Origin of the sequence: Dongia sp., from assembly GCF_041905885.1 — a bacterium.
Classification (GTDB): Bacteria; Pseudomonadota; Alphaproteobacteria; order Dongiales; family Dongiaceae; genus Dongia.
Genome location: NZ_JAYRKD010000037.1, coordinates 1 through 57,671 on the forward strand (window position 1 = coordinate 1; position 57,671 = coordinate 57,671).

Here is a 57,671-nt window from a genome sequence, read left to right on the forward strand (position 1 = left end):
CTTCCTGGGGCGAAGCCGCCGGCGACATGCTGGTCAATGTCGAGCGCATGATCGGCGGCGCCTACAACGACCAGATCCAGGGCGGCAGCGGCAACGACTTCCTGGATGGCGGTGCCAGCAACGACCGGATGGAGGGCTTCAACGGCGACGACACCTATGTCGTCGACAATGTGAACGACTTCATCAACGAATATGCCAATTACGGCACCGACACGGTGCAGTCGTCGGTCAACTGGACGCTGATCGCCAACCTGGAGAACCTGACGCTGACGGGGACGTCGGCGATCAACGGAACGGGCAACTCGGTCGATAACGTGATCACCGGCAACAGCGCGGCGAACACGCTGACCGGAGCGGCCGGCAACGACACGCTGGATGGCGGTGCCGGCAACGACACGCTGGTCGGCGGTGCCGGTAACGACACCTATGTGGTGGACAATGCCGGCGACGTGGTGACGGAGAATGCGAGCGAGGGTACCGACCTGGTAAGGGCTTCGGTGAGCCATACGCTCGCGTCGAATGTCGAGAACCTGACGCTGACCGGCGCCGCGGCGATCGACGGAACCGGCAATGCGCTGGACAACCTGCTCACCGGCAACGACGCGGCGAACACGCTGACCGGCGGTGCCGGAAACGACACCCTGAACGGCGGCGCCGGAAACGATACGCTGGTCGGGGGCGCGGGCAATGACACCTATGTGGTGGACAGCGCCGGGGACGTGATCACCGAGGGCGCCGGCGACGTCGCCGACCTGGTCCAGAGTTCGGCGAGCAACTATACGCTCGGGGCCAATGTCGAGAACCTGACCTTGACCGGGACCGGGTCGATCAGCGGCACCGGCAATGCCGGCGATAACCTGCTGACCGGAAACAGCGCCTCGAACACTTTGTCCGGCGGTGGCGGCAACGACACGCTGGACGGCGGGCTTGGCGCCGACACGCTGGCCGGCGGCACGGGCAACGACACCTATCTCGTGGACCGCACCGACGATATCATCGTCGAGAATGTCGGCGAGGGCACGGATTTGGTGCAGAGTGCCGCGAACTATGCGCTCTCCGCCAATATCGAGAACCTGACCTTGACCGGAACGGCCGCGATCAACGGCACCGGCAACGCATCGGACAACACCATCACCGGCAACAGCGCGGATAACGTGCTGGATGGCGGTGCGGGCAACGATACGCTGATCGGCGGCGGCGGCAACGATACCTACCTGGTGGATAATGCCGGCGATGTCGTGACGGAAGGCGCCAGCGCCGGCACGGACCTAGTGCGAAGCAGTGCCAGCTATACGCTCGGGGCCAATGTTGAGAATCTCGAACTCTTGGGCACTGCGGCTTCCGGTACGGGAAACACATTGGCCAATAGCATTACCGGCAATGTATCGGCCAACACGCTCGCGGGCGGCGACGGAAACGACATCCTGATCGGCGGCGGCGGTGCGGATGCGCTGGACGGCGGCAACGGCACGGACACGGCCTCGTATGCGACGGCCGGTGCCGGCGTGACGGCGAGCCTGGGATCTGCGGGTTCCAACACCGGCGACGCGGCGGGCGATACCTATGCGAACATCGAGAACCTGACGGGCACGTCGTTCGACGACGTGCTGTCGGGGAACGGCAGCGCGAACATTATCAATGGCGGCGCGGGAATCGACACGGCGGACTATTCCAAAGCGACCGGGGCACTGGTTCTTCGACATCAAGAGGATGGAGCATCCTCGGGTGCCGAGGCTGCCGGCGATGTCTTGATCAGTATCGAGCGCCTCATCGGCGGTGCCTACAACGACGACCTCTATGGCTCATACGGAACCTACTACAACGGCGACGACTATCTCGACGGCGGTGCCGGTGTCGATCGGATGTATGGCTTCGGTGGCAATGATACCTACGTCATCGATAACGCAAGCGACTTCGTCAATGAGTATGCCAATGAGGGGACAGACACGATCCTGTCGTCGGTAAACTGGACCCTTTGGGTCAACTTCGAAAACCTGACGCTGACGGGGACGTCGGCGATCAGCGGGACCGGCAACTCGGTCGACAACGTGCTGACCGGCAACAGCGCGGCGAACACGCTGACCGGAGCGGCCGGCAACGACACTTTGGACGGCGGCGCCGGGAACGACACGCTGGTCGGTGGGGCCGGCGACGACACCTATGTGGTGGACAGCACCGGCGACGTGGTGACGGAGAACGCGAGCGAGGGCACCGACCTGGTGAAAAGCTCGGTCACCTGGACGCTGAGCGCCAACCTGGAAAATCTCACGCTGACCGGGTCGAACGCGATCGACGGAACCGGCAATGCGTTGGACAACGTGCTGACCGGCAACGACGCGGCGAACACGCTGACCGGCGGCGCCGGCAACGACACCCTGAACGGTGGCGCCGGAAACGACGTCATCCAGGGCGGCGACGGCGTCGACGTCTATCGCTTCGATCGGGGCGGAGGAACTGACAGGCTCTACGTCTATGACACCGACGGCAGCGCCGACAAGCTGGTGTTCGGTGCCAACATTGCGACGGACCAGCTCTGGTTCAGGAATGCCGACCAGGACGGCGATGGGACCTTCGACGACCTGGAGATCGACGTTATCGGCACTGCGGACAAGGTCTATATCGACGGCTGGAACAGCAGCGCAGCTCATAAGCTCGACCGGGTGGCGCTATCCAACGGCACTTATGCGGCCGTCGGCGACATCGCCAACTTGGTCTCCGCGATGGCGAGCTTCAGCCCGCCACCGCTTGGCCAGACGCAGCTCGACCCAACCGTCGCCCAGGCCCTCGCTCCAACTCTGGCAGCTAGTTGGCACACTTAGCAGCCAGCGTAAGAAATGGAAAGACCCCTCCACCTGTAAGGTGGAGAGAGTACCGTTAAGCCGAAATGGCAGCAATGGATGTGATCAGCCCGATAGCGGCCGCGCTGCCAATTAAGCGGAGTGCTGAGACTGTCTCTATGGATAGCGATAGGCGAAGTGCCGAAATAGGGCGGTCGGTAGTTGTTGGATACAGGCCGGCGTCGGCGCTGGATGGAGGACGAGTCGTCGGAATAACGAGCCCTCAATTGAATATTAGTTTGGCAGTTATTCAGGCCGGCTCCGGCCGTCTGTGAGGTTGTTGGAAAGCCGACGAGATACTTGCAAATTGCGTGCCTGCCTGATAGGCGGTTGTCGAGTGAGGGAGGCTACTGTGCGGCAGCAGTTCGGTCGATAATGAGTCAGCAGGGTGGGCTCTCGATTTGCGCAGTCGAAGCAGAGGATTTGTCCTGGCGCGAACTCCTCGCCTGCTCGCCCTGGGCTTGTCTGTTCCACGAGCCTTCCTTCCTCGCCTATCATCCGCAAGGGCGTTTTCACTGGCATCACCTAATCGCCATCCATGAAGGACAGCCAATAGCGCTAATCCCGGGCGGGGTGGCCGCGAAGGATGGTCGCAAGTTATTCCGCTCGCCGCTCGGTGCCTCGTTCGGCGGACCGGTGCTGGCCCCGCACTTGGGGGCCGAGGACGTGCTGGCGCTGCTGAGCGCACTGACGAGTTATGCGAAGGCCGAAGGCTGGGCCGGGATTGAACTGACGCCGCCGCCGGCTATCTATCGCGCGGATGCGTCGGACACTCTGGGCTTCGCGCTGCAGGCTTCAGGGTTCGCTTTGGCGTCACGCATGCTGTGCTCGGCGCTCCCGCTGAATTCTAAAGCTCCACGCTATCAGACACTCTATCGCACGCGGAACGCGACGAAGACGCGCGCGGCGCAACGGGCTGGAATTGAGACCGTCATAGGTGGGCGCGACCTAATGGATGAATTCACCGTCGTGCTCAATGCCACATATCAGCGCCATGGCGTGGCGCCGACTCATACGCTCGACGAATTGAATGACCTCATAGCCCGCATGCCGGAGCGATTCAGTATTGCGCTGGCTCGCCACGAAGGACTGCCAGTTGCAGGGCTGTTCCTGATGAAAATGAACGAGCGGGTGGAGAATGCCTTCTACATCTGCCGGACCACCGAGGACGCTCGTCTAAATGCGAGCCTAGCGCTCTTCGCGCTGGTGATCGACAGGCTGGGTGATGCTGATGTCGCCATGCTCGATCTCGGTCCGAGCAGCATGCCGGACGGGTCGCTAAACCACGGCGTCTGCTTCTTCAAGGAAGGCATCGGTGCGATCGGCTATAGTCGCGACCGATGGGCTTGGAGCGCCGCGTGACCTGACATCCGATCCCATCTCGGGCTGACCAGTGCCCCCGACTTAGAATCGAGTTCGCGACCGACGGGCCTGGGCGACCACGGCGGAGTCAGGTCGAGGAGGGATGCGCGTACAAGTGCTTGCGGCGAGCAGTGCGGTCGAACTCGAAATCCATGCCGCTTCTATCGGGCTGCAGCCAGGGCTCCGGCCTCGATCCAGTTGCATCCGATGCCATGTGCACAGCACCGGAGGTGCCGCCACCTCAGTGCCATTTTTTCCATTCGTCAGAGGCATTTATGTATAACTATAGTGAGAGTCACTCGTGCGTATCGCCTAAAGTATCAATCGGCTAAAGTATTGGATCTACGTTCGGCCATTGCAACGACGCGAGCGCCTGGAAGTTGAATTCAATGATCTTCACGGCGGGCCGCCTAAAGGCCGTAGGGGTTTTTGTCGGCCGACTAGGAGTGTCCGCTTTCGCGGTCTGGTGCATCCTTCGCTTTACGGAGATTGACTCAATATGGGCCAATCTAAAGCTGTCATCTTGGCTTGGATGCGTTATTCTTAGCTTATTAATGGTAAGCCACGTATTGCTTTGCGTCTGGCGATGGCGCGCAATCCTGAAAGAAATCTTCAATTGCGAAGTAGGCTTTAGAAGACTCAGCTTTCTTTTCGGTATCAGCGAAGTGGTTGGGAACGTGCTGCCATCCTTTGTCGGTATGGACCTGCTGCGCGCCGGTGCTCTCGCTCGATCCGTTTCGATCGCAGTCGCCGCTCGCTCGGTCATCTGTGATCGGATACTCGGCCTGCTGACGCTCGTGATTGTGATGACCTGCGGGCTACCGGGATTCGCGGTATTTATTGATCACGGTCTGGCGCTATACGCAGTGTCCGGCCTATGTTTTGCAGCACTCTTTGGCTTTCTTGCGGTCGTTCTAGCAAGGCCATGGCTACGTCGTTTTCGCGTTCTCGCGAACACTATCGACCCCTTGGTTGGGGACGTAATTCGCGCACTCAGCACTCGCGCGCTCATTGTTCCAGCTTTCGTCTCCGGACTATTGATCCACATCATTTCGGCAGCTTTGCTCTGGGCGAGTGGGCTCGCTATCGGTGTTGATCTTGGGTTGGTGTACTGCCTGTTGATTGGTCCTGCGGCATTTTTGGTGTCGGCCGCGCCGATTTCCCTTGCTGGATGGGGCGTTCGTGAAGGTGCACTCGCCGCTGGATTTGGGTTAGTTGGCGCTGATGCCAACCAGGTTATCGCCAGCTCTGTCCTTTATGGCCTCACGACCTTTGTGACAGGTGCGTTCGCAATGGTCTTAGGACTGGTGCCGGAGTCGGGGCCCAAGCGATGCCAACTAGTCTGAGGGATAAACATCCGTGTCACAGTCATACAAGGTGCCTAACGAGGTAGAAGCTCATTACGATTCGATCGCTTCCGAATATGAGGAGAAGCTCGGAAAGGAGGGCATCAATCGTCGGCACTTTGAATCTTGCCATCGAGCACTCATGGCCATGCTCGGTGACCGACATGGGCGGAAGCTCGGCTTGGAACTCGGTGTCGGCTCCGGATTCTTTACAGAGGAAATGTCGAGCAAGTTCGATCGTTTGATTGCAGTCGATATCAGCCAACGCATGCTCGATATCCTGGCGAGCCGCCTTTCAGCGTCTGGGATAACCAATGTGGTCATCGTCAAGGGTGACGTCATGCATTTGGAGGACATCCCAACCAACAGCGTCGATGTTGCTTACTTTGTCGGCTTGCTGGAACACATCACAGAGTCTGCTGCATTCTTCGCGGAGCTGTCTCGAATCACGAAGCTAGGGGGCTGCGTCGTAGGCAGCGTCTCGAATGCTCAGTGCCCCTACTACGCGCTTCGTCGAAGGCTCAGATCTGGCCAGCGTTTTCACGATGGTCTTCGCCTCTACAGCCATAAGGAGATCAAGCAGATTGCTGAGCACGCGGGTTTTCGCTTATCCGCAGTGCGCTTTTGGGGATCGGTGCCGGCTCAGTTTCCGAACGGAGTTGTCAGCAACATAATAGCTGCGGCTGAGGGTATTGCCGCTAGGACACCATTGAGATCCATGCTGGGAGGTTTTGCGTTTCGTTGCGATCGACCAGCATAAGCGACAGCGCCAGGAAGCGTAGGTCAAACAACGGAGATGTCGTAGTGGTGTCTACCATTGCGACCGTCTGCCCTATTGGCCTCGCCATGCAAGGGTAGCGCTGGCCTTCAAACTCCTAGTCGCGCGCTGGAAGAATCCGGCCTCCTGGGTCTCACTGGAAGCACTGCTCGGTGGTGGCCTTTCCGGACCGCGTCTTAACCGTGGCGGGCCGACCGACCATGGAATGCCGGAGGTGATGGTTGTGATCGTCTTTCGTTAGCCGAAATGATGGCTTTAGCCGACATTTCTTGTTTCAAATGACGGCTAAATCCATCATTTCGAGGGCAGCAGCCTGCCGCAGCTGAAGAGTTGTCCACTCCTGGCGCGCTTAGCGGACGCTTTCCCGTTGGCCAGCATTGGACTAGGTGCCTACAGGTTGGTAACCTTGGAAGTCCCGGAAGGTAAGCACTAGCGGTCGCAACCTACGCGGATCGCTGGAGATCCGCTCCGACAACAAGTCGGCGGCGACCCGTACTCCGGGAATTGGAAGGCTAAGACGGGGTCGGGCCGGTCATTCGAAGCTCGGCGCCTGCGGGTTACCGGGTGGACGTACCCGGAGGCCGATCCTGCTGCGCGTTGCATCGAGCGGGAACTCGCAGATCTCGACGACCTCCCGATGTTGTGTCGTCCCCTTGTAGCAGACGTAAGGTACCGAACCGAATTTAAAGAGCTCCTCTCTCGCGCTCGCGATGCCGTAGGAATTCACGATTGACTGAGCGAAGTCATCGAAGGAGGCATCGTCGGCGTTGAAGAAGCAGGTATAGAGGCGCAGACCGACAATCCGCCCGTCGGAACCGACCTGATAGGAGCCGCAGCTCTTGTCGTTGTTCAAGAGGAAGCAATCCTTCGCGACGACTTGATTCGGCAGGGAGGTCGAAATCTTCGCTTCCTCGAGACCCAGCGCAAGGCCGCGGAAGGCAGTGTATTCGCCGGCGGGGATTGGCGGTGGGCCGGCATAGGAGTTACCCTGATCAGGGCCTTCGGTGAAAAGCAGCGAGAAGGCATCTTCGGGAGTGTCCATCTCGGCCTTCCCCCGACATCGGCTGAGAGTCTTTCCGCTTGGCGTCTCGGCGGGTGGCGAGCTTTTGGCCTGGTCATCCGCCATGTTCGACATCAGATTCTCGACGGCGATGAAGTCGTCGCTCTGACCCGCCGACGGAGGCGCCGGTGCCGCCTTGGCGGCCGCTTCTTTCTGCTTCAGATACTCGACCTCGAGAATGGCATTCTGCGCTTGCGAGTAGAGGCCTTCGCCGCGCGCCGATTCGAAGGCACGAATGGCGGCATCGTAATCCTTCGCGGTGCCTTGGCCATTCATGTACATGACGCCGAGATTGTATCGCGCGAAGTTGTTGCCCTGATCGGCAAGGCGCTTGGCGATCAGGAATGCTGACGCGTAATCGCCGCGCTTATAGGCGGCGGTGAATTCGTCCGCGGCGTTCTGCGCGCGAGCGCCGGAGGCAAACAGAAGCGCCGCCGCGAGAAGCACCACGCACGCCGATACGCGACTGAAAATCAAGGCGATCGCCCCCAGATCTAATCCCTGCCCATAGGGTGTACCTCTTCGAAGAGTTCCGTCAACATTACCCCACGGGGATCGGGCCCCAGGTCACGCGCCTTTGAACCGCCGTTAACCACTTGCACCCTGCTCCTCCATCGACACCAGATCTCCATCAAGAAGCCCGGTGACGTCAGGCGTTTCCGCGCCGGTGCGACCTTCCGCTTTCCGAGTGACATCCCCTACAATTGCTACTCGAGGAAAGGATGCGCTTGGCGCCGCATCGGGGGGAAACATGCTGAAGTTTGTCGGCGTCCAGGCTGTCTGGGATGCGATCGAGGAGGTGGGCACCAAGGGCGGAAAGAAAACCGGCGCGATCGCCTGGGTTAGCTCGTCCAACCGGATTTCCTTCGGCGCCGGCGACCGCCTGGTGGTCGATGCCAGCGACCACGCAATCCGCCAGGGCTTGACAAGGGCTAAGGTCCTGCGCAGGGCTTTCGAGCGCGGAGCAGAGCTTCGCTCTTGCTCCGGGCTCCACGCCAAGGTCGTTGTGATGGGCCGGACGCTTGTCGTCGGCTCGATGAATTCCAGCGGGCGCTCCGACGGGAGTCTTGCCGAAGCTGCCCGGCGTGATGTGACGGCTCATCGAAGTGTCAACATTGGAAAAGTGGAGGCTGGTGTCTGGAAGCGCCTCTTCAAAGGGACGGTCGGCGTTCTTGTCGAACGTCGTTTCGACCGCCACGCGAGTACCCTCCGCTTGGTTCGGCTCCTTCTGCCCGCGTCTGGGCACCCGCCCTTGGTCGTCACCGACATTGCCGAAGGCCTGTTGTCTGGCGAGTAAAGTAACCAGTCACCGGCTGATTTACCCGAAACGGTCTGGCCCCCCGTTACTCCGCAAAGCGGTAACGAAAATATTGGGAATCAGCCGCTGACTGGATCGGTCGGTGAAGAGCTTGACCAGTCCCAGTGGAACCAGGCTGAAGAAAGGATAGTCGCTGCCCGCGGTGCGGCAGAACGAGCCACCAGACTCCTGCCGCAGCGAAATAGGTCCCCCCTGGAACCCAATCGTCGCGAGCAGCCAGTTCGGGGCGTCAAACAGCACGCGATCGGGACCCCGGATCGGCGTGCAAAAGGGACCTCTTTTGGCAGACGCCCGGAACCTAGGCCCAGCGGACGCGCTGCATGATCTTTTTAGTGTCGATCCTAGACTTGTTGGCAATGACGCGCTCGAGCATACCGATCAGAACTTCATCCGTCATCGGGTGCGGCTTCAGGCCCAGCTCGACCAGGCCTGAATGTTGGGCGTTGTAGTAGTGATCCTCCAGTTCCTTGCGCGGGTTGGCGATCGATTGCACGGCGACGTCGAGGCCGAGCGAATTGCCGGCGCGCGAGACGCGTTCCGCCAGCTGATTGACCGTGAACTGCTCGGTGAACTGGTTGAAGATCCGGAGTTCGCGCTCCTTGGCGGGCTTGGTCGCTGCAAGATAAACGCATTGCAGCGTATCGCGCAGATTGAGGTAGCCGCGCGTCTGCCCGCCCTTTCCATAGACGGTTAGCGGGATCCCCGCGACCGCCTGCACCAGGAAGCGGTTCACCACGGTTCCGAAAATATCGTCGTAGTGGAAGTTGGGCAGCAGCCGGTCATCGAGATCGGCCTGGTCGGTGGAAAGGCCGTAGACCGGTCCCTGCATCAGATCGGTCACGCGCAACCCGTAGGTCCGCACATAGAACCAGAGCAGATCAGTGTCGAGGACCTTGGTCGTGTGATAGAGACTCCCGGCCTGTCGCGGAAAGAGGAACTTCTCCTTGCGGCCCTTGTGCTCGATGTCGATCCAGCCCTCTTCGATGTCGATGTTCGGCGTTCCGTATTCACCCATCGTCCCGAGCTTCACCATGTGACAGTCGGGCTTGAACTGCAGGATGGCCCAGATCAGCGCGAAGGTGACTCGCAGGTTGTTGTCGAAGGTGAGCCGCGCTTCGTGGAAGCCGCGCATGGAGTAGGGGGCCGAAGGCTGCTCGGCATAGTGGATCACGGTATCCGGCAAGAACGACGAAAAGACCGCGTTGAGGAAGGTCGGGTCGGCACAGTCGCCGATTCGGACTTCGATCCGATGGCCGGCGATAGATTGGAAGAGTTCGGCGCGGTCGTCGAGGTTCGGCGCTTCAAGCAGAGCCTCCGAACGCGTGCTGCGCGCGATCGTGCGCCGCAAATAGTTGTCGATCACCATGACTTCATGGCCCGTCGCCGCGAAGTCCATCGCCGTCGGCCAGCCAAGGTAGCCGTCGCCCCCGCAAATTAAAACGCGCATTGACTAATTTCCCTCAATCCGGTCGGAGACCTCAACGGACGCGTCTTAGCAGGTGATGCGACGCGTGCAAACAGTCCGATTCCGTCTTTTTTTCCTTGCTACCCAAAGGGTAACCGGCCTAACAATGCCCCAAGAGCGCAGTCTCGCGCAAAGAGGGTAAATGGGGGTGGCGTGGCAGAAGGAGACTTCTACTCCGGAAAGCGTGTAGTCGTAACCGGGGCCGCCGGCACGGTGGGAAGTCGGCTGATCCGGCGCTTGCTGCAGCATCCGATCGCCGAATTGCGTGCCTTGGACAACCATGAGAACGGCCTGTTCCGCCTCAGCGAGGAGCTGAAGGAAGAGCGCCGGTTTCATCCGTTCATGTGCGACATCCGCAGCCCGGCCGAGATCAACAGCCTGCTGAAGGGCATGGACTACTGCTTCCACACCGCGGCCCTGAAACACGTCCCTTCGTCGGAGCGCGCGCCGTTCGAGACGGTCCAGACCAACATCATGGGCGTGCAGAACCTGATACAGTCGGCCCTGGCCAACGGGTTGCAGCGCGTGCTGCTGACCAGCTCGGACAAGGCGGTCAATCCGACGAACGTAATGGGGACCACCAAGCTGATGGGCGAGCGGCTGATCACGGCCGCGAATGCGACGCTGCATTTGACATCGAGCACGGTGCTGACTTCGACCCGGTTCGGCAATGTGCTCGGATCCGCCGGTTCGTTCGTGCCGTTGTTCTGCGGTCAGATTGCGCGCGGCGGGCCGGTGACGCTGACTGATCGCAGCATGACGCGCTTCGTCATGACCTTGGACGAATCTGTGCGCCTGGTGCTCAAGTCGATCGAGCTTGCCTGCGGCGGCGAGGTGTTCGTTACCAAGATGCCGGTTGTACGCATCAGCGACGTCGCCGAAGAACTCGTTGAGCTGGTGGCGCCGCTCTACGGCCGCAATCCGGCGAAGATCGAGATCCGGGAGATCGGGCCGCGGCCCGGTGAGAAGATGTTCGAGGAGCTGACCAGCGACGAGGAGTTGCGCCGCACCGTGGAGCTGGACGAGCTGTTTGCCGTGATTCCGGCATTCCGCAACATCTATGATCGAATCGAGTATGCCTATCCGCCGAATGGGACGAAGGGAGCAACCAGGACCTACAATTCCGCAAACGAGCCGGTGATGACCCGGCCGGCGATTCGCAAGCTCCTGCTCGAGCCGGATGTGCTGCCGCCCGAGGTCTCCGCTCTCGTCGCGGTCAAGAGCGAACGTGGAGTGGCGTGATCTGCCGCCAGCCGGAATGTCGCCAACCGGATTGGCGTCGGTCGTTGTAAAGAATGTCGAAATTCATTTCCGCTGAACGCCAGGTCCCGCTGGTCGGAATCACCCTCGGAACCCGGCCGGGAATCATCATGTTGGCGCCGGTCATTCATGAACTGCGCCGCCGTCAGTGCCCGCACTTCGTGATCCATACCGGACAGCACTATTCGCCCAACATGGACCTGCAGATGTTTGAGGATCTCGATCTGCCGGCGCCGGAATACCGCCTGCAAGGCGTGGCGGAGCGTAAGTCCCATGGCGCGCAGACCGCTGCGATGCTTGAAGGGATCGAAGCGGTATTGCTTGAGCGCCGGCCTTGCCTTTTTCTGGTCGGCGGCGACGCAAACACCAACCTCTCCGGCGCGCTGGCGGCGCGCAAGCTGCGGATCGCGGTCGGCCATATCGAGGCCGGCGAGCGGAGCTTCGACTGGCAGATGCCCGAAGAGCATAACCGGGTGATGATCGATCATGTCTCCGACCATCTCTTCGTCACCGGGAAGGGCGGGGTCGAGAACCTTCGGCGGGAGAGCGTTCGCGGGCAGATTCATGTCGTCGGCAATCCGATCGTCGATGCTTCGATCAATCACTTCACTCTTGCCAGGCGGAAATCCAGTGCCCTCGACCGGTTCGGCCTGACGGCGAAGCATTACGCCATCGTGACAATGCACCGCGAAGAGAATGTCGATGTGCCGGAACGGCTGAAGGGCGCGTTGCAGGGCGTTTCCCAGGCAGCGCAGAGCAGCGGACTGCCGGCGCTGATGCTGGCGCATCCGCGAACCTTGGTTCGCTTGAAGGAGTTCGGGCTCGAAGCCTGGTTGCGGCAGCTCCCGGGGCTCCGCGTGGAGCCTGCCGTCGGCTACCTGGATTTCCTCAATCTGCTGGCCAATGCTCGCATGGTCTTCACGGATTCCGGCGGCGTGCAGCAGGAGGCCTGCATCCACCAGGTCCCCTGTGTCACCTTGCGCGACAACACCGAATGGACGGAGACCCTCGAGATCGGCGCCAATCGGCTGGCCGGATGCAATCCGGAAGTGATCCGCGTCGCAGCGGCTGCGGCGTTGGAAACGGCGCCGGCGTGGGCCAATCCTTTCGGCGACGGCACGACCGCGCGACAGATCGCCGATGTGGTGGTCCGCGAGCTCGACCGGTTCCGGTCCGCTGCGTGAGCGCATGGCCCGATTTCTCGTCGTAGTCGGTGCGCGGCCGAATTTCATGAAGGCCGCGCCGGTGATCCGTGCGATGCGGCGCACGGGAACCAGCGTCAGCCTCGTGCATACCGGCCAGCATTATGACGCGGCGATGAGCGACAGCTTCTTTCGCGACCTCGATCTGCCGGCGCCCGATCATCATCTCGGCGTCGGCGCCCAATCGGCGACCCGGCAGATCGGGGAAATCATGATGCGGCTCGAGCCGGTGCTGTTGGGCGAGCGGCCGGCGGCGACCGTGGTGGTCGGCGACGTGAACTCGACGCTCGCCGCGGCTCTCGCTTCGGTCAAGTCCGGCGTTCCCGTCGCGCATGTCGAGGCGGGGTTGCGCAGCTTCGACCCAAGCATGCCCGAGGAGTTGAACCGGATCCTGACCGACCGGCTCGCGGAGCTCCTGTTCACGACCGAGCCCCAAGCCGGCGCGAACCTGCTCAAGGAAGGGGTTGATTCGGCGAAGATCCATCACGTCGGCAATGTGATGATCGACTCCTTGCGCGAGGGCCTGAAGACGGCGATCGCGGCATCGGAAACGCGCCGCGGCCGGCTCGACGACTACGCCCTGCTGACGCTGCACCGACCCGCAACCGTCGATGCGCCGGAGGTCTTATCGCGGGTGATGGCGGTGCTGGGCGAGGTTTCCCGTCGCATTCCGATCGTCTTCCCCTGCCACCCGCGCACCCGGAAGATGCTCGACTCCCACGGACTGACGGAACGGCTGAAGCAGACGGAAATCGAACTGCACGAGCCCGTCGGCTATCGCGGCATGCTCGGCTTGATGCGATCGGCGAAATGCGTCCTCACGGATTCCGGCGGTCTCCAAGAGGAGACGACTGCGCTCGGCATCCCGTGTCTTACGCTGCGCGACAATACCGAGCGGCCGATCACGGTCGAGCTCGGAACTAACCTGCTGGTCGGCACCGATCCGACCACCATCCGCGGCGCGGTGGAGCAGGTCCTGGCCGGCCGGTGGAAAGCGGGCAGGGTTCCTGAGAATTGGGATGGCCACACCGGGGAACGCATCGTCGATATCCTCGACCGATCATTCTAGATCGCGCGTCGATCGTGCCATGCGCATCCTGATCCCCGATACCTGGCATTTCCATCGCCGCAACTTCGCTCCGCTCTATGATCACCTGGCCGCGGCGCAAGTCCCCTTCGACGTCGAGCGCACGCGCCGCGCGTGGTGGAAAAGCCATGGCGACTATGGGCGTTTCGCACGCCGATTGCGCCACCACGTGGAACGGCTCAATCCTCTTTCTCCGTCCGAGCTGGTCGCTTCGCAACACAACGACATCTCGCTGATGGCGGTTGTCCGATCGGAGTTCCTGTGTCGCGCCTTGCCCCGATGGATTGCCGGCGCTGGGCCGCGCGATGATCTTGCGCTGGCCGAACGGGCCCTCGGCAACGAGACCGACCGCAGCGAACTTCTGCTGTGCTTCGCCGCGGCGATCGATTGGATCGATTTCTGGCGCAGCAAGCTGGATCGGACCCCGGCCTTCACCCATGTCCTGGTCTTCTCCGGCAGCTATATCTATACACGAGCCCTGCAGGAGGTCGCCCAGCGGCGCGGCTTGCGCATCTTCACGCTCGAGAGCTTCTTCACCGGCAACGATTTCTATTTCGAAGAGCGTGCGACGGCGATCAGCAACCGTTCGCAGCTTTCGGTTCCGGATTACTACCGGCGCCTCGTCTTGCCCGATGAGCGGGACCAGCTCGATCGCTGGCGCGCCGAGGCCCAGACCCGCTTTCGGGCGAAGCGCAACAAGAACGTCCGCGCAAGCCCAAGCGCAGTCGTGGCGCCGCCTTTCAGGGCGGCGGATCGCGGGGCGATTCTGGTTCTCGGCCAGGTGTTGAATGATTTCTCGGTCATCGAGACTCCGTTGCCGGAGATGTCGACGATCGCGGTCTATCGCCGCCTGATCGGCGCGCTCCTCGAGAAGACGGATCGGAACGTCATCTTCAAGGCCCATCCCTGGGAGCGCCGGCGGCCCAATCTCCGGTCACCCGTCACCCTGAAGCAGATGACGGTCTGGCGGGAAGCCCTTCCCGATAGGCAGCGCGAGCGTTTTCGCGTCCTGGAAGCAGAACCGCTCTCCGGGCTCTTCCCCTATGTCGATCATGCGATCGGGTTGAGTTCGCAGGGCTTGATTGAGGCGGCGCAGGCGGGCCTGAAGCCGATCCAGCTCGGCGACGCATTCTTCGGCGGCCACGGCTTCACCCACGACCGAACGCTCGACGATGCGCTGATCGACGACATCGCCGCTGGCCGGCTCGCGTCGCGCCTGAGCCTCGCGGAGTATCGGGCGCTGGAGGACTTCCTGGTCCGTTCGTTGGTGCTGCACCTGGTCTCCGATCGTCCGGAAGGTCCGGAGAAGATCGCGATCCGGCTCCGCGAACCCGGCCACACGCCAAATCTGGAGGAAGCCAGGTTTACGGAAGGCGAAGCCCGCCGAGCCTGGACCGCCTTGGTTGCGGAAATGATCGCCAATCCCTTCGGATTCCACCGCATTGTCCGTCCGAGCCGCTGGTTCCGGCGGTCATAGCGGCTCTGCGCTTGCTTTCTGCCCTGGCAAGCTCAATGATCGGCCGGTCAGGGGCAACTGAAAGCGACCATGGATATCAGCTTTCGCATCGGTGAGGCCGCGGACGCCGAGCTTATCGTCGATATGGTTCTGCAGGCCGGCGATGGTCTTTTCGAATCCTTGCTGGACGGTGTGGTGCCCGGCGTTCGGGCCAAGCAGCTGTTACGCATGGCCGTCAAAGGCGAGGGCTCGCCGCTCAATTTCGGCAACGCAATCGTTGCGGAGGGCAATGGCGCCGTGGTTGGAATGGCGTTGTCCTATCCGGCTTCCGAGTTCGGGCTTCATCCGGTCCTGCAAAGCCTGCTGCCGCGCGCGCGAATCGAACAGTTCGAGGCGCTGTTCCAGACGCCGCTCCCCGACTCCTGGTATCTGAACAGCCTTGCGGTGGCGGATGCCTTCCGCGGCAAGGGCCTGGCAAAGCTCCTCCTGGGGTGCTGCGGGGATCTTGCGCTCAGCGCCGGGCAGTCCCGCCTCAGCCTTCATGTCTGGGCCGACAACCAGGTGGCGTTAGAGCTCTATCGAAAGCTCGGTTTCGACGAAACCCAGCGCATTCCCGTGCGTCTTGGCGGCAATAGCCGACCGGACAGCGAAATGGTGCTGATGACGGCGCCTCTGCCGCTCGCTTGAATCGGAAGATTTGGTGGGAAATATCCGATCGGATTGGGAAATTTCCCATTCCGCCATAGTAACCAAAGGGCGAGCCGGGTAGACTGCTGACAAGGGCCGAGTGTAGACAGCTCGGTGAGGCCTAGGACTGTTTGCTCATGATTACCATTGCGGCCGCGCTGGCATTAACCATCCTGCTCATCCTCTCGATGGAGAATCTGGCGCTTCCGCGTTTGCGCCGCCGCTCGATATTTCGCCGGATGAGCCTGCTTTCCGCGATGCCCGCGGTGGTGTTCTTCACCACCCTCACGATGATCAGTTATCGCCCTTGCTTCTCCGCCGTGGCGACCCTGATCGTGTTCGCCGGCATTATCGTTGCCAACAACGCCAAATTCGCGATTCTCGGAGAGCCGCTGGTCTTCTCGGATTTCCGGTTGCTGCGGGAGGCGATCAACCATCCCGCGCTCTATGTCCGCTATATCGGCCTCTGGAAGATCGTGGCCGTCTGCCTTGCCGCAACGCTCGCCATCGCCAGCGCCGTGGTCCTCGAGCCGCCGCTGGCGGAGCGAGAGCATATAGATGACTTCATCCCGACCATCGTCTACCTGGCCACGGTGCTCGGGATGATCTATGCGATCGTCCGCGGTCCGTTGCGGGGAACTTTCGTTACTCTGCTGCGCACGTTCGGGCCGACGGCAAATGTGACGGAGGACGTCGACAAGCTCAGCCTCGTCGTTTGCCTGATCTTCTATTTCTTCCTCGCCGGCGAGTCCGATCGACCACAGCCGGGGCTGCCCCGCATGGCGCAGGGGAAGGCGGCCGGCAAAACGCGGATTGCGAACCCTGCCCCGGCCGCCGCCAAGCGGTTTCTCGCCCAACGCGGGCCCGACATCGTCGCCGTCCAGTCCGAGTCGTTCTTCGATGCGCGCAAGCTGCATCGGGTAGTACCGCGCGATCTGCTGTCGCATTATGATCGGCGCGCCAGGGAGGCTTGCTATAGCGGCCGCCTTTCGGTCCCGGCCCGCGGTGCCTATACGATGCGGACCGAGTTCGCATTCCTGTCCGGTCTGCCCAATGCGGCGCTCGGCTATAACCGGTTCAATCCCTATCTGCAGCTGTGTAAGCAGCCGGTCTGGACGATTGCGCACCTGTTGCGCAGCCAGGGCTACCGAACGGTTTGCATTCATCCGTTCCATGCCAGCTTCTTCGACCGCCATGAGGTCATGCCGAATCTCGGCTTCGACACCTTCCTCGACATCGAGAGCTTCGGCGACGCGCCGAGCTTCGGCCCCTATATTTCCGATATGGCGGTCGCGGAGCGGATCTGCCGCGTTCTGGGCGAGGCTTCCGATCGGCCGACCTTCATTTTCGCCATCACGATGGAGAATCACGGTCGCTGGGAACCCGGCCGTCTGGATAACCAAGCGCCGGATCCCGACATCGAGAAAGAACCCCTGGGCTGCCCCTCGCTCGGGCTCTATCTGCGCCACCTTCGGAACACCGACCAGCTTGTGGCGCGAGTGACGACCAAGCTGGCGTCGCGGCGCTCGGACGGCGTGTTCTGCCTCTACGGCGATCATCTGCCGTCGCTGCCGAACGCTTTCCGCACCGCGCACTTCGAAGACCCGCGCACCGATTATCTGGTCTGGCGCAAAGGTGGGGCGACGCCGCGTCTCCTCGACACCTCGGCCGATGTCCTGGGGCAGCTGATGCTCCATGCTGCGTTCAGTCCGCAGGCCCTCGAATCGCCGCAAAGAGCGGCCGTGAGCGCCGAGTAGCGGCTTCGGCGCTCAATGTCGCCACGCTCCTTTCTTTTCCTCCAGGGCCATGCCACGCCGTTCTATCTGCGGCTTGGCCAGGCGCTGGACCGGGCCGGTCACGATGTTGGCCGCATCAACATCTGCGGCGGCGACCGCCTGTTCTGGGGCGATTGGCATGCCGAGGATTTCCGCGGCCCGGTGCCGGACCTCGACGCCGCTGTCTCCGATGCCGCCCGACGCCACGGTGCGAGCGATCTGGTCGTCTACAACGACATCCGCCCCTGCAATGCGATTGCGATCGCAGCGGCAAAGCGGCTGGGTTTGCGCGTGCATGTCTTCGAGGAGGGCTATCTTCGGCCGGACTGGATCACGCTCGAGCGGGATGGCGTCAACGGCAATTCACGCCTGCCCGCCGATCCCGACTGGTACCGCGAGACGGCGCGCGCACTGCCCCCCGCATCGGTCGCGGCGCCGGTCGGCTCAGGTCTGCGAGAGCGCATCTTCTATGATTTCCGCTGGCAGGCTGCCAACTACCGGCACTGGCTTCGCTATCCGCGCTATCGGACGCATCGGCCCTATCCGATCTGGGCGGAATACGCCACCTGGATGACGCGGCTCTCCGTCCTGCATTTCCGGCGCGCCAGGGCCAAGGCGTTGATCGCGGACCTGGTCGAACGCAACCGGCGGTTCTTCCTGTTTCCGCTCCAGCTCGACACGGATTCTCAGATCCGGCAACACTCGTCGTACGGCCGCCTTTCGGCCGCAATCGACGCGGTGATCGAGAACTTCGCGCGTTCGGCACCCGGCTCGGCCTGGTTGATCGTGAAGAATCACCCGCTGGACAATGCATGGATCAACTATCGCCGCCTGGTCGAGCGTCGTGCGCGTACGCTCGGGGTCTCAGAGCGGGTTCGGTTCATCGACGGCGGGGACCTGAACCTCTTGTTGGACCGCTGCGCCGGCGTCGTCACGGTCAACAGCACGACCGGACTGACGGCCTTGCAGCGCGGGCGGCCGGTCATCGCTTTGGGGAAGGCCGTCTTCAGGATTCCAGGCCTGACTTCGGATGCCGGCCTGGATGCCTTCTGGAACGACCCGCGGCGACCCGATCCCGGCCTGCTTTCGGCATTCCAACGCGTTCTGTTGGAGACCTGCCTGGTGAACGGAAACTTCTACACCGAAGCCGGGATGCCCCTTGCGATCGAGAACAGCGTCGTACGATTGACCGCGGAAACCGATCTGCTCTCGGAAGCGGCGCCGCGCGCCTCCGCAGTCGCATAGACTAAGCCGCCGAGAGGCGGCGCGACTCCTCTGCCGTTACCGAGACGGCCTCGCGGATCTGATCGGCACTGTGCATGCTGGAAATGAAGAATCGCAACCGCGCCGCACGCTCTTCGACCGCGGGATAGATGATCGGATTGGCGTTGATGCCGCGCTTGAACAAGGCGTTGGCCAGCCGTGCCGCGGTGACCGATTTCCCGGTGATGACCGGAACGATGTTCAAGCCTTGCGACAGCCCGACGTCCAGCCCATGTTGGGTCGCGAGCTCGAGGAACAGCTTTCCGTTAGCGCGCAGGGCTTCGATGCGCCCCGGCTCGGCCAGCATGCAGTCCAGTGCCGCGCGCGACGCCGCCGCCAGGGCAGGGGCCATACCCACGCTGTAGACGAAACCTGGCGCGGTGAACTTCAGCAGCTCGACCATGGCCTTGCCGCCGGCAATGTAGCCGCCGCATCCCGACAGTGTCTTTGAGAGTGTCCCCATCCAGAGGTCGACATCCGCGCCGGCGATGCCGAAATGCTCGCCGATGCCGCGGCCGCGCGCTCCGAGCACGCCGATCGAATGCGCTTCATCGACCAGCAGCAAGGCGCGGTAACGGCGCTTGATCTCCACGAGCTGGTCCAGCGGGCAAATGTCGCCGTCCATGCTGTAGACGCCCTCGGCGACGATGAGGACCTTTTCGTGGTGGGTGCGGCGCGCGTCCAGGATCTGGCGCAGGGCCGCCATGTCGTTGTGCGGATAGGGGATGCGGGTTGCGCCCGAAAGCAGCGCCCCTTGAACGGCGGAGTTGTGAATCAGGCGGTCGTGAAGGATCAGATCCCGCGAGCCCATCAGGCTGCCGATCGTCGTCACGTTGGTCGAGACACCGGAGACGAAGGCCACGGCGTCTTCCGCGCCATGCAATGCCGCGAGGGCCTGTTCCAGCTCCCGATGGATCGGCCGTTCGCCGGAGACCACGCGGCTCGCGGCAGCCGAAACGCCGTAGCGGTCCAGCGCCGATTTCGCCGCGGCGATCACGCGCGGATCGTCGTTCAGGCCGAGGTAGTTGTAGTTGGAGAAGTTGAGGATCTCCCGTCCATCGACGGTGGTCGTGGCGCCGACCCTGCCTTCATGCAAGGTGAAGAAGGGATTGTCCACGCCCATATGGCTGGCGGCCGCGCGATGCACCAGCAACTGCTGATAGGCCGGAAATTTCTCCACCTGCCAGGTCGAATCATCCGGCTCTCGATCGGCCTGCGCCGCCCCGTTCGGCGATGCCAGGTTCTGCGCCGCGAGAGATTCGCCGCCGCGCCGCTTGAAGGCCTGCTTCAGCAGCTCCTGCTTCTCTTGCGTGGACAGCAATCCGAAGTTGCGCGGCGATTCGGGCATGATCCCCACAAGTGCGTTGATGCACCTGGATTATCCGCAGCGGGCACCAAACTCAAGCTTAATTGTCCGGCTCAGCCCGCGGCACCACGTCCGACGCCATCGCTCCGACGGCCGGAATCCCCGCCCGGCTTCGGCCCTTCGGCATCGCTCATTCGGCTCGCGATCGCCTGGATGTCGGCCGCCGATTCCTCGGAATGGCGGCTGAGCACCTCGGCGACGGAATCTTCGACCCGCGCGGTGGTCGTGCCTAGCAGTCGGTCGCGGATCCGCTCGGCCAGCCGCGTGATGGTGAGGCCCTCGGCCAGCGCCATGGCCGGAAGATCGATCGCGAACCGCTCCTCGATGCTGAGGCGCAGCTCCATCGCCATCAGTGAATCCATACCGAGGTCGAAGACCGACTTGTCCGGATCGAGACGATCGGCCGGTATGCGCAGCACCAGCCCCACCTGCTCGGACACCAGTTCCACCAAGGTCGTGCGAACCGCGTCGGGTGAAAGATCGCGCAGCAAGCCAACGAGATCGACGGATTCCGGACCGGCCTCGCTTTGACCCGCGATACCGCCGTAGCGCGGCGCCGCCAAAGACGGCAAGGCGGCCTTCAAGCGGCGCCAATCGAGCGCCGCGACCGTGACCACCGGCGGGTGATCCTGAAGCAACAGCTTCTCGAGCTCCGCAAGCGCCGTCTCCGCCGTCAGCGCCTCCAGGCCAATCTTGCCCGAGAGATGCTCCAGGACCTCCTGGTTGCGGGTGAGATAGCCGGCATCGGAGATCGCGCTCTAGCCGACGGCCAGGGCCGGTAGCCCCTGACTCCGGCGATGACGAGCGAGGGCCTCCAGATAGCAATTGGCGGCGACGTAATTGGCCTGGCCCGGATTGCCGAGCAGGGTCGTCACCGAAGAGAACAGGACGAAGAAATCGAGCTTCAGGCCGGACGTCGCGCGGTGCAGGGCGTCGGAGCCTTGCACCTTCGGCGCCAGCACGCGCTCGAACTTCGACCAGGTGAGGTTGCCGACCGCCGCGTCCTCGAACACGGCCGCGGCATGGAAGACGCCCTTCAGCGGACGATCGGCCGGGATATCGCCTATGATCGCCGTCATTGCCGCGGCGTCGGTGACGTCGCAGGCCATCGCCGTCGCAGCGACGCCGGCAGCGGCGAAATCCGCCAGCGCGGATCTGGCCGATTCATCGGCCGCACCCTTGCGCCCGAGCAGAATGAGATGGCGCGCGCCCTTGGCGGCGAGCCAGCGCGCGGTGGCGAGGCCGAAGCCGCCGAGGCCCCCGGTGACCAGATACGTCGCGCGAGAGTCGAGCGCGAGGCAGGTCGGCCGCTGGGAGGCGGAAACGGGCGTCGCCGCCGCGCGCTCGTCCATGGACACGATGATCTTGCCGATATGCCGCGCCTGCTGCATATGGCGGAAGGCTTCGACGATCCGGCCGCTCGCGAAGACGCGGTAGGGCAGGGGCGTGAATACGCCGCTGGCGAAGAGCTGCATCACTTCGCCGAACATGCGGCTGGAAAGATCGTGGCGCACCGCGATCAGCTGGTCGGCGTCGATGCCGAAATACGAGATGTTGTTGCGGAACGGCTTGAGGCCCAACGGCGTGTTGGCAAAGAAGTCGCGCTTGCCGAGCTCCAGGAAGCGACCGAACGGCCGCAGCACGCCGAGGCTGCGGTGGATCGCCTCGCCGGCCAGCGAGTTGAGCACGACATCGACGCCTTCGCCGCGGGTCACAGCGAGCACCTGCTCGGCGAAGCCCAGGCTCCGGGAATCGAGCACATGGTCTTCGGGGATTCCCAGCAGGCGAACGACCTCGCGCTTTTCCGTCGAGCCCGCCGTCGCGAACACTTCCGCCCCGACGTGACGCGCATACTGGATGGCCGCCAAGCCGACGCCCCCGGCGGCGCCGTGGATCAGGATGCGCTCGCCGCGGCGCAGGTTCGCCAGGTGATGCAGTGCGTAGTAGACCGTGAAGAATACCGTCGGAACCGTCGCCGCGGCCTCGAAGCTGAGCGCGGCCGGTTTTGCGGCGACCATCATGCTCCGGACCGTGACATGGGTCGCGAAGCAGGCCGGGCCGAAACACAGCACGGCATCGCCCGGAGCGAAGTCGGCGACGCCGGGTCCGACGCGAACCACCACGCCCGAGGCTTCCATGCCGATCGTGGCGCCGGCGAATCCATTCTCGACGGCCTCGTCGGGGAGAATACCCTGCGCCAGCATGACGTCGCGGAAGTTCAACCCGGTCGCCCGGACTTCGATTTCAATCTCGCCGGCTTCCGGGGCGCGCCGCGTCATGGCTTGCCAGTGCATCTTGTCCAGGGAGCCGGAGCCGAAGGCGAGAACCCGGCCGTCGCCGATGGCGTGTTCCGCCTCGCTCTCCAACTCGGAGAGACGGAAACCGAGCCGGCGGTCGTGATCGATGACGATCTCGTCTTCCCGATCCGGCCGGCAGAGTTCCGTGGCCAATGCATCCGCAATCGAGCCCAGGCGCGCATCCGGCACTTCGATCGAGCGGATGCGCCATTTCGGACGCTCGTTCCGCAAGACACGCGCCAAGCCCCAGAGCGGCGCATCCGCCGTAAGCTCGGTCGCGCTGTCCAGCGCCGTCCGCGATGTCAGCAGCACGAGATCGAAAGCAGCGGAATCGGGCACGCCTTGGGCGATGGCAATCGGACTCCAGCATCGCAGCTTCGGCGCGACGCCATCGGCGGCGGGCCGGCCGAAACCGAGCAGATGCACGACGGTGGGGATTGTGCCCTCTGTCTCTGTCAGCACACCGAAGAAGTCCTTCCAGGCCGCTGGATCGCCAGCGTCCAGGAAGATCCGGCCCTCGGCCGCCTCGGCATTGTCCTCCAGCGGATGGATCCGGAGCACACGCTCGCCCCGCGCCTCGAGCGCCCGGGTGATCACGTCCGCGGCGGCGGCCTCCGGGCCTCGCGATCCCGCGAGGATGAGCCACGACCTGGATTCCGTGGCCGCGCCCGACTCCGCCGGCGCCGGCAGGCTGCAGATTGCGCTCAAGACAACACCGTGGTCGGCGAGAGGGGTGACGGCGGAATGGATCCAATCCGGTGCGCCCGCAGATGGGCGGTCGGCGATGTCCAGTGCGACCGGAAAACGCTTTCCGGCCGATTGATGCATGGCGGCCATCAGGCGCAGCCAAGGAGACGGCGCCAGGCTGGCGACGACGAGTCCCGTGCCGTTTCGTCCAAGCTTCGACCATTGGCCGAGCGCCGCATCCATGCTGGGCCAAGCGCCCGCCGCGTTGACGGATACGATGAGATCGAACGCTTCGCCGACAGCCGGTGCCGACAGGTCGGGGTCGAGGCGGATGGTGCGGATTGCCGGGTTGCCCGAGAATTCCCCTTCGACATGCGCGAGCCAGGCATCGTCCTCCGCGGCAATGACATAGTCGGTCGCACCCGCCGGCAGAAGCGCGAGCAGGCGCCGCGTCAGGCGCACCGACAATCCGCCGATTTCAAGCACGCGCAGCCGTCGCGTGCGCGGCCAATCCTGCACGGTCCGGCCGACGATATCGGCGACGGCGTCGTGAATTGCTGCAACGCTCGGCGAGGCATCCAGGAAGTGCTCGAGCGTGGCCGGGCTCGGCAGACAACGCTCGGCATCCTCGCCCGCCAGCACCTTCGGCAATGCCATGCCCGCGCGGCCGAGCATCGTCAGCTCCGCCAGCAGGTCCGGGCGCGCGCCTAGAGTGCTGCGCCAGCAGCCGACGGCATCGGCTGGTCTCGACTCCCGCGCCAGCGCCGCCACCAGGTCACGCAATGGGCCGCGATCTTCGGAAGGAGAAGTTTGCTCCACCGCGGCACACCAGGCGCGGGCCACATCGTCGAGCGTCTCGTCGGCTTCGCCCGCGCGTGCGGAGATCTGCGCCGGAGCGAGGGCGGGGGAGTCGCCCCAGGCGGGGACGAGCGGGATCGGCGCGAAGGCATAACGCAGCGGTGCGCGCGATCGCCGTTCGAGATCCAGGCGTTGGAAGCGTGCGTCATGCATCGCGAGGACCGCCTGTCCCGTGCGGTCGCGCAAGGTGTAGTGGGCGACGATCGATCGCAGCGAGCGCCGTTGCAGCGTGATGTCGCAGGTCGCAATCGCGTCGAGACTACCAAGCACGACGATCCGGCCGAACTGCGCGGGCAGGTACAGTGTCCCCGATCCGGCGCTCGCATCGCGATGCCGCAGCAGGTCGAAAAGGCCCTGCAGGCAGCCATCCAGCATGGCGGGATGGAGGATGAAGTCGGCCTCTGTGTGCTCCGGATTAGTCAGGACGACGGTCGCATTGTCGCCCGATATGGAGACCTCGGCCACGGTCTGGAAATGCGGTCCATAGTCGAGGCCAAGGCGCATCGCCAGGGCGTAGTGTTCGGCGGCATCCACCCGCGTGTCGCCGGCGCCCTTCGCGAACGCAACCGCATCCGCCGGCCCGGTTTCCGAGGGAAGGTTGATTCGCCCGGTGACATGCACGGTCCAGGATTCGTCGCTGGCATAGCGGCGGCTCGCGATCTGAAACGTGTGCTGGTCGGGATTCCAGGTGAACCGCAGGATCTTCGGCGCGTCGAGAACCAGGGCACGCCGGATCTCGAACTGCTCGAGGGAATGGCGATCGGTCGCGAACAGCAGCCGCGACGCCTCGAATGCCATCTCGATGAAGCCGGCGGCGGGGAATACCGGCGTGCCGCCGACCCGATGGTCGCCGAGGAACGGCATGACCTCGGTATCGATCAGCCGCTCCCAGACCGGCACGGTCGGCTCCACCCGCCGGCCGAGCAGGGCCGCTTCGGATCGGGTATAGATCGGACCGCGCGCCTCGGGAGTCACCGGATACCAGTGACTGTCGCGTTGCCATGGATAGGTCGGAAGCTCGGCGTGTCTACCGCGCACCGGAAACAGCGCCGACCAATCGAGCGCCGCACCCGCGCAATAGGCGCGATCAACAGCCAGGGAGAGGCGGACGGCGCCGGATTCCGCCCGGTCAAGCACCGCCAGCGGCATGCCCTCGGTATCCGCCGCGCGCAGCGCCTGGCGGACATAGCCTTGCAGGATCGGATGCGGGCCGATCTCGACGAAGAGGTTGTAACCGTCCGCGATCATGGCGTGGACGGCCTGATGGAAGCGGACGGGCTGTCGGGCGTTCTCCCACCAATACCCGGCTTTGAGGCGCGTGCCGTCAAGCGGGGCGCCGGTCACCGTCGAGTAGAACGGCAGATCCGAAGACTTCGCACGGAGGTCGCCGAGCAAGGAGGCCAGATCCGCCTCGAACGGATCGAGGTATCGGCTGTGGAACGGGTAGTCGAGGTCGAGCTTGCGAAACTCGATGCCTTCGCGCTGCAGTCGCTGGGTCAGCCAATGGACCGCGGCATGGTCGCCGGCAATCGTGACCGCATTCGGTCCGTTGATGGCGGCGACTTCGAGCTCGCCGCTGAACGGCGCGATTTCCGCGGCCGCGCGTTCCGCGGAAATCTGGACGGCGATCATGCTGCCGAGGCCACGCGTCTTCGCCTGCACCTCGCTGCGGCTCAGGATGACGCGGACCGATTGCCGGAGGTCGAGCGCGCCCGCGCAACAGGCGGCCGCCACTTCGCCGACGCTGTGCCCGGCAACGGCCGCGGGGACGAGGCCGCGTGCCCGCAGGCTCTCGGTGATCCCGACCTGGATCGCGAACAGCATCGGTTGGGCAAAGCGCGTGTCGGCGATACGGCTGGCTTGCTGAGGCGCCTTCAGCTCCTCGACGATCGACCAGCCGGCGGCCGCCCGGACCAGTGCATCGATCTCCTCGACCGCGCGGCGAAAGACCTCGTCCTCCGCCATCAACCGCAGTCCCATTCCCAGCCATTGCGCGCCGTTGCCGGAATAGACGAAGCCGATTTTGGCCGGCGCTCCGAGCGCCTGGCCGGAGGTCGCCCCGGTCGGAACCCGGCCGTTCGCCCAGGCCCGCAGAGCCTGGGCGGCGGTTTGGTCCGGGCCGGGACGGAGCACGAGCCGATGCGCGTGCCGGCTCCGCCGCAGGGCCAAGGTGAAGGCGAAATCGTAGGGCGCCGCGCTCTGCCGCTCCGCGGCGGCTACGAGCTGTGCGCAAGACGCGACCAGCGCCTCGTTGGATTTCGCCGAGATGAAGAGGGGCGGTTGAGCCTCGGGTGAGTCCTTGGCCCCTGGGCCACGATATTCCTCGAGGATGACATGGGCGTTGGCGCCGCCGAAGCCGAAGGAATTGACGCCGACCAGGGCCGGACGCTCGCCGCGCTCGTAGGCCTCCGAAGCGCGGACCACCGAGAGATTCAGTTCCTCGAACGGGATGTTCGGATTGAGTTCAGTCACATGCAGCGTCGGCGGAATGATGCCGCGGCGCAAGACCTCGATTCCCTTGATCAGCCCCGCCATTCCGGACGCCGGCTCGAGATGGCCGATATTCGATTTCGCCGATCCGACGAGAAGTGGTGTCAGGTGCGGTCGTGCCTGGCCCAGTGCCCGGCCGATCGCGCGGGCCTCGATCGGATCGCCGACGGCGGTGCCGGTGCCATGCGCCTCGAAATAGGCGAGATCGCGCGGATCGGCATCGAACTCGCGGTAGACCCGCCGCAGCAGTTCCTCCTGCCGTTCGGCCGAGGGCTGGGCGATGCCGTGGGTGCGTCCGTCCGCGTTGATGCCGACGCCCTTGATCACCGCGAGGATCGAATCGCCGTCGCGCTCGGCGGCCTCGAGCGGCTTCAGCACCACGACCCCGCCGCCCTCCGCGCGGACATAGCCGTCGGCGGATTTGTCGAAGGTCTTGGATCGTCCGGTCGGCGACAGCATCGACGCCTGGGAGAAGCCGACGAAGAGCAGCGGGCTCAACAGCATGTTCACCGCGCCGACGATCGCCATATCGGCCCGGCCATCGCGGACCGCGTGAAAGGCTTCGTGGAGAGCCACCAGCGCCGAGGAGCAGGCGGTATCGATCGCCATGCTGGGGCCGCGCAGATCGAACAGGTAGGAGATCCGGTTGGCGATGATCGACAGGGTCGATCCCAGCATGAAATATGCGTTCGCACCGGTGGGATCGCCCTGGCGAATATCGGCGTAATCCGTGGTTGAACTTCCCACGTAGACGGCGCAATTGGATCCGGCGAGTCGCTCGGGAATCTGGCCGCCCCTTTCCAGCGCCTCCCAGGTCAGTTCCAGGAGCAGCCGTTGCTGCGGATCCATCTGCTCAACTTCGCGGGGCGACAGGCCGAAGAATCCGGCGTCGAAGCGGGAGACATCGCCGAGCGTGCCGGCCTGCATCGTGTAAGATTTGCCGGGAATCCGACCCGGGTGACTGAACTGCTTGTGATCCCAGCGAGATTCTGGAACCTCGGTTACGGCATCCGTGCCTTCGAGCAGCAGGCGCCAAAAATCCTCGGGGGACTGCACACCGCCCGGGAGCCGGCAGGCATGGCCGACAACAGCGATTGAGCGACGAATTGCGGCCAATTCTAGTTACTTCTATTGCGTGTCTAATCCAACTTCCGACCAACCTCACACGATGAACAGCGGGCGTCAAGCAAAGGTGTCACGCCGGGACGCTGTACATTTCAAGCCACCGCCGCATGACGTCATCCCAGCCTGGAATGGCCGGTGCAGCGTGGAACGCCCCGTCGGCGAGGCGGCCATAACGCGAATCCGCGTCCGACTCGTCGAGTAAAGCCATGATTCTGGCTCCGTCCAGAGTCGCATCGCCGGTGAGGATCAGGCCATTCCGACCGTCCTGCACGAAGTCAGGCACCATTCCGACAGGAGTCGCAAGCACCGGCACGCCACTGCCAAGTGCCTCGGGCAGGCTGGCCGGCCCGCCTTCATAGCGACTGAGAATCAACAGCGCGTCGATGGAGCCGACCAGTGCGTCAATCAGTCGATACGGCGGACGCTCGTAGCACTCAGCAGCAAAGCCCTTAGCGCGGGCGAGCTCGGCATCGCGCCAGCGCTCTTCGCCGACCAGCAGGAACGAGACGCGATCCGCATCGAGGTGGTCGAGCAAGGCTTCGAACAGGGCCTCGCCCTTGACGCCCCGGGCGTAGCGCCGGGAAAACAAGCCAAGGCGCAGACGGCCAGCTGCCAGCCTCCGTGGCGCATCGGGCAGAGGCAAGAACCGCCGGTCGACTCCGTGCGGAATGACCCGCACCTGCTGGATGCCGTGCTCGGCGAGGAATGCCTGCTGCATCGTGTTGAGGCAGTGCACCACCTTCGCCTCGCGATAGCGCGGCAGGAAGCTGCGGAGGTCCAGCCAGGGCTCGACTTCCCGGAGGTCGTGGTGAACGGTCACGACCGAGTCTGCGCGCAACCGCCGCTCTAAATTGGGCCGATGGTAGTGAAACACGTCCGCGCCGCGCCGCGGGCGGATCGACTTCGTCACGACGGCATGCGGCGGCGCCGCAGCCACCAGCCGTGCGATGAGATCGTCGAAGATCGCGCTGCGCAGCAGCCCGGTTGAAAGAACCTGATTGATTTGGTAGGGAGCGGGCAAATCCGTTCGTCTCGGCGGCTGTCTTTCGGCTAGGCTAGCTGGATAACGGGGCGAAGTCATCCAGCGGGGGGGCGATGGTGTCACGCGTCGGCTCGTGGTTGCAGTCCTTGCCGCCGACCGTTCTCGATCTCGCCGCCGTCGTGCCGGGGACTCGTTCGACGATCGCCCATCTTCACGAGCATGCGGGGCGCTTGCGGCAGGCGGCGCATCTGCTTCAGGGCGATCGTTCGCCCTATGCCGAGCGCATGCGCGGCCTGGCGGTCGCGCTCGATCGAGGCGGTCTCACCGGCCTGGACGCGGCGGATGCAGCGCCGAAGCGCCTCTTCAACGGACGCGCGGTGATGGCGCTCCACGGCGCGCCGCCCTGGCTGAACAACGGCTATACCGTCCGGACGCTCTGTCTGCTGCAGGAATTGGCGCGGCAAGGAATGCAGTGCCTTGCTGTGACGCGGCCGAACTTCCCGCGCGACCAGGTGGCGTTCCGCAATGTTACGGATGCGTCGTTCGACGCGGTCGAGGGCCAGCGCTATGAGCGGCTCACCGCTCCGGTACAGCTCTGGGAAGGCCCGCTCGATGCCTACATCCGCGCCTATGCCGACCGTCTCGCGACGATGGCCAGGACGCACGAAGCGACCGTCATTCATGCGGCGTCCAACTATGTCTGCGGCCTGGCGGCGGTGCTCGCCGCCGAGCGCGTCGGCGCCCGGTCCGTCTACGAGATCCGTGGCCTCTGGCATTGGAGCACCGTCAATCGCCGGCCCGGCTGGGAGCGCAGCGAAAGCTTCGCCTTGCACGAGGTGCTGGAGCGGCAGGCAGCGCTCCGTGCCGACCGGGTCATCGTGCTCGCCGAAGCGCTGGCGGAGCATGCGCGCGACTGGGGCGTTCCGGCCGAGCGCATCCGCCGCATTGGCAACGGCGTTGCGCTCGACCGGTTCTCGCCGCAACTGCGCGATGATGCGCTGCGTGCACGCTGGGGTGCCGGGCCGGGCAGTTTCGTGCTGGGCTTCGTCGGAACCTTCGCGCCCTATGAGGGGCTCGACGTGCTGCTTCAAGCCGCGGCTCTGCTCAGGCAGCGCGGCATCGATGTCCGGCCGGTGCTGATCGGCGGCGGCGAGACCGCGGCCGGTCTGCGCGCCTCGGCGCGGCGCCTCGATCTGCCCGTGCATATCGGTGACCGGGTGCCGCATGCGGAGGTCCCGCGCGTGCTCGCGTCCATGGATTGCTGTCCGTTCCCGCGCCAGGCCGCCGGCGCCACGCTGCTGGTGCCGCCGCTGAAGCTTGGGGAGGCGATGGCGACCGGCGTCCCGGTGGTGGTGGCCGATATTGCGCCGCTGACGGAGATGGTGCGCGACGGCGTAAACGGGCGCATCGTCGCACCGGGCCCGTCGGCCCTGGCGGACGGGCTCGCGACGGTCTGGCGGGATCGCGATGGCTCCCGCCGGATGGCGGCGGCGGCACGCGGCTGGATGGCGGAACACCGCTCCTGGCCGGCCCTGACGGAACGCCTGATCCAGACCTGGTCGGACTGAACCGCTATCGCGGCGCTGGCCAGGTTGCGCGCAAGCGGGTCCGCCGCGCTTTCGACTTGCCGCCCGAGAACAGCTTGCGGAGCGGATCGAGCGGGTACATGCGCCACCGCTTGCCGTCGATGATCGTGTAATCCCCGGCCGGGCAGATCGCATGCAGGCCGGCCTGGTAAAGAGGAAGCGGCGCAATGCGCCGCACGACCTCTTCCCGATAGGCGGTGGGGCTGAGTTCGATGATCCGGTTCAGCGTGAGGGCGCCGCCATACGTCGTGGAGCAATCCTGCGCCGGCCGGATGAGGCCCTGCGCGGTCTCGAAGATCGGGCCGGCTGGCCGCGCCGCCGAGCGATCCCGCAGAATCGGATTGCCGGGATGCGGCTCCCATGGCCCGAAGGGCGAGCGCGAGAAATAGAGAAACAGGTTTTCGATCGGGCGGCGTCCTGGATGCATACAGAACAACCACCAGTGCTGGCCATCGTGATGCAGGACGCTGTCCACCACCGTGCGATCACCCGGCCGGACGAACTCACGGAATCGCCAAGTGCCGTCCTCCTCTCGGACATAGAGGCTGGCACCGCCGGCTTCCCAGGTTTCGCACAGCATGTGGGCGCGGCCTTCATGCCGGAAGGCGAAAGGGAAGGACATGTGCGCTTCGGCCTCGAGCAGCGGCGCGAAGCGGATCCAGTTGTCGCCGCCGGCGGGGTTGAAGCTGCCCGACCAAATACTGCCTTTTCCCGATCGATAGTCCATGTGCTCGGCGAAGACCGTTATGCGGCCGTCGCTCTCCGGAAGGACGAAGGGATCCGCCAGGAAGGTCCATAGCGGCGGCCGGGGCAGCCAACGGACCTCGGCGGTGATGCCGTTGCGGAGGATGTCATCGGCGGGTTGCGCGACCAGGCCGAGGTTCCAGATGTCATGGCCGGAATAGCGCCGGAGCTGCGACCAAAGCCGGGCCGCACTCACGAGAAGGTCTCCGAGAGGGTGCGCGCAAGATCCGCCCCGATCTTCGATGCACGATGGCGCTCCGCCAAGGCGCGGGTGGCCCGCGCTGCGGCAAGCCACGACGTAGGACCGAGCGCGGCGCGCGCCGCGGCGACAAAGTCCGAGGGCTCGGCCACGAACATCGGATAGTCATCCCCGAGCAATCTGCGGTGCATCGGCGTCGGATTGCACATCACCGGCAGGCCGAGCGCTCCATATTCCAGGAGCTTGGTCGAGAGTTCCAACGAATGATCGAGCGCCGCGGTTCGCCAGGAGAGGCCGACATGGCAGGTTGCGGCCAGTTCCTGGGCATCCGCTTGCGCCAAGCCGCCGTGCCAGACGACGCCCTGGCTCTGGCGCAAGGCGTCGCGCATGCGGTCGGGGAAGGTGGGATCCGGTCGCGTCAGGAATTTGTCGCCTGCTACTTGGAGCGTACAGTCGATTCCGTGCCCGGCAAGGCGCTGCGGCAGCGCGCACATCTCCAGGCTGCGCCAGTCGGGCGCAAACTTGCCGATATAGGCGAGGCGGAGAGTCTCGCCGATTTCGGGAGGCCGGGCATCGTCCCGGAAGATGGCGTCCGCCGCCATCGGCGGGAGGAGGGCGGTCTTCGGCGCGCCGACCAGCCTAAGGGCGGCGATCAGGTAGTCGCGCAATTCAGGCGTCTGGCAGAGCAGGAGCGAAGTGGCTTGAACTGCGCGCCGAAGGCGGTGTCGCGCCAAAAAGCCAAACCCTGTCGGCGGCTGCGGGAAGTCGGTGAGATAGCAGGCGAGCCGGCCTCGAAACCTGCGACGCGAAGCCGCCGCCACCGAGACGGGCACGCCGCGCAGGATGACGGCGTCGAACCGGCTTTGACCGTCGAGCCGCTCCAGGAAATCGACGGCACGCATGACCGCGAGCTGCGGCCGCTCCGCCTCGTCGGTCCATCCGAGCGCGTAGGGATCGATCAGACTCACGCCGGCCAGATCGGCGATCGGCGCTAAGACGTCCGAGCGTGTCTGCCGGGTCCGAAGCAGGATCGTCACGCTCCACCCGGGCAGCGCCGCGAGCGCCCTCGCCAAGGCCACCAGCCAGATGGCGGGACCTTCGGCGAAATTGGCGTCGACCTCGGCGAAGAGAGCGACGCGCATGGTCAGGCCCTGATCAGTTCCAAAGCTTCGATGACATGCACTGAATCCCGAAGCGAGCATCGATTGGGCTGCCGGCGCTCCTCGACCGCGTGCACGAAAGCCGCCATCTGTGCCTGGAACATGTCGCCGGAGCCTGGGTGAAGATCGGTCCGACCCGGCTTGAATCCGCCGGCCTCGCGAGTCACGAAAACGAATTGCGGCCAATCCGACTGGATCGAGCCGACCAGCGTGCCGTTGTCGCCCTGCACTTCGAGGATCTGGGTGAAGGCGGGAGTCAGCAGGTCGGCCTCGATGACCACCGGAACGCCGGATTCGGTCAGGCAGCGGACGATGACGAAATCCTCGGCGTCGACCGCTTCGTTGACGCCATTGATCACGCGGTTCGGGCGATAGAGTTCGCGCGCCATCACATCGACGGATTTGATCGGTCCGAAATACCAGATGGCGAGATCCAGCATATGCACCAGCATCTCGCTGATCGCGCCGCCGCCGGAATCGCGCCGGTGCTTCCACAACGCGGCGGAACCGCGGCCGCCGATGCGCATCGTCGCCACCGAAAGCTTGCCGAGTGCGGCGCTGGCGCCGGTGCTGCTCGCCTGCTCGAGGATGCGCTGCGCCTGCTCGAAGACCGGTGCGAAGCGATAGATATAGCCGACCATGCCGATCCGGCCGCTTCGCTCGGCAAGAGCCTGGAGGGCGCGAGCCTCGGCGGCGGTCTCGCAGAGCGGCTTCTCGCAGAAGAAATCCTTGCCGGCGGCGATCGCGCTCCGTACCAGAGCCGCATGCGTCGGTGTCGGTGTGCAAAGATCGATTGCGGTCACCTTGGAATCGGCGAAGACCGCGTCCACCGTCTCCGTCCAGGCGACTTGCTCGCGCTCGGCCAAGGCGCGCGCCAGGGCCGGATCGCGATCGGCGACGATAAAGTCCGTCTGCCCGGCCTTGCGCAGGCCGGCAATGTGCTTTGGTGCCTGCTTGCCGCAGCCGAGCAAACCGATGCGCATGCTACCGGCCGCCGTGCGGATCGAGATATTTGCGCCAGGACAATGCCATGTTCGGCTCGCGGAGATTTTCCGGCAGAGGCTCGATGCGCGCCGGGACACCGATCGCGAGGCTTTGCGACGGGATATCCTTCGTCACCACGGCACCCGCCGCCACGAAGGATCCCGCACCGATCGTCACCCCGGGGCAGAGCACGACGCCACCGCCGATGGTGACATTGTCCTCGATCACGCAGCCTTGAGCCTGATACTCATCGCGGCGACGCAGTGGGAAGCGGTCGTTGGTCACGGTCACGTTCGGGCCAAAGAAGACGCGATTTCCGATCCGGCAATGGGTGGGGATGAAGCTGCCGGCCTCGATCTTGACGAAACTGCCGATCGTCACTTGGCCTTCAATCACCACGTTGGTACCGACCGTGACATGATCGCCGAGCGTTGTCTCGGCGCGGATCAGCGCGTGGTGTCCGGTTTGGAGGTGGTCGCCGGCGGTTACGTCGCAGTAGATGATGGTCCCCGAGCGGATCCGGGCATGGGCTCCCAGCCGCACCGGCTTGCAACCGTCCCGATACCGCAAGCCGACCTGCGCGCCGGCCTGGATCTCGCAATCCGGACCGGATGCGACAAGCGTGTCCATAGTGAGCTCTTCAACAGGAATCTCCGCTCCTCATAGCGCTTTAGGCGAATGAGGTCGAGCGCCTTGCCTCCCCGACCCGCGGAAAACCGCGCGGCTTGGCTGGGGAGGCGGGCGGCCGGTCACGGCGCGAACAAACTATTGGCGGGTCAACCACTTCGGGCTAGTCTGGCGGGTGCTGAAGGGGGGCCGACAGTTGCGCTGTCATTCGATCAATCTGACTCGACCGCGGGGGCGAGCCGCTTCCGGCTTGGGACGCAAAGCGGGGCAGGCGATCAGGATCGGACTGGTACTGGCGCTGGGTATCGGCTTTGGCGGATGCACGATCTTTTCCGAGCGCGCCGCGCCCGCCGCCGCGACGCCGAAATTTCCCGTGCCGCCGGGTGGGCTGGCAAAGAACAACGGTGCGGTCGATTCGAGCTGGGGAGTGTTTCAACCGGTTGCTGTGAACTGGTCGAGCAATCCGGCGCCGGCGGCGGTTGTCCCGGCGACTTACGTCGCGGTGGATTCCGGTGTCGAGACTGCGCCGCGCATCGCCGATTCGCTGCCGCCCGCCGCTCGAACCGTCGCCATGAGCTTGCCGCCCGCAGGGACCTGGCAGCCGAGCACGCCAGCGCAGGAGGAGGCTTCATTCGCCGCAGTGCCGGCGCCGGTTGTTCAAGCCGTCGCCTGGACATCGCCCACCTCTCCGGCACCGGCGGGTCCGGTCTTCAGCTCGTTTGTACCGGCAGCGACGGCGGCGGCCCCCGCGACCAAGCCGTGGTCAACGCCCGCGCCCGCCCTGGCAGCGGTAAACCGGGCGGTGGCCCCCGCCGTCCAGCCGATCAAATGGACCAGCCCGGCGCACCCAGTTGGGGCTCCCCCCGCCCTTGCTGCGCCGGTCGCGGTTGCAGCGCTTCCTCGGTCCGTCCTGCCGCAAGGTCAGCCCCCGGTGGTCGATTACGCGATGGTATCGGCCTTGAGCGGATACTCGGCGAGATATCCGATGCCTGCGCCCACCATGGCGAGGCAGGTCGCCTTTGCGCCGCTGGCGGTTTATTCCGCCCAGCCGGGTGGCGTGGTGACCGTGAACTACGCCGCGCTACCGAATTGACTCGCGATCAGGGCTGGAGCTTGACCAGCCCCCAGCTCACGCCGTCGTAGCAGGTGATGCCGATCTGCATCTGACCCGGCCGGTCCGGTATCTCGAGCCCGAAGCGGCGGCAGTATTCGCCGCTGGCGGCCGGGTATTCCTTGAGCACCGTCGCGCGTACCTGGCCCATCTGTGCGTCATCGACAATTTGCGATTGACCGGGTTCGGCCGTCGTGACGAAGGCCTGCAACGGACTCATCGGCGGTGGCGCGGCGACCGGGGTGGCGGCGGCCGGCGGCTTCGGCGCTTGCTGGCAAGCGGCGATCCACAGGGCAGGGAGGAGAGAAACCAGCGCGGCGGTGATGCGTCGATGCATCAGAAGCCGCTGACATTCAACGTGGCTGCGGTCGAGATCGCCAGCTGGTAGAGGATGCCGACGATCTCCTTGAATACGACAAAACTATGAGTCCCCGCATCCGGCATGACCATGATGTTGTCGCCCGCTTGGACCGCGATGCTGCTGCCTGTCTCGACGGCGCCGCTGCGGTGGATCACAACGAAGTCCGACGTGTCGGCGCGATTGGTGAAGCCGCCGGCCTTACCGGCATAGTCCTTGATTTTCGCGCCTGGCTGGAACAACACGGTCTGCGGCAGCCGCACTTCTCCGGAAATCAAGATCAGGTTGTTGCGCGCAGGAATGACGATTTCGTCATCTGGCTCGAGCGTGGTCTCAAGCCGTTGCGGGTTGTCGGCCAGCACGACGCGTCCTTCCGGTCGCAGCGTCCGCGCCTGCTGGATGAATTGCTGGACCAGGACCGCTTCCTGGCCGCGGATCTGCGCATCCCCTTCGGTGGTGGAGCGGGCGGTCAGCACGCTGCGCTGGAGCACATTCAGGGAGGCTTCCAAGGCGCGCGCCTGTTGCTCCGCAACACTCTTCCGTCGCAGGTAGATGGAATCGACGTCCGCATTATGCGGATCCACTTCGATCAGCTTGAGGACGTCACCGAGGCGTGCATTGCGGGGCACGGCCATCCGCGAGGGTCCGAAGGACTGGCCCTTGACGGAAACGAAGATGGTGCGAGAAACGCCGTCGCCGAGGAACGTGTAGGTATCGCCGTTGTGCAAGGCGGTCTGGAGGAAGGCTGCGAATGGGAGATAGGCGCTGAACGGCTCGCCGGATCGCGTGCCGGTGATCGAGACGTAGGCGACATTGGGTTTCGGCCGGGCGAGATAGAGCAGGTCGCGGCCGACCGTCGAGCGCGTATCGATCTCGAACCGATAGGGGTTTTCCGCGTCGCCGGCAGCACTGACCGTCGGGCCTTGCGGACCAACCAGAATGGCATCGCCCTCCTCCAATCGGACAGGCGGAAGCATACCGTTGAGCAGGAAGGCATACAGGTCCGCGCGCGCGATCACGGCGTCGCCGCGCATAACGCGAATGTCGCGATAGGATCCCGACGCGGAATTGATGCCGCCGGCCTGGGCCAGGAAGGTGATCAGCGAGCCGGTGCTTTCGCCGGCATAGCGGCCGGGATTTCGGACACCCCCGGTCACGAACACGCTGATCGGCTGTCGCGTCATCAGCGTGGCATAGGTGCTGACGGACGACGTGAATACGTCCTGCGTCGCACTTCCGACGATGGCATTGAGCTGCGAACCCGGTTTGCCGCGGAGCTGCACCGGGCCCACCTCCGGCACGAAGATATTGCCCTCCCCGTCGACCGTCTGGAGACCGGAGAAACTGAAAGCGCCCCACATGTTCAGCGCGACTCGATCGCCGGTGTCCATGATGTAGTCGGCATTGGTCGGCTGCAGCTTCGCGAGCAGGGAAGGTTGCGCGAAAAGCTGGGAGCCGAACAGCGGCTGCCCAAGTTCCGCCTGCGGCTGTTCATCCTCGGGGAAGCCGGGCCGGACGGTCTGCGGATACTCGGGCGAGGACGGTTGCGCCGGCGGTTGTGCGACGCCGCTGCCCGGGTATGGCTGGGCCGGCCGGGGCTGCCCCAACGCCGGCGGGGTCGTGCCCGGCTGTTCCTGGCCATCCAGTCCCAGGCCACTGTCGGAATTGGGATCGGTTGAACTCGGGCTGCCGGTCCCGTTGCCCTGGAGGCGATCATATTCCTCCTGGGTCAGCGTGCTCTGCGCAAGCGCGCCACCGGGCAGATCGCCGGTTACAACCAAAAATGCGAGGAGAATGACGGCGCACCGGCCGATCTTCGCCACCACGGAACTGACCCCGAACATGTCCTTCAAGCGACCGACTCTAACGATGTCACAATGCCAACTTACCCCATGGCCGGCGGTTCGAACAGCCCGAACGCCGCCGGCGGCCTTGCCCTCGAGAGGCGATGGGTCGGGAAAATTCGAAGGCGGCACCCACGCTCATCAAGGGCCCGCGGGCCTTGCTATTCCGACGTCATTCCCTAAACTGCCGCGCGCAGTGATTTCAAGGATTTCGTGTCCGCCTTCCCAGTCGCGTGTCCGCCAGTACGAGAACATCCATCCATGAACAAGCCGCTCGCGCCGATCCAGTTCATCGATCTCAAGGCCCAGCGCGACCGCGTGCGGTCCAATGTGGAAGAGGGCTGGGCCCGCGTCCTTGACCATGGCGTTTACATCATGGGGCCGGAAGTCGAGCAGCTCGAACGCGAGCTCAGCGCATTCTGCGGCGCCAGGGAAGTCATTTCCTGCGGTTCCGGCACAGAGGCTATCTGGCTGCCGATGCTGGCGCTTGGGATCGGTCCCGGTGATGCCGTGTTCATGCCGAGCTGGACTTTCACGGCCACGGCTGAGGCCGTCTGCCTGGTCGGCGCCAGCCCGGTCTTCGTCGATGTTGAGGCCGAGACCATGAACATGGATCCGGCCAGTCTCAAGCGGGCGATCGACCAGGTGAAGCGGGATGGCAAACTGACGCCGAAATGCGTCATTCCGGTCGATCTCTTCGGAACACCGGTTTCCTACGAGGCGATCAATTCCGTTGCCAAGGAGAACGGCCTTAAGGTGGTCGCCGACGCGGCACAGTCTTTCGGCGCGAGCCATGGCAACCGGAAGGTCGGCGTCCTTGCCGACATCACGGGCACCAGCTTCTTTCCGGCAAAGCCGCTCGGCTGCTGGGGCGATGGCGGTGCGATCTTCACCGAGGACGCCGAGATCGCCGAGATTCTGCGCTCGATCCGTATTCATGGCCGCGGCGCCCAGGGCAAGTACGACAACGTGCGTGTCGGCACCAATGCGCGTCTTGACACGCTGCAGGCTGTCGTCCTGATCGAAAAGCTGAAGATTTTCGAAAACGAGCTGGGGCGGCGCCAATCCATTGCGGATCGATACAACCGCGAGCTTGCGGCGACCGTGTCGGTGCCGCACGTGCCGACGGGAAGCGTATCGGCCTGGGCGCAGCTTACGATCCGCACGCCCCACCGCGACGATTTGCAGCAGCACCTGAAGACGCGGGGTGTGCCGACCCAGATCTATTACCCGAAGCCCTTGCACGAGCAGGCGCCTTATCGCGCCTATCCGGTGGTCCAAGGCGGCCTGCCCGTCACCGACCGGCTGAAGAACGAAGTCCTCAGCTTGCCGATGCATCCCTATCTGACGGACGAGCAGTGCGACTATATCTGTGCCGCGGTGCGTGAAATCTAAGGGTGTGGTTGCCGGAACGGGTTCGCCCCCTCAAACGGCGCGCCTGCAGTCGGGGCGGCGCGCCCTTTCTGTCTGCATCGTCGCCTACAAGGACCTGACATCGAACACCCGGGTCGCACGCCAGGCGCATGCGCTGGCCGCGCGCGGACACGCGGTCACCGTCGTTTCATTTGCCCCGCCGGATCCGCGACTGGTCGGCGACCGTGCCGATTTCGCGGCAACCGGCGTTCCCAAAGTCGGTGCGGCCTTGGCGGTAGCGGTGGCGTTGGCCGGGTCGATTCTTGGGCAGGCCGCGGGCGGGCCGGTTCGGCTGGCTGCGGCCCTTGGCGGACGCTTCGGCCAGCTCCGCTGCCAGCAATTCGGTTTGCAGGCGGCGAAGCTCTGCCGCGGCCGGCGCTTCGATGTTGTCCAAGCGCACTTTGACAAGGCTTTGATCGCCGCCGCGGCGATCCGCGAGCAATGCGGCGGTAGACTCGTGTTCGACGCCGTCGAGCTGCCGTTCGATCGCGATTCCCTCCCGGCGCCGGCCGACCAACGCGCACTGCGCCTCGCTGAGATCGCGCGGGAGCAGGAAATCGCCCGGACCGCAGATCAATGGCTGACGGTCGGCGGAACGCTTGCCGCTGAAATCACGCGGCGATTCCGCATTGCAGCTCCGCTCGTCGTCAGAAACTGCCGCCAGCCGCACCTGGCTCCGGATGCGCGGATCCGACGCGACCTCGGCCTGGATGGCGCAGCGCAGCTCGTGCTGGCGCTGAACAGCGTGCGGGCGGGGGAGGGCGTGGAAGTCATCGTCGAGGCCTTGCGTCATCTCCCGGCGCACGTTCATCTGGCCATTCTGGGGCAGGGCACTGACGGGGCCGGCGGCGAGCGCCTCCGCAGTATCGCCGCTGCTGCCGGGGCGGGCGGGCGGCTGCATCTCCCGCCACTGCAGCCGGCGTCGGAAGTCATCGGCTACGCATCCGGTGCTGATATGGGAATCATTCCGCGCCAGCCAGTGACCGACAATCTGAGTCTCAGTCTGCCCAACCGCTTCTTCGAAATGGTGGCGGCGGGTTTGCCGCTCGCTGTTTCCCGCGTTGGCGAGATCGCCGCCCTGGTCGACCACCATGGAATAGGCGTGGTATTCGACGAGAACAATCCGCGCGCTGCGGCGGCCGCGATAGCCGAGGTGCTGGACCTGTTGCGGCAGGGCGATCTCAAAGCCCGTGTCCTTGCCGCGGCGCATCAGCTCAGCTGGGACCGCGAGCAGATTGCCTACGTCGAGTTGATCGAATCCTTGGGGCAGCAGGAGAACCGCCGCGGATGAGGATCGTTCCGCCGATGGGGGCCGGGGCGCCCGCGGCCGACGAGATACCCAAGGTTTGGCCTATGCCGCGCCGCCGTGCTCACGGATCGCCGTCACGCCCAGCAGCGCGATACCGAAGCAGAGCATGCTGACGATGAACACTGTCACGATCATGCGAACCCGGCGCGGTTCCGTGGATTTCTCGGGCAGTGTCGGGCTCACCAGCCCCATCACGTAGGCATGCTGGCGCTGGGCATCGCCACGCGCGACTGCCAGGAACTCAAGCGACTTCGCATATCCTTCCTGGGCCAGCTCCTCTTCCGACTTGAGGGTTTCAAATTCCGACACCAGCGCCGCGTAGGTGCTGCCGCTCTTTCCCGCCAGGGTCTTGCGGGCGGCGGCGAGTTGCTCCTCGAGACTTTTCACCTCCGCCTTCTGCAGCTTGACCTGGGAATTGCTGGCCTTGAGGTAGGTCTGCATCGTGCTGAGCTTGGCCCGGGCGATCATCAGCTGCTTGGTGAGGTCGCCCACAGCCGAGCCCACGGCGTCGGCGGCCTGAATGGGGTCGATCTCGCTGTGCTGCATGCGATACGTGGTGATCCGCTTCTGCACTTCCACCAACCGCTTCTCTGCGGTGGCAACCTCGGTGCGGGCGAATTCGATCGTGTCGTTCTGCCGCTTCGAAAGGAGCTTGTTGAGCGTTTGCTCGCTGATGGTAAGCAACCCTTGGGAAATGGCCTGGGCGTCCTTCGGGGTGAAGGCCTCAGTCGTAACGGTCAGCACCGGGCTGTTTGGCTCGACCGTGACGGTGACGCGCGTCAGGTAGTATTCGTAGAAGTCCTCCATCGCGGCGTCGCTGCGCATGCGTGAGAAGAAATCTGCATCGGCTGTCGCGTAGCGCTGCCGCAGGCCGATGGTCTTGTCGAGATTCTCGACCATCTCCTGGGACTGGAGATAGTTGTACAGCATGATCGTTCCCGACGGACTAACCGAACCCGGCGCGATAAGGCTCAGCAAGGGGTTGCTGCTGCCCACATCCATGCTGTCCCCAAGGACGACCAACTGGACCTGCGAGACATAGCGGTCCGAAGCGAAGACCCCGAAATACACGGCTGCGGCTAAGGTGGGGGCGATGACGAAGAGCAGGAATGCCTGCTTGGTGCGACGGCTGCGCTTCTGCTGCCGCGTCCGATAGTGGTCGGCTGCGACGACCCCGATGCTTGAGCCGGTGCCCGACCCCCGCAGTGCTGGAACGTCGCTACGCTGCCCCGCGGCTTCGAGCGGCTTCTGTCTAGAGGGAATGAGGGCGCGCGCAAGATCGAGAAGTTTCACCGGCTGGATCCATAGCAATAGAAGTTGACTGCCTCGTCGAGGTTGGTGAATGGCACCAGGTGCCCGTCATACAGAACCATGGCCATATCGCAATACTGGGCTATGGTTTGCGGATTGTGCGAAACCATCAGCATGCCGGAGCGCGAGCGACGCTCCTCGAACAGTCGCAGGCATTTGTCGCGAAACCACTGATCGCCCGCCGATGTCGCCTCGTCGATCAGATAGCATTCGAAATCGATCGCGAAGCTGACGCCGAAATTGAGGCGCGAGCGCATGCCCGAGCTGTAGGTCGAGACCAGTTCGTCGTAATAGGGGCCGAGCTCCGCGAAGTCCTCGACGAACTCGTCGATCATGTCCTCGTCCGCGCCGTTCAAGTGGGCGACGAACCGTGCGTTCTGCCGGCCGGTCATGTTGCTGCTTGCGCCGCCGGAGAGGCCGACCGGCCAGGAGACCGAGCCGGTGCTGACGATGCGGCCGCTGTTCGGCATCTCCACGCCGGCAATCATCTTCAGCAGCGTCGATTTTCCCGCTCCGTTGCGCCCCAGGATCGCCACCGATTTGTGGCTCGGGATTGAGAGCGAGGTCGGGTGCAGCACGACCCTGTATCCCGCCGCGGTGCGATAAGCCTTCGATGCGTTGATGAGGTGAATCATGTGGCGAACACGTGGCGACGGTATACCCGATCCGACATGAGCAGCAGCAGCAGGCCGGGGATGATGAACAGCAGGGGGTATTCCCACGACGCATAGACGGCCCGATACGAGGCGAAGAAGCCTTCGCGGATCAGCTCGACGTAGTGGAACAGCGGGTTGTACATGATGTATTCGCGGAGCTGCGGCGGCAACTCATTGGCGTAGTAGAACGCGCCCGACAGGATGAAGATCGTCCGGTTCAGCGCCTGCCCGATGAACATCGCTCCGGGATAGCGCAGCGAGATCACGCCGAAGATGCCGCCCAACACGGCCGCAATCATGCTGATGCCGAGGGCGGCCGCCATCACCTGAAGCGGGTCGCGAATCACCATCTCCTGGCCGCAGAGATAGAGCCCGAACAGGATGATCAAGGTCACCGCGACGGCGGTCAGGATTTCCAGGAACCACGCCGCCACCATGATGTTGAGCGTCGTGACTTCGCGGTAGTAGAGCAGGTCCTTGTGCGCGTTGATGGCGACGGTGACCTTGGCTTCGACATTCATGAAGAAGCAGACCACTGGAACGATGCCGGTGATCAGAAACTGCTCCAGCGTGACGCCCAACGGCATGGGCTTCTGCATCACCAGGAAAAGAATCTCGAAGACCGCGACATAGAGCAGCGGCTGGATCAGCGCCCACGCGTATCCCAGCTGATTGCGCCCGTAGCGCGCCAGCATCTCGCGCCGGACGATGCCCTGGACGGCGCGAAGATGCGCCTGAAGGCCATCGCGGAACGGATGGGCCTGGATCAGCTTTGGGTCGTCGAGCTGAAGCCGAAACTCCGGTGGAACGGAATAGGAGATCAGCTGGCCGAGACCGGCGCTGGGATCGATGTGCCGGCCAAGTGACAGCTCGAGCCTATGCGTCGCTTCCGGCAGGCCGCGGACGCGCGGATTGATCCGCGCGGCGGTCGCGAAAGCGCCCTCCGCTTCTTCCAGGTTCCCCATCGCGAAATGTACTCTGCCGATCGCGACGAAGGCTTCAGCGCTCATCGGATCGGTGCGCGCGGCACGCTCAAATTCGGCCAGCGCGGTCACGCTATCGCCGTGCAGCACCAGCGCGGCGAGGCCGGTGATCAGGTGTGCCCGTGCGTCCTCCTGTCGCCCCCAAGGACGGGCTGTCGCGGCAATGCGCAGCCCCAGCTTCGGTTTACCGAGCTCGAACAGAAGAAGGGCGAGCTGTTGGCGGTAGGTGGCGTTGGTCGGAGCACAGACGATGGCCCGCTTGAGCGGTATCACTGCCTTGCGCACGGCGCCGATGATCGTGTATGCGCGGCTGAGCAAATACCAGCCGGTCCCTATGCCTCCGGGTAGGAAATTGAAGCCTTCATTGCTCCGTTCCAGGTCCAGCAAGGCGTTGTGAACGTCAACCAGTTGAAGGTTGTCCGCCATGACCGAGTTGGCCGCCAGCCCGTAGTAGTAACGAACCCAAGCGCTTTTCGGGTACTCTTCCTTTAACTTAAGGAGCAGGTCGTGCGACTCTCCGAAGCGCAGCGCCCGCATAAGCAGATCAGCGAGGCGGACCCGGCCTTCGAACCAGTTGGGCTGAATTGACAGAGCGTGACGCACTGCCGCTTCTGCATCCATCAACCGACCCACGAAAACCGTGGCGAAGCCGACATAGCCGATCGCTTCGACGCAGTCCGGCCAATCCTTCAGGACGGCTTGCATTGTCTTGATGGTCGCAGGCCTCGCACCGGCCTCGAACTCGGCTTTTCCCTTGCTCAGCATAGTCCGCAGGCAGCTTGGTCGGATCGCCAGTGCCGCGGTATATGCCGAAACTGCGTCTCCAGCCCGTCGTGCGGCCATGGCGGTGCGGCCGATGCGCCAGTACCAGCGATAGGTGTCCTGCGCAGCCGCAACTGTAGCCATGAGGTGAGGCAACGCCAGATCGGGGCGGCGTGCCATAGCGAGGCAACGCCCCAGCATCGCTCGCGCGACAACGTCTTCAACCGGCACCTCGAGACCGGTGAGGCATTCTGCTGCCCGTCCCCGATCGCGGCTCAGCAATGAGCTGATGCTCAGCCCGATCAATCGCCAATAGGGCGGGAGCGGGTTCTCAGGATCGCAGAGGTAGGCTTCCGCTTCGGCCAGCCGGCGGGCGCGCAGCAATGCTCTGAGCGCTTTGAGCTGCGGAGCCATCTCTTCCCCTGGGAGGGCAAGGGTCTGCGGTGGCGTCATAGGTTAGCCCGTTCAATCTCCCAGCAGAGATTACTATAAGTAGATTGCCAGAATCCCGCAAGCGCCTCAAAATGCTACTATTTTCGGCTTGGCGTTGCTTTGGCGGGCGCTTTCGACGCGCGCCGAGTCGGTGTCCTGCCAGTACCATGACATACTGGCAAGGCGGAGGGATTGTCACCGGGAATCGTTAAAGGATTGGTGCCGCGGCAGACCCCGCTGCCACAACGAAGCGAAAGGCCTTCCGGCCCCTTCTTCGCGTCACCCGGCGCCGGAGAGACGGTCATAGACTTCGACTAGGGCGGCTTCCTGGGACTCCCAGGCATTTTCGGCCAGAAGGTGGTCGTCGCGGGCGATCCGGCTAACGATGGGCTCGCGCGCAGCGATCACCCGTCGCAGGGCATCGACCAGGGCATCCACGTTTCCGGCGGGGAAGACTTCACCGAGCTGGTGTCCCGTTACGAACCCCGCCATTGCGCCGACGTCGCTCACCACGACCGGAAGACGAGCATGCAGGTAGTCGAACAGCTTGTTGGGGAGTGCCACTTCGGCATTCCCGTAGTGGGAGAGGGGATGAACGCCGGCCGTCGCGTCCTGCAGGAAAGTTGGCACGGCATCCGGCTCGACATAGCCCACGAGATGCAGCCGCTGAGCCCAACCTCCGGTTCGAGCGGCACCTACTAAAGACTCAGTGTACTCGGTTTGCGAATTGGTGATGAGCGCGAGATGGACATCCGGCATTCGGCCGATCGCGCAGGTCAAGGCATCGACGCCGCGCAGGGGTGTGACACCTCCTGAGTAGACGATGAGGGGTACGTCCGGACCGAGCCGCAGTTTCTTCCGTATCGTCCGCTGTGAGCCCGCTTCGAAGTCACCGAGCCGCGGCGCATTGAGCAGGACTGTCGGTTCGTGCGCCAGTCCATAGTCCCGCGCCAGAGCCGTCGCCAGCTGCGGCGAAACCGTGAAGGCGTGGTCTTCGCGTCCCGCATGCTCTGTTTCGTATTTGACCACCGTTTCATGCCAGGCGGTATCTTCTTTGCCGCCTTGCCGGCGATCGTCGATGAAGGCGTGGCCACGCGTATATTCGAGATAATCGTGGACCCAGCTCGCCGCGCAGCCTTCCGAGCGCAGGCGCCTGCGAAAATCGTCGCCGATGCCGATCGCCGCGGCGCCGAACGTGTGGATCACGTCCGGGCGGATGGCGCGCGCGTAATGCCACATGGTCGCGTGCAGATACTGGACCATGAGAAGCCAATTGACCGCCGGAATGCGGGTGCGGGCCGGCGCGAGAAAGTCATGCGCATCGGGAAACTGCAGGACGGGGCAATCCAAGACCCGATCCACGCGAACATCGGTGAAGCCGCTCCCCACGGGCAATTTCGTGAAGAACACGACCGTGCGGCCGCTCTCCAGCAGCGTTTTCGCCACCTTCAGCACCCGTGCCCGATTCCGGATCCCGCTCGGCTGGACGATCAGCACCGTGCGATGCGCGAGGGCATCCGCCATGGAGCCGAGGCTCCGGTATCGGCTGCCGGGGTTGAGGCGGGCGAATGCCCGGCGAACGGCGCCAATCATTCAGGGTCTGTCATGACTGCTGACGGCGCCCGGTGACGCCCCTCTGCATTCCCAATTTCGAGGAGCCGCGGCATGGCTTGCGCGGCGACTGATATTAACGGCAAATAGCTGTCTGAGGAAAGGTTCATCGAGTTGTGGATTTCAGCGGCTTTATGCTACCGGGGGCGCCGCGAGGCGACTTTCGCTGCGACTTCGTACGGATCTTGCGATGAGCTTACCTCTTACGCCCTGCCGACGACCATCATGAACAGCATCCTCCTTGTCGTGCCAGAGCAGATCCAGCAGACGGCCACGGTCGAGCGCTGGGGTATGGCCAATTGGTCGGCGGCCTTTGCCGCCGTTCTGGAAAAGCGCGGCTGGCTGAGCATCGACGTCAGATCGCTGGCGGAGCTGAAGGGCGTTGCCGACGTTTCGAGATACGACTTGGTGATCGTCGCCTGGCACGGCGACGGCGGCCCGACCGAGGAACAGGCGCGGTGGCTCCAAGCTGCCGGACGGCCGGTCCTGATCGAAGGTCCGGCCAATCCGGAGCTCTTGAACCGGTTCGGCGTCCCGGCGGCTGGAGACGCCGTTCGGCTTCCGGGCAGTCCCGCGCTCGACCTGATCGATGCCGATATCCGAAGCGAGCTCGGGCGGCGGAGCCCGGCCCTGCTCGGACCCGATCCGAAGCAGCTCGTGCTCGAAGACAAGGCCGTCGTGATGCGGGAGATGGAGTTCGACTTCATCGGCGCCCGGCACAAGGCGATGCAGGCCTCCGATCCCGCCGAAGCCGCCGCTTCCATGCTGATCAGCATCCTGCAGGTGTTCAAGAGACGGTTCGAGCGACATGGCCATCTGTTTGAAGACATCGCGCTCGATCTCAGCATGGCGCACAGCCTGCAGCTGATCCAGGCCAAGCTTGGGGACGGGCGCCATGCCGATCTGGCGCGAGCCTTCATCACAAGAGCAGTTCAGGCGGCGCTTGCGCGCCTCGCGGCCCGGTCGCTGACCGCAGCAGAGCGGACACGACTGGAGCCGCTGCGGGCCCGCCTCGAGGGCGACGATCCCGTGCTGCCTGAGGATGAGCAGGCAAAGCTGAAGGCGGAACGGCTGGTGAGCGCGGTTGAGCGCAGTCCGGACCTCTCGCACGATGATCGGCTTGCGCAGGTCTTTCCCAGGATCAACATCCCCAATCTTCTGCTCGCCGTGGCAAACATGCCCGTGGGCAGCGAGGCGGCCAGGAACTCCGTCTTTCTCGATTTGCGCGACCGCTTCTACAGCCCGCAGGCTGGCGGCTTCAGGGCCGGCGGGATCCGGGACGGCAAGTTTTTCGTCGAGGACGGCATCGTCTCGCACCCCCATGTCGCACAGGCCCTCGCGCGCATCAGCGGCCCGATCGAGATGCCGCATTTCGGGACCCTGTCCCGGACCGGATTCACGCCGCGACAACGGGACGTTTGGGATCGCGCGCCCCTGCTGCATCAAAGGCTGGATGCCGGCGGCTGGGACGTGGTCGCCGCGTTCGCGGCAAGCGCGGAGCCGGCCGTGCTGCAGCGAGGCCACTGCACCTTGACCAGCTTTCCTCTGCTGTCGTGGATCACGCATTATCACACGATGGGCCCGCTTCCGGAAGCTTACGACGTTGCATCGTCAGCGGGCTTCATGGGCGCGGAAGAGCTTCTGGTGCTTTGCCTGGAGCGGCTCATGCGACAATCGCCGCGGCCGGTGCCGCGCTTGGCGCCATGGCCGTGGGGCTTCGACTACGCGCTCAACATCAGGCATGATGTCGACCGCATTCCGGACCCGGCGGCCTTCGAGCGTCTGATGCAGTTTCACCGGGACCAGGCTTTGGGCGTCACCTGGTGCTGGCTGCCGTGGCGGCTCGATCGGGATAAGATGTTGGCGCAGCACGCGGCGGGCCACGAAGTCGCGCTCCACTCGGTTCGCTCGCTCGAAAAGGCCGAAGAGTGTCGAGCCATTGCTCGGGAAACCGGCGTTGAAGTTGTTGGCGAGGCATACCACGGCACGGCCGCCGACTATTGGCTGGGCGCTCCCTCGGTCGCGGCCTCAATCCGGGCGAACTTGTCGTATTCCGAGTTCGCGCCGAACATGTTCCTGTTTCCCTATGCCGCATATCCGTGGCTCGAAGCCGACGGAAGCGTCACCCTGCGGCGAGGATGTATGGGCATCACGCAAAGCGGCACGACTGACAACCTCTCCGCGACCGGCGACCGGAAGGGCGGGTTGATCAGCAAGCTGGCTTACATGAAGGAATGGGCGAGCCGCGGCTTGGCCGTCGTCCTGCTGAATCATCCCGACATAAACTTCGACCGGCTGCAGATGACAGTCGGAGAGCTTCCAGCGAAGGGTCGCCTGAACTGGACGGGGCGGCAGATTGCCGATTGGCGGCGGCGAACGCACCAGCTCGGCCAGCTCACCTGGAAATGGGAGGGCGATGCCCTGGTGCTGACCGCGGTCGAGGACGTCGTCGATCTGGCGCTGATCTTGCCCGCGACCGGCCGGCAGATCGAAGTCGACGGCAAGCTCGCGTCCGATGCGATGCTGGACCACGGCAGGGAGGGGGAGATCCGACTGCGGCTGTCCCTCAAAGCACAGACGCCGGCGCGAGTCCGCTGGCGTGATACCGACGTCGCACCCGGAAGATCGCAGCAAGGCCTCTGCACAGTGTGGGCCGCGCTTCCTGATCGCTAGTCGATCGAAAGCGGGATCACCATGGCGCCCAGACGCGCGGCACGGTCGATATTCGCCGGCGCGCGGCAGGCGATCTTGACCGATTTCCCGAGCTCGGCGAGCGTCTTCGCGAAGCGCATCGTCCGATTGTTCCGGGTAAGATCGTTCACCCCGATGAAGCAAACGGTGCGGAAGTCCTTGAACAGAGCTTCGATGTCCTGCCGCTTCTCGGCCCAGGTCAGCGCATCATTCGCGATCTCAGCGCTGCCGCGCATCTCGGCGCTGCGGTCGCTCATTTCGCTGAACGCCGCCGACCAACCTGCCGGGCTGAGGTCGGTGACGACGGTCCCGATCCGATAGGTGTTGATGATCTTGGCGATATCCGGAATCTGCGGCGCACAGAGCGGCAGGCCCGAGGCGACGTAGTCGAACACCCGGTTGGGCAAGGAGACGTAGTTATTCAGGATTGCCGGGTCGCGGATGATGACGCCGAAATCCGCACTGGCTGTAAACGCGGACAGATCGCCATAGGGAATCGGCTGCAGGAAGTGGACGCGCGGTTCCAACCCGAGGGCCGCAACCGCTTCGCGCAGGCACTGTTCGTAGGATGCCGGAGCGAACGTGCCCACGAAGACGAGATGAACATTGGACGGCAGTCGCGACAAGCCTTCGATGACGGACTCGCAACCGGAAGCGACCGTCCCAACGGAAACTGCAATCTTCTGCTTGTCGTCCAGGTTCAATTGCTCTCGAAGCCGATTTGACCTCGGGACCGCATGCCAGTCGCGAAAGTTCTCGATGACGACCACGTCGCTGCAATACTGGTGCAGCTGGTCCCCGAGCGTATGTCCGACGGTGATGATCGCTTTCGCATCGCGTAGCAATTCCGCGAATGCCGAATCCAGCAAAGTCAGCACTTCGGGCGCCCAGGCGACCGGCACAGCACGATGCCTGAAGGACGGAATCTCGATCATGTCCGGAAGCATCTGACCGCCATAGACACGCCGCAGCTCCGCCGCTGCGAGCAGCGGCTGGACGCCGTGCGGAACGTAGGCGTCCGCCTGCAACATGGTGGACTTGCGAACGGCATCTCGCGCCAGGTTGACCGTCATCCGGACCGGATTCAACAGGGCCGCCGGATTCTTGACACTGTCTTCAGGCCGAATGGCTGCCGGTTTCGCGGCCGCCTTTTTCTCTCTCCTCAGGATTGATTTGAAATTCCACGGCATGTTCACGCCCATCCCCGCTCAGTCACTCGACCGTTGCTTCGAGTACTCCATTTCTGCCGCTCGGATCGACGCGGTGCATCTGATGGCCAACTTCTCCCGATGCCGGCACGAGATTCACGACGAAGCGTCGATAGTGCAGGCCGACGCGCGTCGTGCGACCTTCGATCTCGCAGAATGTTGCCGGAAGACGGCCTTCTTCCTTCAACCCCGCGATCGAGATGACGACACTCTCGGCCGGGCAACGAGGCCGCAATTCGACGCCCGTTGCTCCCAAACGCGCGCCGACGTGCTCCCGGCAATGGGTGGCGCGCCACCATTCCGCAACCTGCCGGCAGTTCCAATCCAGCCGCCCCTCGGCCGGAAGCTCCTCGTCGACGATCTCCATGAGGCGGTCGAGAAAGGCGTCCGGGTGGTTGAGCACCATGATATGGCCGGAATTGCGCACCATGCATTTCAGGCGCGGGCTGTTCCAGCCGGTATGTTCCGGGGAAGGCCGCGGCCGGTCCACGCTGAGATCGTGCGACATGCAGATGATGTCGTAAAACCGCAAGCAGCCCTGGTCGTCCACCCAGGACCAGCGGTGCGGGAAATCGTAAAGACAGCTGTTGCTTTCGCTGTAGAGCAGGCCGCTCTCGTGGCTGGTCTCCACGTTGGGATGGCCGAGCCAGTAATCGCCGCCCCCGCCACCATGCTGACACTCGCCGTAGATGCCGGATTGGATGGAAAGGGTCGCCGCGAGGCGCTTCAGCTCGGAGGACTTGTCGTCCACCTTCATGGAATGCAGCGCGATCTCATGACCTGCGCGTTCTTGCAGGTGGATCTGATCGGGATCCAGACGATTGAAGATCCAGAACCAAGTGACCCCGAGGCCGCGGCTCTTCTCGAACGCCATGAGCGACGCAAGATGCTCGGTCGTCGGCAGCCGGTCCACGTCGTGGCGGATCGTCAGGCAATACTGCTTGCCCGCGGGCCAAGGTTCGACCCGCAGCAGCGGCGCCGCCGTCGCCGCCGCCAGCCGCTCGAGCGCCAGGAAGAAGACGGGCTCCAGCAAGATGGCGGTGGACGAGTCGCAGTCGGTGAACGGCGCCGCGAGCGGCTCGAAGTGATGGTAGGAGACAATGGTCGCGAGGATCGGGAAGGAGTAGGCGATGACGTTCGCGCGGTGGCACCCGCCGACATATCGTTGCGCGTCGCCGGCCGCTGAGCTTTCGGCCTCCAGGCCGAGAAGGACGTCGGTCCGCTCGCGAACAGATTTCACCCGCTGGATCTCAAGTCCGAGGCGCGACCACTTGGCCAGCCGGGCGTCGCCGTAGCGCAGCGCGAAACTCTCGCCGAGTGGTGGCGCCTCGGCGGGACTGGCGAGCGCCGACATGAAGGCGAGGCCGATCAGGGGATGGGTCGTTGCTGAGGAGCCTGCCGGCGCGGAATGGCCAGACCGCGTGAGCGTGGACCGGAGACGGCCGGTCTCGGGGTCCAGCGCGTCGCGGACAATCTCCAGGAGCATCTCGTCCGCGGCTTCGCGCGCGCCGGAAATGCGGGATGCCCAGGACGAGATGGCGATGTCGAGCACCATGCTCGATTTGGGCGACAATCCCCAATGTCGCGGATCCAAAGCACTGCCCCGGGAAAGCCCGGCGGACTGAGCCCCTGGGATGCCGGCCTCCTGTTCCAGCAGCGCCAGGCCGAGACGCTCGGCTTTCGTGAGGTTTCGCGAGCCGAGGTCCGGTGTATCGCGACCGGGCGACAACGGCAGGCCGACTTGGCCGGCGAGTTTGGCGACCGCGGCCGACAGTCGATGCGTGTCGTCATGGCGCTTGCGCCCGAAGATGAGCGGGTGAGGCGCTTGATCCACCCGCACGCGAAGGGCGGCAACGAAGTCCACAAGCGCGGCCCGATCCGGCTCGGAGAGTTGGCCGCCCTTTTTAAGGAAGAGCAGAAGGTTCGCCGCGGCAAACAGGCAATCCTCGAGGTTGGCGCTGAATTGGTCCTTCATCAGCCGATTGATTACGGTCAGGCGCATCAATCGCGCGATGCGGCGTGCCCAATCCTGGAGACCCATGCGCTCCGGATCGAAATCGTAGTCCCAGCGGTTGAGCCGGCTTTGCCGCGTCTTGACATTCTTCTCCGCGAGCGTCGCGTTGCTCGCCGGACGGACGCGCAGAAACCCCTCGGTGATCTCGGCGGCGATCTCGGGGTCCGGGAAGGTCATTACCGGCCGGTCGAGACTCCCTTCCTCTATCACCTCGAATCCAGCGAAAGCGCGTAGGGCCGTCGGAACGGGGCCTTCAAGAATGACGGCGCCCGCGAAGCCCGAAAGGCCGGTCACCATGGCCGCAGTCCAGAAGCGCTCGGGCATCCAGCTGACGATCGCGAGCTCGTAGCCCGCGAGGCGATCGGCATCTTCCAGGATATGGTGATCGGCTTCATCGAAAGCGACGAAGCCGTGTTTCTCCAGTATCTGTCCGAAGCCCGCGGACCAGTGCGGCACGCCCTCGACGCGATAAACCTCGCGCTGGACTTCCGGCGCGGGACGCACGAACAGCATGCTCTGTCTAGACCCGCCCATCGTCAACCAATCGAGCCTTCTATCCGGGTCAGTTCTTGCGGACCGCGGCCATGACCAGCGAGCGCGCCGCCTGCTCCCACGGCACGACTTCGCCGGAGAACATGGAATAACAGGTCGGCTCGCCGGCATTTTGCCGCAGCAAGCTGCGCAGCTCGTCGGCCGGAAACATCTTCATGTAATCGACGCTCTCCGGCTTGCCCCCTTCTCGGACATTCTCGTGGACCAGTAGCACGCCGCCTGGGCACAGCATGTCCATGCAGGCTTTCAGCGTGGCGGGAACCGCGCTCCGGTCCGCATAGAGCATGCTGCCGAAGAACGAGATCACGTCGTAGTGCTGGGATCGCGGCAGTTGCGGCACCTGCTCGATCGAAACGGTGCGGAAGGCGAGGCGGCTGGCGAGTCCGGTGCGTTCAGCCAGCCACGGACCGACGATCTCGGCCTTCTTCCGGTCGTAGTCGATCACCTCATAGGTGTCGCCATTGGCCGCCATCTCGGCGGCGAAGAAGCCGTAACCGCCGCCGACGTCCAGTCCGCGATGCCGCCCGCCGAGCCCATGAGAGCGCAGGATGCAGCTCGAGATGTGACTCTTCTGATTGGCGCCGAATATCGAATATTTGTAGGTGCTCTCCGCAGCCTTCAGGCTTCCTTCACTCGGTCCGAGAATCTCCGCGAGCTTTGCGGCGAAGGCCTGGAAGCCGTTGTGAAAGCTGGCGTAGATCGAGCGGAGCGATTCGAGATCCTCGGCCAATCCCGGACCGCCCTCGAACGAGGTCCACGACCCTTTGCGCTTCTCCCGCAGGCTTGGCAGCGACTTCGCGAATTGCTGCAGGCTGAACTCGGTTCGAAAGGGGTCGGACGATTTCTGGCGCCGCGACTCGAACCAGAGTCGCCCGCCCGGTGCATCCTTCAGCAGGTGGCCGAGCCACGCAGCTGTGAAATCGTTGCTGTAAAGAATGGGGAATTCCGAAAGGACGACGATATCGGTCGTTCCGGGCTGGGTATCCGCGTAAAGATGCCGATAGCCGGGCGCTGGCTTCAGGATGCCCGCCATGGCATGGCGGATTGTGACATCGCCTTCATCAACGCGACCGGCGCAGGCTGACACGCGATCGACAACACCCCGGTAATCCAGCCGCTGATGCCCAATTATCTCGACGCGACTCAAAATTGCCTCTTCACATTCGCCGTGGCGTCCGTCCGTCCGGACGCCGACCGGGGCGAAACTTAGCGTTCACCCCTTTGAATTTCAACGCAAAGGACAGGTTACTTGCTGCTTGCGCCACGAATGGCTGCCGGAATCGAACTGCCGGTGGGGGCGGTCTGCGCGGTTTGCCCACGCCAGTCCCGGTAGAAGTAGGGCAGCAGCTGGGGACAGCCGGCATTCGCCTCCGCAATCTCGGCGTCGGCGTAGTTGACTGGCTGCTCGGCTCGTCCGGGATCGACCGGCGCGCCGAAGAACTCGGTGACGGCATCGGCGCGCTCATCGACCACGGCGCTGAAATCGATCGTCGAGTTCCGGTAAGGATCGCTGAAATCGAGGTCCGCATTGGGACGCCCGCTCAGTGCCAGGACGTCCTGCACCACGGCTGGCGATCTCATCACCAGATCCTCGAAACGAACGAACAGAAGCCTGTCTGCGATCAATCGGTCGCGGATCGCGAGCGGGCTTGAGTAGTACGATCTGATCAAGGCGTAGATTTCTGCATTCGTCGCCGACGCATAAGCGTGATCGCGGCCCGCCGCCGCCGCCTTCTGCCCCCAGCTGCGCATGGATCGCATTACGGCAACCGGATGCCGCACCATGCAGATGACCTGCGCGTCCGGAAGCAGGGCGAGTATGTCGCCGACAAATTTCGACAGGATTGGTGCCTTCAAGACGGCAAACTCGCCGCCGTTCTGCGTCCTGATCTCGGAAACGATTCCGTTGATGCAGTTGCTGAAGTGCCGCCGCACGCCGGCGGGTCCGCCGAAGAAGGCCCGGTCGTTGCGTTCGTCAAGCAATAGGCATTTGCGGTAGGTCTCCAGGATCGGGACAAGGAATGACGCCTCCGGGATCATCTTCATGGCGCCCGGAAGATTCGTGAGAAGCGCCGTCATCAATGTCGTGCCGGATCGAGGAGCGCCGACAACGATGAGAGGATTCGCGCGCCGCGCATTCTTTCGTGTCTTCCACGAAATCTGGAGCAGTTCCGCGATATTCGCCAGAGCTTGTGTTTCGGCACCCATGTTTCGCGATTGTACTCCCATAGCGGGACCTGAAGCTGCGTTTACCCCGTTCCCAAGGTCGTATAGTATAGCCTTCTCCAAGTCACTCCACATCCGCGTCAGGGTGCTGCCGGTGCGATGATGGTCGGCGGATCGTACGGTGATACGCCGTCGATGATCGTCCATGATCCGCGACCGAACCTGGCGGAGGCAAACAGCCGCTGCAGCCCCATCTCGATTGCCGCGTGACGACCCGAGACGAAGGGAAGCGCGAGGAGATGCCCGCCGACCCAAGGCAGGAAGGGGCTTCGGCGGAATGTTGCGTAGATCTCCACGCGATGGGACGGCCTGAGACTCGGTGACCGCGCGTGAAATCCGGACGTGTCTGCGACGACCAGCGTGTTCGCGGGAACGGACATGCAGACTGGGGCCGCCAGGCCGAGCGCGGCGCGGTCGCTGTCGGAGATCCGGAAAGAACCCTCGGCATGCATCCGGTCGCGCGAGACTCGCGCCGTCAGGCTCTGTTCGCGTTCCCATTCAAGCCGCGCCGCGTTCAGGCGATGCGATCCGGGAATATAGGCGAGCGGCCCGCCATCCTCGGCCACGTCGTCGAGAAACAGCCAGGCCTTGGCGGTGGGATGGAAGGTATCGGAGTGGAACTGCGTCTGCGGATCGTCGCCGTTCGGCCCCGCGGCGGCCATCACCGACTGGATCTGGTAGGTCGGCTCGCCGGCATAGGAACCTGCGTAGTGAATGAGGCCGCGGATGGAAGGGTCTTCCACCACGGCGCGCGCGGCCGGCCAGGTCATCAGCAGGTTCCGGTCGAGACCGATCCGTCGGGTGACCGTGCCGCCTTGTCGCATCTCACGGGCGACAACCTTCAGATCTTCGGCTTGGCGCCGCAAGGCGCGAAACAGCCCTTCCTCCAGTGCGTGCCGCCGCACCACAAAACCCTGTTCATCGAAGGCTTGCCGCTCGGCGGTGCTGAGCAGGCGCGCAAGTCCGCGTCGGCGATGCGCAGCCATCCGGTCAGCGGTCCGGCGGCGAAACGCGTGGAGGCCCATCTGGTTGAGGCGTCGACTGCCCATGACCGGGTTGTCGCGGAAGGATTTCGCGCCGGTAACCAGCTGCGCAAGCCAAAGCGGCGTGCTGACGATGTCGGTAATCGTGGCTCTCAACGCCGATCTCCGGTCCGAACCCGTGCCGAGGGCCGGGCAAATCCCCCTGCCACGGGTTGCCGTGTCTGATATACGCTGCGCCGGAGCATGCCGGCAGTGGAGACCATATGAGTGATCAGTTGCAACATACGCTGGCGCGCGAAGTGAGGTTGCAGGGTATCACGCTGCATGGCGGTCGCAACACCGCCATGACGCTGGTGCCGAGTCCGCCCGACAGCGGCATCGTCTTCCGACGGGGTGCCATCGCCGTCGCCGCCCATTGGCGCAACGCCGTGGCGTCGCCGCTTTGCAGCACATTGCGCATGCCCGACGGAACTGTCGTTCGCACCGTTGAGCACTTGTTGGCCGCTTTCGTCACGGCGGGAATCGACAACGCCGAAGTCATCCTCGATGGCGACGAGGTCCCGATCTGCGACGGCAGCGCGGCACCGTTGCTGGCGCTCATCGATCAGGCGGGCGCGGTGGAGCAGGAGCGGCCGCGGCGCCGGCTGCGGGTGCTGAAGCCGTTCTCGTTCAAGCGAGACGGATCGGCCTTCCGGATCGGACCGGCGGCGCAGGCCACCCTGGCGTTGACCGTTTCGTTCCCCAATTTCGGCCGCCTGCGCTGGGAAGGTCCGCTGAGCCCTGAGGTGCTGCGCGATCAGGTGGTGTCGGCGCGCACCTTCGGCTTTCTGCCGGAAGCCCTGGTGGGATGCACCTTCGGCCGCTTCCGCAGCCCGCCGCTCTTGCGCGGCGGATCGTTGCGAACCGCGCTGGTCATGGTTGGTAGACATCCGATCAATCCGAGCGATATGCCGGCCTCGGACGAACTGGTGCGCCACCGCGTTCTCGACGCGGTAGGCGACCTTGCCCTGGCGGGTGCACCGTTGCTGGGCGCGATCGCCATCTACGGCACTCGGCACACCTTCATCCGCGCCGCGCTGGAGGCTCTGTTCGCAGCACCCGGCACCCTGGCAAGCAAGTAGGGCGTTCCACTAGGATCGCCACTGACGCCTAGTCCACGCTGATCCACATGCTCACCAGCAGCAACGTGAACCAGGAGCAGTTTCGAAAGCGGAGCTGAGAATCCCTCGGCAACCAGGCCTTCACGGCATGCCAGGGAGCCGGAAGGTCCGCTCTCGGACCAGATCACAAGCCAGGTGGCAGCCTTAACTTTCAGATTTCTAGCCAGGTTTTCACCGTGCTGGCAGATACGGGGTAACGCCCGACTCCTGTTGGGGAGGCCAAATAGCTTTTTCCGCCACTTATCAAGTTATATCAATGAATTAAATAGGGTGGTGACCCGTCAGATCGACAAATCGATCGATCGACCGCAGCAGATGGCTGGCCGGAATGTGTCCTTCAAGGCTGAACTCGTAGAACAAGCTATCTTGCGCTACCCGCCGCTCACCCATCATCGCCCGATCCCCAGCTACAATCCTCAGGCTACGGAATCATGAGCACGTGGCCGCGACTAGGAGTTTTTCAACACAATCGGCGCAAAGCAGACAACCAAGAGCAGGTTCACGAAGTCAACCTTGGTGCGCGAGATAGCTGCGAACCCGATACCACCAAGCGCCGAGATGAACAACGGCAATGCTGCGGGGATCGGCGTTACGGCCGTTGTCACATTGGCGATGTCGAACGTGCCAAACGACATATTCACGGTGTCAGACACAGTGAAATTGCCGGCGCAAACATAGCTGCTCGCGCAGTCGATATTCTGAAGGGCCGCGAGCGAAGGGTTGATTGGTCCCGAAAATACCAGGTCCAAGGGGCCGTAATAATTTGAGTTTGTGGGAACGCCGGCGGTGAATGAGTAACCTCCGATAGTCGCCAGCGCATAGGTTAAAGGATAAGACCCGCCCCAGCTGACGTCGCTGCCATTGATCGTCAGAACCGCAGAGATCCCACCATATTGCTGGTCGAGCGTTCCCGGGATCGAAGTCTTGTTCTGACCTGCGTCGGTGTCGACGACCGTGACAATCTCGAACGCTTCACCTGTCAGATCGGCGCCCGCACCCAAACCGAAGAAGTTGAAATAATCGAATCCGGACGACATCGATCCAGT

General features: G+C 64.0%; 40 protein-coding genes (1 of these 40 running past the window's edge). 18 read left to right on the plus strand and 22 right to left on the minus strand.

The genetic code is table 11. From position 1 onward, the window contains the following. The 4 genes from ACH2CY_RS25480 to ACH2CY_RS25495 form a co-directional block, all read left to right on the plus strand. Positions 1-2,819, plus strand: a 2,819-nt coding sequence (locus ACH2CY_RS25480) for a beta strand repeat-containing protein (protein WP_395022663.1), incomplete at its 5' end; no start/stop codon positions are given. A 393-nt stretch (positions 2,820-3,212) separates the two neighbouring features. Continuing rightward, a complete protein-coding gene (locus tag ACH2CY_RS25485) occupies positions 3,213-4,199 on the plus strand; it encodes a GNAT family N-acetyltransferase (protein ID WP_395022664.1) in 987 nt (328 codons plus the stop codon). A gap of 389 nt (positions 4,200-4,588) precedes the next feature. Beyond that, positions 4,589-5,545 (plus strand): lysylphosphatidylglycerol synthase transmembrane domain-containing protein, encoded by a 957-nt coding sequence (locus tag ACH2CY_RS25490; RefSeq protein ID WP_395022665.1) that lies wholly within the window; start codon positions 4,589-4,591, stop codon positions 5,543-5,545. Positions 5,546-5,558: 13 nt separating this feature from the next. Next, on the plus strand, positions 5,559-6,305 hold the full coding sequence (locus tag ACH2CY_RS25495) for a class I SAM-dependent methyltransferase (protein WP_395022666.1): 747 nt from the start codon (positions 5,559-5,561) through the stop codon (positions 6,303-6,305). A gap of 550 nt (positions 6,306-6,855) precedes the next feature. On the opposite strand, the gene ACH2CY_RS25500 is transcribed toward ACH2CY_RS25495, so the two are convergent. Then, positions 6,856-7,860: a hypothetical protein gene (locus ACH2CY_RS25500; protein WP_395022668.1), complete on the minus strand. Its 1,005-nt coding sequence runs from the start codon at positions 7,858-7,860 to the stop codon at positions 6,856-6,858. A gap of 274 nt (positions 7,861-8,134) precedes the next feature. On the opposite strand from ACH2CY_RS25500, the gene ACH2CY_RS25505 reads away from it, so the two are divergent. Further along, positions 8,135-8,680, plus strand: coding sequence for a hypothetical protein (locus ACH2CY_RS25505; RefSeq protein WP_395022669.1), 546 nt, complete (start codon positions 8,135-8,137; stop codon positions 8,678-8,680). A 319-nt stretch (positions 8,681-8,999) separates the two neighbouring features. Here the strand turns inward: ACH2CY_RS25505 and ACH2CY_RS25510 are convergent, their stop codons facing one another. After that, positions 9,000-10,148 carry an NAD-dependent epimerase/dehydratase family protein gene (locus ACH2CY_RS25510; protein ID WP_395022671.1) on the minus strand — a complete coding sequence of 383 codons (1,149 nt, stop codon included), beginning with the start codon at positions 10,146-10,148 and terminating at the stop codon, positions 9,000-9,002. Positions 10,149-10,319: 171 nt separating this feature from the next. Between ACH2CY_RS25510 and ACH2CY_RS25515 the strand changes: the two genes are divergently transcribed. The 7 genes from ACH2CY_RS25515 (at position 10,320) to ACH2CY_RS25545 (ending at position 18,878) form a co-directional block, all read left to right on the plus strand. Next, positions 10,320-11,408 (plus strand): SDR family NAD(P)-dependent oxidoreductase, encoded by a 1,089-nt coding sequence (locus tag ACH2CY_RS25515; protein WP_395022673.1) that lies wholly within the window; start codon positions 10,320-10,322, stop codon positions 11,406-11,408. A gap of 53 nt (positions 11,409-11,461) precedes the next feature. After that, complete coding sequence (gene wecB / locus ACH2CY_RS25520) at positions 11,462-12,610, plus strand: non-hydrolyzing UDP-N-acetylglucosamine 2-epimerase (RefSeq protein WP_395022674.1); 1,149 nt, start codon at positions 11,462-11,464, stop codon at positions 12,608-12,610. A gap of 4 nt (positions 12,611-12,614) precedes the next feature. Then, on the plus strand, positions 12,615-13,697 hold the full coding sequence (gene wecB, locus ACH2CY_RS25525) for a non-hydrolyzing UDP-N-acetylglucosamine 2-epimerase (RefSeq protein ID WP_395022675.1): 1,083 nt from the start codon (positions 12,615-12,617) through the stop codon (positions 13,695-13,697). 19 nt (positions 13,698-13,716) lie between these two features. Next, a complete protein-coding gene (locus tag ACH2CY_RS25530; protein WP_395022677.1) occupies positions 13,717-15,192 on the plus strand; it encodes a hypothetical protein in 1,476 nt (491 codons plus the stop codon). A gap of 69 nt (positions 15,193-15,261) precedes the next feature. Further along, positions 15,262-15,858 (plus strand): GNAT family N-acetyltransferase, encoded by a 597-nt coding sequence (locus ACH2CY_RS25535; protein WP_395022678.1) that lies wholly within the window; start codon positions 15,262-15,264, stop codon positions 15,856-15,858. A gap of 137 nt (positions 15,859-15,995) precedes the next feature. After that, positions 15,996-17,615 (plus strand): LTA synthase family protein, encoded by a 1,620-nt coding sequence (locus ACH2CY_RS25540; RefSeq protein ID WP_395022679.1) that lies wholly within the window; start codon positions 15,996-15,998, stop codon positions 17,613-17,615. 15 nt (positions 17,616-17,630) lie between these two features. Beyond that, positions 17,631-18,878 (plus strand): capsule biosynthesis protein, encoded by a 1,248-nt coding sequence (locus ACH2CY_RS25545; RefSeq protein WP_395022680.1) that lies wholly within the window; start codon positions 17,631-17,633, stop codon positions 18,876-18,878. A gap of 1 nt (position 18,879) precedes the next feature. On the opposite strand, the gene ACH2CY_RS25550 is transcribed toward ACH2CY_RS25545, so the two are convergent. The 4 genes from ACH2CY_RS25550 to ACH2CY_RS25565 all read right to left on the minus strand — a co-directional run bounded on the left by ACH2CY_RS25550 (position 18,880) and on the right by ACH2CY_RS25565 (position 28,740). Next, entirely contained in the window at positions 18,880-20,244 is a 1,365-nt protein-coding gene (locus ACH2CY_RS25550) for an aminotransferase class I/II-fold pyridoxal phosphate-dependent enzyme (RefSeq protein WP_395022681.1), read from the minus strand. 71 nt (positions 20,245-20,315) lie between these two features. Next, positions 20,316-20,900: an acyl carrier protein gene (locus tag ACH2CY_RS25555; protein ID WP_395022682.1), complete on the minus strand. Its 585-nt coding sequence runs from the start codon at positions 20,898-20,900 to the stop codon at positions 20,316-20,318. Positions 20,901-21,020: 120 nt separating this feature from the next. Next, positions 21,021-27,650, minus strand: a complete 6,630-nt coding sequence (locus ACH2CY_RS25560; protein WP_395022709.1) for an SDR family NAD(P)-dependent oxidoreductase — start codon at positions 27,648-27,650, stop codon at positions 21,021-21,023. Positions 27,651-27,789: 139 nt separating this feature from the next. Further along, entirely contained in the window at positions 27,790-28,740 is a 951-nt protein-coding gene (locus tag ACH2CY_RS25565; RefSeq protein WP_395022683.1) for a glycosyltransferase family 4 protein, read from the minus strand. Between the two features lie 107 nt (positions 28,741-28,847). On the opposite strand from ACH2CY_RS25565, the gene ACH2CY_RS25570 reads away from it, so the two are divergent. Then, positions 28,848-30,269 carry a glycosyltransferase family 4 protein gene (locus ACH2CY_RS25570; RefSeq protein WP_395022684.1) on the plus strand — a complete coding sequence of 474 codons (1,422 nt, stop codon included), beginning with the start codon at positions 28,848-28,850 and terminating at the stop codon, positions 30,267-30,269. Between the two features lie 4 nt (positions 30,270-30,273). Here ACH2CY_RS25570 and ACH2CY_RS25575 read toward each other — a convergent pair whose 3' ends face one another. From ACH2CY_RS25575 to ACH2CY_RS25590, 4 genes are read right to left on the minus strand one after another with little or no spacing between them, the layout of a single operon-like run. Then, on the minus strand, positions 30,274-31,227 hold the full coding sequence (locus ACH2CY_RS25575) for a hypothetical protein (protein WP_395022685.1): 954 nt from the start codon (positions 31,225-31,227) through the stop codon (positions 30,274-30,276). Beyond that, positions 31,224-32,432: a hypothetical protein gene (locus tag ACH2CY_RS25580; RefSeq protein WP_395022686.1), complete on the minus strand. Its 1,209-nt coding sequence runs from the start codon at positions 32,430-32,432 to the stop codon at positions 31,224-31,226. The genes ACH2CY_RS25575 and ACH2CY_RS25580 overlap by 4 nt, the downstream gene beginning before the upstream one ends. Beyond that, a complete protein-coding gene (locus tag ACH2CY_RS25585) occupies positions 32,375-33,373 on the minus strand; it encodes a Gfo/Idh/MocA family protein (RefSeq protein ID WP_395022687.1) in 999 nt (332 codons plus the stop codon). Before ACH2CY_RS25585 ends, ACH2CY_RS25580 begins: the two co-directional genes overlap by 58 nt. A 1-nt stretch (position 33,374) precedes the next feature. After that, positions 33,375-34,004 (minus strand): acyltransferase, encoded by a 630-nt coding sequence (locus ACH2CY_RS25590; RefSeq protein ID WP_395022689.1) that lies wholly within the window; start codon positions 34,002-34,004, stop codon positions 33,375-33,377. A gap of 247 nt (positions 34,005-34,251) precedes the next feature. Here ACH2CY_RS25590 and ACH2CY_RS25595 point away from each other — a divergent pair, with 247 nt between their 5' ends. Then, positions 34,252-35,094, plus strand: coding sequence for a hypothetical protein (locus ACH2CY_RS25595; protein ID WP_395022691.1), 843 nt, complete (start codon positions 34,252-34,254; stop codon positions 35,092-35,094). A gap of 7 nt (positions 35,095-35,101) precedes the next feature. On the opposite strand, the gene ACH2CY_RS25600 is transcribed toward ACH2CY_RS25595, so the two are convergent. Beyond that, the gene (locus ACH2CY_RS25600) at positions 35,102-35,449 is read right to left on the minus strand and encodes a DVU3141 family protein (RefSeq protein WP_395022692.1); all 348 of its coding nucleotides are present in this window, start codon (positions 35,447-35,449) and stop codon (positions 35,102-35,104) included. Continuing rightward, a complete protein-coding gene (locus tag ACH2CY_RS25605) occupies positions 35,449-37,314 on the minus strand; it encodes an SLBB domain-containing protein (protein WP_395022711.1) in 1,866 nt (621 codons plus the stop codon). Before ACH2CY_RS25605 ends, ACH2CY_RS25600 begins: the two co-directional genes overlap by 1 nt. Before the next feature lie 213 nt (positions 37,315-37,527). Here ACH2CY_RS25605 and ACH2CY_RS25610 point away from each other — a divergent pair, with 213 nt between their 5' ends. After that, on the plus strand, positions 37,528-38,709 hold the full coding sequence (locus ACH2CY_RS25610; protein WP_395022694.1) for a DegT/DnrJ/EryC1/StrS family aminotransferase: 1,182 nt from the start codon (positions 37,528-37,530) through the stop codon (positions 38,707-38,709). A 4-nt stretch (positions 38,710-38,713) separates the two neighbouring features. Beyond that, entirely contained in the window at positions 38,714-40,018 is a 1,305-nt protein-coding gene (locus tag ACH2CY_RS25615) for a glycosyltransferase family 4 protein (RefSeq protein ID WP_395022695.1), read from the plus strand. 60 nt (positions 40,019-40,078) lie between these two features. Here the strand turns inward: ACH2CY_RS25615 and ACH2CY_RS25620 are convergent, their stop codons facing one another. The 4 genes from ACH2CY_RS25620 to ACH2CY_RS25635 all read right to left on the minus strand — a co-directional run bounded on the left by ACH2CY_RS25620 (position 40,079) and on the right by ACH2CY_RS25635 (position 45,704). Further along, entirely contained in the window at positions 40,079-41,329 is a 1,251-nt protein-coding gene (locus tag ACH2CY_RS25620; RefSeq protein ID WP_395022696.1) for a hypothetical protein, read from the minus strand. Beyond that, positions 41,326-41,982: an ABC transporter ATP-binding protein gene (locus ACH2CY_RS25625; protein WP_395022697.1), complete on the minus strand. Its 657-nt coding sequence runs from the start codon at positions 41,980-41,982 to the stop codon at positions 41,326-41,328. Before ACH2CY_RS25625 ends, ACH2CY_RS25620 begins: the two co-directional genes overlap by 4 nt. Continuing rightward, positions 41,979-44,162, minus strand: coding sequence for an ABC transporter permease (locus tag ACH2CY_RS25630; RefSeq protein ID WP_395022698.1), 2,184 nt, complete (start codon positions 44,160-44,162; stop codon positions 41,979-41,981). Before ACH2CY_RS25630 ends, ACH2CY_RS25625 begins: the two co-directional genes overlap by 4 nt. Positions 44,163-44,459: 297 nt before the next feature. Further along, entirely contained in the window at positions 44,460-45,704 is a 1,245-nt protein-coding gene (locus ACH2CY_RS25635) for a glycosyltransferase (protein WP_395022699.1), read from the minus strand. 312 nt (positions 45,705-46,016) lie between these two features. Here ACH2CY_RS25635 and ACH2CY_RS25640 point away from each other — a divergent pair, with 312 nt between their 5' ends. After that, positions 46,017-48,464: a hypothetical protein gene (locus tag ACH2CY_RS25640; RefSeq protein WP_395022700.1), complete on the plus strand. Its 2,448-nt coding sequence runs from the start codon at positions 46,017-46,019 to the stop codon at positions 48,462-48,464. Here the strand turns inward: ACH2CY_RS25640 and ACH2CY_RS25645 are convergent. From ACH2CY_RS25645 to ACH2CY_RS25665, 5 genes are all read right to left on the minus strand, one after another. Next, positions 48,461-49,672, minus strand: a complete 1,212-nt coding sequence (locus ACH2CY_RS25645) for a glycosyltransferase (protein WP_395022712.1) — start codon at positions 49,670-49,672, stop codon at positions 48,461-48,463. The genes ACH2CY_RS25640 and ACH2CY_RS25645 overlap by 4 nt on opposite strands. Before the next feature lie 22 nt (positions 49,673-49,694). Further along, complete coding sequence (locus ACH2CY_RS25650; protein WP_395022701.1) at positions 49,695-52,217, minus strand: hypothetical protein; 2,523 nt, start codon at positions 52,215-52,217, stop codon at positions 49,695-49,697. Positions 52,218-52,266: 49 nt separating this feature from the next. Continuing rightward, the gene (locus ACH2CY_RS25655; RefSeq protein ID WP_395022702.1) at positions 52,267-53,403 is read right to left on the minus strand and encodes a class I SAM-dependent methyltransferase; all 1,137 of its coding nucleotides are present in this window, start codon (positions 53,401-53,403) and stop codon (positions 52,267-52,269) included. 98 nt (positions 53,404-53,501) lie between these two features. Further along, a complete protein-coding gene (locus ACH2CY_RS25660; protein WP_395022703.1) occupies positions 53,502-54,464 on the minus strand; it encodes a sulfotransferase family protein in 963 nt (320 codons plus the stop codon). A gap of 98 nt (positions 54,465-54,562) precedes the next feature. Beyond that, a complete protein-coding gene (locus tag ACH2CY_RS25665; RefSeq protein ID WP_395022704.1) occupies positions 54,563-55,621 on the minus strand; it encodes a phytanoyl-CoA dioxygenase family protein in 1,059 nt (352 codons plus the stop codon). A gap of 107 nt (positions 55,622-55,728) precedes the next feature. On the opposite strand from ACH2CY_RS25665, the gene ACH2CY_RS25670 reads away from it, so the two are divergent. Then, positions 55,729-56,586: a UDP-3-O-acyl-N-acetylglucosamine deacetylase gene (locus ACH2CY_RS25670; RefSeq protein ID WP_395022705.1), complete on the plus strand. Its 858-nt coding sequence runs from the start codon at positions 55,729-55,731 to the stop codon at positions 56,584-56,586. 488 nt (positions 56,587-57,074) lie between these two features. Here ACH2CY_RS25670 and ACH2CY_RS25675 read toward each other — a convergent pair whose 3' ends face one another. Then, a protein-coding gene (locus ACH2CY_RS25675) for a hypothetical protein (RefSeq protein WP_395022707.1) crosses the window boundary here: on the minus strand, positions 57,075-57,671 show its 3' portion. The gene runs 15 nt beyond the window's last position; the window shows 597 of its 612 coding nt (coding positions 16-612); its start codon lies off the right edge, out of view — the gene reads right to left on this strand; the stop codon is at positions 57,075-57,077.

Excerpts from the sequence above, each read along its gene's own strand:
- ACH2CY_RS25580 (WP_395022686.1), bottom strand. The coding sequence starts at position 32,432 with ATGCTCGCTTCGGGATTCAGTGCATGTCATCGAAGCTTTGGAACTGAT.
- ACH2CY_RS25490 (WP_395022665.1), top strand. The coding sequence starts at position 4,589 with ATGATCTTCACGGCGGGCCGCCTAAAGGCCGTAGGGGTTTTTGTCGGC.
- ACH2CY_RS25530 (WP_395022677.1), top strand. The coding sequence starts at position 13,717 with ATGCGCATCCTGATCCCCGATACCTGGCATTTCCATCGCCGCAACTTC.
- ACH2CY_RS25605 (WP_395022711.1), bottom strand. The coding sequence starts at position 37,314 with ATGTTCGGGGTCAGTTCCGTGGTGGCGAAGATCGGCCGGTGCGCCGTC.
- ACH2CY_RS25640 (WP_395022700.1), top strand. The coding sequence starts at position 46,017 with ATGAACAGCATCCTCCTTGTCGTGCCAGAGCAGATCCAGCAGACGGCC.
- ACH2CY_RS25590 (WP_395022689.1), bottom strand. The coding sequence starts at position 34,004 with ATGGACACGCTTGTCGCATCCGGTCCGGATTGCGAGATCCAGGCCGGC.
- ACH2CY_RS25535 (WP_395022678.1), top strand. The coding sequence starts at position 15,262 with ATGGATATCAGCTTTCGCATCGGTGAGGCCGCGGACGCCGAGCTTATC.
- wecB (WP_395022675.1), top strand. The coding sequence starts at position 12,615 with ATGGCCCGATTTCTCGTCGTAGTCGGTGCGCGGCCGAATTTCATGAAG.
- ACH2CY_RS25630 (WP_395022698.1), bottom strand. The coding sequence starts at position 44,162 with ATGGCTCCGCAGCTCAAAGCGCTCAGAGCATTGCTGCGCGCCCGCCGG.
- wecB (WP_395022674.1), top strand. The coding sequence starts at position 11,462 with ATGTCGAAATTCATTTCCGCTGAACGCCAGGTCCCGCTGGTCGGAATC.
- ACH2CY_RS25635 (WP_395022699.1), bottom strand. The coding sequence starts at position 45,704 with ATGGCGGATGCCCTCGCGCATCGCACGGTGCTGATCGTCCAGCCGAGC.
- ACH2CY_RS25670 (WP_395022705.1), top strand. The coding sequence starts at position 55,729 with ATGAGTGATCAGTTGCAACATACGCTGGCGCGCGAAGTGAGGTTGCAG.
- ACH2CY_RS25660 (WP_395022703.1), bottom strand. The coding sequence starts at position 54,464 with ATGGGTGCCGAAACACAAGCTCTGGCGAATATCGCGGAACTGCTCCAG.
- ACH2CY_RS25600 (WP_395022692.1), bottom strand. The coding sequence starts at position 35,449 with ATGCATCGACGCATCACCGCCGCGCTGGTTTCTCTCCTCCCTGCCCTG.
- ACH2CY_RS25625 (WP_395022697.1), bottom strand. The coding sequence starts at position 41,982 with ATGATTCACCTCATCAACGCATCGAAGGCTTATCGCACCGCGGCGGGA.
- ACH2CY_RS25505 (WP_395022669.1), top strand. The coding sequence starts at position 8,135 with ATGCTGAAGTTTGTCGGCGTCCAGGCTGTCTGGGATGCGATCGAGGAG.
- ACH2CY_RS25510 (WP_395022671.1), bottom strand. The coding sequence starts at position 10,148 with ATGCGCGTTTTAATTTGCGGGGGCGACGGCTACCTTGGCTGGCCGACG.
- ACH2CY_RS25550 (WP_395022681.1), bottom strand. The coding sequence starts at position 20,244 with ATGCCCGAATCGCCGCGCAACTTCGGATTGCTGTCCACGCAAGAGAAG.
- ACH2CY_RS25645 (WP_395022712.1), bottom strand. The coding sequence starts at position 49,672 with ATGCCGTGGAATTTCAAATCAATCCTGAGGAGAGAGAAAAAGGCGGCC.
- ACH2CY_RS25545 (WP_395022680.1), top strand. The coding sequence starts at position 17,631 with ATGTCGCCACGCTCCTTTCTTTTCCTCCAGGGCCATGCCACGCCGTTC.
- ACH2CY_RS25585 (WP_395022687.1), bottom strand. The coding sequence starts at position 33,373 with ATGCGCATCGGTTTGCTCGGCTGCGGCAAGCAGGCACCAAAGCACATT.
- ACH2CY_RS25485 (WP_395022664.1), top strand. The coding sequence starts at position 3,213 with ATGAGTCAGCAGGGTGGGCTCTCGATTTGCGCAGTCGAAGCAGAGGAT.
- ACH2CY_RS25540 (WP_395022679.1), top strand. The coding sequence starts at position 15,996 with ATGATTACCATTGCGGCCGCGCTGGCATTAACCATCCTGCTCATCCTC.
- ACH2CY_RS25650 (WP_395022701.1), bottom strand. The coding sequence starts at position 52,217 with ATGCTGTTCGTGCGTCCCGCGCCGGAAGTCCAGCGCGAGGTTTATCGC.